Genomic DNA, 48,013 nt, shown 5'->3' with positions numbered 1-48,013 from the left:
CTGCCCCATAATCCAGTCGATGGCAGGCGGATGTAGCGGGTCCAGCGCCATCGCTTCCGAAACTACTTCGCGCGCCTTTTCGTGCAAGCCGAGCAATAGGAAAGCGTAGCCGCACCATGCCATCGACTCCGCCTCGTTTTCTATCATGGAAAGTGTCTTGTTGAATTGTGCCTCTGCCTCATCCCAAAGGCCAGCACAGAGATAGGAAAAACCAAGTTGGTCCTGAATGTAGACGTCCCGGTTATCCAGTGCCACGCCCTTTCGGGCAATTTTCAAAGTGTGGGCCGGTGCGTCAGCGTCCGCCAGCCCAAGCCACAAATCTATGACATATGTATCTGAAAGATACATATAAGATCGCGCGATGGTCGGATCGAGTGCGACCGCTCGTTCCAACAACGCTCTCGCCTTGGCCGTATCTCGTGCGTTCAGACCATCGCGTAGCGCCTTGCCCTTGAGCATCAGTTCATAGGCCTTCATCTGATCCGTTGGTTTCTGTGTCGAACGGTCGACGACATCGTGCTGGACCCTGCCCGGCAACACTGCGACGATATTTCGAGCCACTTCGTCTTGAACCGCCAGAACGTCTTCCAGTTCGTGGTCATATCGATCCGACCAGAGTTGAGTGCCCGTACCCGCGTCAGCGAGCTGTACCGAGATTCTCACGCGACTGCCGACCTTTCGCACGCTGCCTTCAACCAGGTAATCAGCGCCGAGAGCCTCCGCGATTTTGGCCGGATCTGTGTCCTGTGTCCGGAACCTGAAAGACGCATTTCTGGAAACAACCTTAAGCGTCCGAAAACGCGATAAGCCCACAATAATGTCTTCCGCAATCCCGTCGCTGAAGAAGGCCTGCTCGGGGTCATCGCTCATGTTGTGCAGTGGCAAGACCGCAATAGTGGCTGTTCCTGACGATTCAGGCCGATCCGGTTTAGCGCATACTGCGCTTGACCCGCCAATGCGCCAAGCATGTACCGGTTCGGCAACGTTCTTTACTGTGTGCTGACCAGCATCCTCCCAAGCAACCGGTATACGGTTTCCGACCACACGATATACAGCGTCCGACACCAACACACCGCCCGGTGGGGCAAGCTGCTCCAGTCTCGACGCCAGGTTCACACCGGAACCAAAAACATCTCCGTCGCGCATGATTATGTCCCCAAGAGTAACGCCAATACGAAATTGGAGAGGGTCCTTACCTGCCGCTGATGCGTTTTGCCATTCAACCGCGCAGGAAACGGCGTCGACTGCGCTGTCGAAGCTGGCGAGCAGACCGTCACCCATCTGTTTGACGATGCGACCGTAATACCGACCGACAAGCGGAGCAGCAATATCGTCAATGTGCGCTGAAAGGACTTCGAGCGTGCCTTTCTCGTCCCGCTCCATCCGAGCGGTAAAGCCGACAAGGTCAGCAATCAGGATGGCCGCTAGCTTTCGCTCCACGTGTTGTCCTCCTTTCTGTTTAATACTGGTCGCTAAGTGTTAAGACCACGCGAAAATGAACAGGGTCGGTTTCTGACCTTGCTTGAAGTCGGTTTCAATGTTGGGGAACTATACCATTTGTCTGCGCGAAAGGCTTGGAGGACAAACAGCCGAATTGTCCTCGCCTTGAGTTGCGCCATGTCCGCTTTGGGGCTGAAAATTCTACTCTCAGGGTTCGCGCAAAAAAAGGCCGCTCGAAAGCGGCCTGATAGATCACATCTCGGTGGCTTCCGCGATGGCGAGTGCGTCTTCGATGTCTACACCCAGGTAACGCACTGTACTGTCCATCTTGGTGTGACCAAGCAATAGCTGCACGGCTCGCAAGTTACCTGTTCTACGATAAATCTGCGCCACTTTTGTGCGTCGCATTGAATGGGTCCCATACTGACTGGGATCAAGCCCAATCGAAGCGACCCATGACTGAACCAACCTCGCGTACTGACGAGTAGAAATATGCAGCCGATGCTGAAAACGCCCTGGCCACAAGTACTCGGATCTTTTCATTGCAGGTTGTTTCAGCCAATTCAAAAGCGAGTTTCTCGTACCACTACTAATTTCAAAACGAACGGGTATCTTTGTCTTGCTTTGGTTGACAGACGCGCGTTCCTTTACTTGTCCAGCGGCAAATACGTCTGCAACTTTCAGGCGAACAAGATCGCAACCACGGAGCTTACTATCTATTGCTAAATTGAAGAGTGCTAAGTTCCTATAATCTTCTGAAATTTCTAAGCGAACGCGTATTGCCCAGACATGCCTTGGCAAAAGCGGGCGCTTCTGGCCAATAACCCGACCTTTGTTCCACGCAGATCGGCCAACTCGAATGACGGGTAGATTTAAAGCTTGCATGACGAATACTCCACACCGCCACGCACCACCTCATCGCCCACACAGTGTCAGCGTCTATTGGTTACCATGCTTGGTCTCCGTCATGAAAAATCTGACTTTGTCGAAGCCTGACCGGCGCCACAAATATGCGATTTGGTATAGGGCGAATAGCAGAACTATGGATTCAATAGATCAGGATGGATAATCTTCGGCGTAGGGGAGAACGGAAGTGGAACGCCGCCTTACCACTATCTTGAGTATTGACGTCGTGGGTTACTCGCGGCTGATGGAACGCGATGAGGCAGCGACGCTGGCTGCACTAAAGTCGCATCGGCTGGAACTCATTGACCCCTTTGCGGCGAGTTTTGGCGGCAAGACAATCAAGCTAATGGGTGATGGTGCGCTGCTGGAGTTCGAAAGCACCGTACAGGCAATGAAATTTGCCGTTTCTGTTCAAAACGAAATGCTTTCTCGAAATTCGGACGTTCCAGAAAGCGAACGAATTGTGTTTCGGATCGGCATCAATATCGGAGATGTGATTGCCGAGGATGGAGACATTTATGGTGATGGCGTCAATGTCGCCGCTCGACTTGAAGGCTTGGCTGAGCCCGGAGGTATTTGCATTCACCGCAGCGTAAGGGACCAGGTACAGGACAAGCTGGATCTGAATTTCGAGGATCTGGGTGAGACCGAAGTCAAAAACATAGAGAGACCAGTCCGAGCCTTCGAAGTCGTTCTGGATGACAAGGCCAAGGCTTTGGCTATTTCAGAGCCAGTTGCGCATACGAAACCACACATATCCAAGTGGGTGCCAACTCTAATCGGTGCAGCATGCATCTGTTTGGTGCTGGTTTCGGTCGTATGGTGGCGATCCAGAGATGTGGCACCCCTGACCGAACAAGAGGAGTTTGCGCTTGCCATCCCCGACGAACCGTCCATCGTCGTTTTGCCCTTTGAGAACCGCTCAACAATTGAAGAGGTCGGCTATCTGGCAGAAGGTTTTGGAACAGCAATCACGACGCAGCTTTCGAAGTTTCCACAGCTATTTGTGATTGCTGGTTCTACTTCGATTACCTTTGCGGACAGCTTGGTCAAACCGCGAGAAATTGGCCGAGAGCTCGGTGTGCGATATGTTTTGTCAGGTAGCGTTCAGAGCGTTGGCGAGAATATTTCGATTAACTCAACACTGATAGAGACAGAGTCGGGGCACGCTCTATGGTCGGAACAATATGACGTTGGCGTCGAAGAATTGTTTTCCGCTCAGGCCGACCTTATTCGGGAAATCGCATCCACCCTGAAAATTGTAGTTGAGGAAGAAGAAATCGCTTCGCTTAGGAAACGGCCAACCGATGATCTAGAAGCGTATGAACTTTTTCTGAGGGCTGTCGCCAAAAGCAAGCTGCTGAATACTGCGAGTCGGCAAGAGGCAATTGAACTACTGGAACGAGCCATAGTGCTCGATCCAGACTACCTTTCTGCACATATTGAATTGAGCGGTCGCTACCTTAGCCTTTGGCGCTTTGGTGGGTCGGACGATCCAGAAACCGCGCTGAACAAAGCCCGCAGGCACGCACAGCGTGCGTTAGAACTGGATCAATCGGACTATCGCGTTCAACACCGCTTGGGCCAGCTACATTTGTTTGCTGACCACGATCATCAACTCGCATACCAGGCATTTCAGCGGGCAATACGGGAGAATCCCAATGATCCTGAGGTTCTATATGGTATGGGCTTTCTACGGTCGCTTATGGGTGAGCCAGCCGAAGCGATTGAGTGGAACAACAAGGCAAAAAAGGTCAACCCGCGTTATCCCGGCTGGTACAATTTTAACGCGGCCCTTTCTCATTTCCTAATCAGAGATTACGAACAGGCAATTCTGCTGGCAAAAACCGGTATCTCAACTTATCCAAAGTCGCTTCCTCCGCGCCGTATCTTGGTCGCAACCCTTGCTGAAATGGGACGTCTGGAAGATGCACAGGTTGAAGCAAAGAAATTACTCGAAATCCGGCCGGACTTCCGTGTTTCTACACACAGAAACACACCCTTTATGCATACTGAGGACCAGGACCGGTATTTTGGTGCGATGGTTGCTGGTGGATTGCCCGAATAACAAGGTTTTCAAAACCCCGAATACTGGCTGTATGCGCGGTTTCCACTTTTGGTAGCATCGTTGCATGAACGGACCAATCCGCTCCTCGGGATCAACAAAGCTTGCTGATGAATGTCTGGTTTGGGCTGCGACCGGCCAATCATGCTAACAGTAGACAACGATAAAACCGAGCTTTACGCAGTCGTTTGTTCGCCGGCACGGCCGTACGCTCACAGGAATCCCAAATTTGCAAAACGATATCCCAGAGCTGGTCAATCAGAGGGCTTAGAGGCTTGGATCTAGGTCAGTAGCGCTGATATATTTACCATAATGTAAATTACACGGAATTGATTTGAAGCAGGGGCACATTCTAAACTGGGATGCGACCAATCCCCTATCTTGGAAGGTCATGGCTACTCAAAAGGGTTTGGAAAGACCCGGCGTGCGATGAAGAAGCCAGTCACTCTAACACCAGGAAAACGCCCGTTGAGGACGGCTTTCATTGCCTTGAAATGCGTTCCCGCTGTCAGAACATCATCGAATACGCCAATGTCCGTAGGGGGTGGATCGCACAGGTTTTCGTCAATCTGATAAATGTCTACCAGTTCGTCAACGCTCGGCCGCGGTTTGTTTCCGGCTTCATGAGCCGCCTCTGTTGAAACCGTTTGTGTAACGAGATTCCTGACGTCCAACCCTTCCTGGATGCCTCGGCAGATTTGTTCCATACGATCATCGTAGTCTGGGTGTCCGAAACACTTTGATCCTGGAACAGGGATGAGCGTGCTGGTCCTCAACCAGCCTGGGTCTAAGGCCCCTCTTAGCGTATTGGATGCCTGACGTATTACCTGCGCCTTATAGTGGTAGCCGCCCTTTGAAAGTCGTTCACTTGGTTTCTTTTTGAGGTTCGAGATGATCTGATTGGCCTTGGAAAAGCGGAAATCCCGCCCCGAAGTGTATTCCAAAAGGTAGAAGCACTCATCATGCGGGCTTAGGTAAGAATGGTCACCCCTGTTGTGATCGTCAATTTCAGAGAGGCGCATTTAGTCTAGAGCTCTCCAAATGTCGTTCGGTTCGCGAACCCTGATTGCGCCCTCTTTCTCAAAGCGAGCAGGCCATGTGATGGCTGGATTTTGGAAACAGCTTTCTAGGATAAACAACTTGCGCCCTTGATAGAGAGCTGCACGCGCTTGTGTAAGAGTGCCAGAGGTTTCGCCAGCCTCGACAATAATAGTCCCTTCCGTGAGGGCACTCATCGTCGCGTTCCGCTCAGGGAAATACTGTCTTTTGTGCTGGAATGGCTGGACCTCATAACGCAGAACCGGAATCTGAGAAATCAGCAAGTGTTCCCTTGCGATGTGGTCCTGTAAATCACGGTTTTCTTTTGGGTAGTATTCGCCAAGTGGCGTGCCGATCACTGCAATTGTAACACCTCCGGCCTCCAGAGCCGCAGTGTGTGCGGCGGTATCGATTCCTGTTGCCAGCCCCGACACGACGGCGAAATCTCGCTTTACGAGTTCCTTGGCCAGACGTGCGGCCCTGCGGGCACCATCCTCTGATGGTTTACGGCTTCCAACAACAGCAAGGCCGCGCATTTCACTGAGTTCCCAAGCCCCTTGGTAGTAGAGCAGTTCGACGGGGTACTTGGCATGGCGTAGCTTCTCAGGATAGTCACCAGCTTTGTGTATTCGAACGCCGAATTGCTTAACGCCTGAAGCAAAAAGCTTCTCAATGGTTCTCTTGGCGGCGGCGTCGGCGTCTTGCGGAGAAACAAAGTCTGAAGGCAACGCAGTTGGATCACTCGCAAACCTTTCAGCCAATCGTTTGAAAGTCGCTCCCTGCTCTAAAAACAAGGCTTCGTATGCGCCAAGCTCACGACGCGGCGAAATCGGGGCAAGAGCGGGTGACCTGCTATTGGATAATGCCAGCTTATTCACAGCGACTGAACGCTGGTACATTGCTCATTTGCGTCTCCCAGATAACCACCACCGAGGGTGATTTGTTTGCAGCAGTGTGCCTCAGACCATAGCAGTAAGACAATACCAATAGATTCCCGGTGCATCAGGAGACGAGTTGTCGCTTGTCAATTAGGTTCAGATCCCTCCCCTACGAAACCGCTGGATCAGTCTTACCGCATTGAGCGAAATACCGGTGGCTGAGTACGACGCGCGAATGCTTGCAACCACTGGCTGCGCCACGGTATATATCCTGTACTATCCATGACTCACGAGCAAGAATGTTATTAGAGCCCCCAACCGACTTTAACACCGATTGGGGACCGAATAATTGTGTATCAGCTTTCTCAATAAACGATCACCAAATCTGGTAGCACAGCACCATAGATCACTAAGATTCTTGGTCGCGAACCAACTTCATGATCGTCTCGCTATGCGACAAGCCAAGTCGCGCACATAGCGGATCAAATTCAGTGATACATATAAATTGGTCGACCGCCACCAAAGCTGGATTTGGCAGACTAGTAAGCCCTGGCCGAAATGGCTTAACTTCTTCTGGGCTCCAGACGACCGTTTCATATGGAAGCACGAGAGGCCCCAGAATGATTTTTCTATCTGACATTTCGCTCATAACAGTATTCCTATCGTTGTGGCATGAATGAGCGCCCGGGATATTCCCATAACTCCTGAGCACAACGCTGGATGGTGAGCTGCCAGCCTGTTAAACAAATCACAACTCCAAAGGTTCCGATACCCGGAACAATTGCGGGGTTTTCATAACTCACATTGTCAGTTGTCTCGACCACCTGATCGAAGCGGTGGCAGCCGTGGCCGATGTGGATCCTGGAGTGGTCGAAGACGTCGTTGGGAATCGACTGCGTGATCAGTTGTCACCCGGCATTTATTCCGGGTTTGGCTTGAAGCCCACAATGTCAGCAGCTCACGCCGAATTCACTGGCTTGCATGATATCCACAATATAAGTGGCAGAAAAATGGAGCAGTAAACATGCGCACAACACACAATATCAATGGTGTCACCCCTATCGCCAATTCCAATCCTGGCAGTGGTCGCGAGCTAGCGGCAACAATCAGTGCAGGCGAATGGCCGGAACATGATCCTGACATCGAAACTCAACTGATTGGTCAAATGGAAGACAAGGTCAATGAGCTCCTCGAGGATCGAGAGATCGAAGCTTTTGCCGAATACGACAGTGATGGTGATCGCACATATTACCAGCTCGAGAACGGAGAAGTCGGGGTTCACTGGGTCGCTGCCCAATTCGTTGAAGCTGGCACGGTCGAAGATCTCGCCGAGCAGGTCGTTGGTGAATTTCGTCGGTGGGCCGAAGAGAATGAAGAGGTTTTCGGCCTGACAATGTGAGAAGACATCTAGGTTTTCAGCGAAACCCCGTCACACCCGGCGGGGTTTCTTGTTTTTGGTTCCAATCATTAATTGGCTTGAGAGAGCTTTGACTGATACCGCCATGCCCTTCTCAGATCGCACAAGTCAATTTTTCGTTGGCAACTCACATATGCGTACATATGAAAAAGTATTTTTCATGTAGTTAGCCGTATAGTCACCGTAGTAATAACGCGTCCCAGCATCCTGCCCCGCCTCCTCAAGTTCCATTATTGGAAGCGACGCGTTGACTCGTTCAACCGCTAGCGCTCTTTCTTTTGGGTTTCTCTACTTAATTAGACAAGATCATCCCCACACGACTTATCCACAGGACACTCCGTCCGGGAATTAAGGGCAAGGTGACATCTGTAGAAGCGCTTATCTTGTTTTTTGCGCCTTGCAAGAAAGAACACCCTCGCGCAGTGCGTTGCCATAGACTTGTCCTTTCGGCCCTATGAAGACCAGACGCGTGTGTGGACCCGCCTCTGTCCAACAGTCGCCCTCTCGCATGCTCCATCTGGAACCGACTCTTTGGAAGATCAAACGCTGATCCGGCTTTTGGGCAATGAAAACAAGCCCCTTTGCCCTGAGTATCGTATCTGGCAGATCAGAGAAGAACTGCTGCAAAGCTTTTTCGTCGAGCGCGTCGTTGGTTTCCACACTGACGGTTTCAAAACCGTGTCCGGCTGCGGGCGCAGAGGATTCATAATCGGAGACGTCCTGTTCTGTGTCTATACCAAGCGCCACATCTGTCGGTATCCGGCCTTCAATAGCCTCAAGTATTGGCGTATCCGCATACTGAGACCCGATGCGCGACTTTGCTCGAGCGCGGCTTTCATCGGAAAGCAAATCAAGTTTGCTCAGCAAAATCATGTCCGCTGACACGAGTTGGGCGTTGAATAATTCGCGTGTCGCAGGGTCACTCGCACGTGCTTCAAGTGTTTCCGCGTCGACGACCGTAATGATACCGTCAAGCCGGATCGCTTCATTTGCAAGCGCGATCTGAGCAATCGAGCCGGGTTCGGAAATGCCGCTACACTCCAGAACGATGGCGTCTGGGCGATCTCTACGCTGAGCAATGTCGACGAGTGATTTGGACAGGTCGCTCGCAACAGCACAACAGGCGCATCCATTGGTCAAAGTAATCGTGTCGTCGGTTTGTTCGGCAATAAGTTGCGCATCGATGTTGATCTTGCCGAAGTCGTTCACCAAAACAACGATTTTGCGGCCTTGCGGGTCCGCCAGTAACCGGTTGAGCAGAGTGGTTTTCCCCGCGCCGAGAAAGCCCCCGATGATGGTTAAAGGCAGCGACCTTGCAGGGGCCGCCAATTCGCGAGGCATCGACATGGCAGCAAAGATCAAGCCAGCAATTGTTTGCCTCTGGTCAAGCGCACGCATGAATTGATCATGTCGCGACGCATTTTCTTGAGCATGCGGTCGCTCAGTCATTCGGTGCCTCAATAACGCGGCCACCCAAGACTGTGCCCCAAATGCCAATGTCTTTGATTTTCTCTGGCTCGACTTCCATCGGGTCTTCGTCGAGCACGCAGAAGTCGGCGAACTTGCCAACCTCAAGGCTGCCAACCTCGTTCTCAATATTCAGGATGTAAGCCGCATCAATGGTCACGGCACGCAGTGCGCGTTCCACCCCAATCCGCTCGCCGGGTGCAACGACCGTTTTTTCGTCCTCCGCCAGTCGCGTGACCGCCGCATAAACGGCTGTTAGAGGGTGCATAGGAACGACCACCTGCGGGTAGTCCGAGTGCAGCGCAAAAATCACGCCTTCTTTTTCAAGAGTGGCGAGGCGCGCCTCGGTCTGTGCGCGGTCGGGACCATAGGCATTTTCGGAATGCAACAGTGCACGGAAGTGGGAGAAGTAGTTGTTTACACTGGCGATCCCACCAAGGGCCTTAAGACGTCGCGCCTGCATCGGGTTGCTCATGGCATAGTGTTCAATGGTAAAGCGGTGGTCAAAACGAGGATGTTCAGCCTGAAGGCGGGCGAGCAGGTCGAGCGTGAAATCAACAGCCTGATCACCGTTGGCGTGACAGTGAATCTGGTGCCCACCTTTCCAGAATGGAACCATACCCTCATATGTTGCGTCGTTCGGGAAGCCGTTTCCACCGTCGAGGTAACCGGGAAAGTTCACAAGCGAGCCCATAAGTGGGAAAGACCCGTCGCTGAGAAATTTAACACCACGGATAAACAGGTTGTCCTTGTCATGCTTGGCAAGGTCCCAAACAACGTCCGAGGCCTTGTCCCCATGCGCTCCTACGAAAGACATGGCATGCGGTTTTAAACAGAACCGGATTGGTAAGCTTGGATCTTCTGTGGCTGCCACGTGATCGTTGAGTTCGGCATCAATGTTCATAACGCCGAACATAAGATCGGCAATCGTTGTAATACCTGCTTTCAGTGCAATTTGGCCAAAGAACTTGAGACCGTCCACACCACCCAACTGTGCGATGATTGGAAGGATTGGATTGATTGCAATCGTGACACCTTCCACTTCTGTGAAAACGCCGTTCAAGCGCCCGTCTGGATATTGAAGGATGTGGGTCGGGTTTGCACCGTCCGGCACGTTGCACATTTCGATGGCGGCCGAGTTCAAATAGGCGAAATGCGGCGCGAACCCCAGAATGAAAATGGGCCGCGTGGCTGTGATCTTGTCCAGCGTGTCGCGATCAATAGCCCCGCCCTGGTTTGCAGGGTCAAAGCCCCACGCGACGATGGGTTCTCCTTCCTTTTTCGTCTTGTGGAGTTCGCCAAGGTATTCAATCACATCGTCAAAGTGCGGATGGGCAGGGTTCATCCCTTCGCGGCCGGGCCACGGCAATGGGCCAATGTAGTCGACCGCCATGAAGCCTGCCGACATCCAACAATGCGAATGCGGCTCGATCAAGCCTGGTAAGACGATTTTGTCTTTCAGAGTTTCATCGACCGTCACGTCGTAGCGCGACAGCCAAGGCTGCATCTGATCTATCGTTCCGAGCGAAAGGATACGGCCGTTCAACACCGCGACGGCATCAGCCTCAGGTCGGCCCGGGTCCATCGTGCGAAATTTCTTAGCGGTGAAAACCGTGACTTTTTCCTTGGTCATCCCAAACTCCTGAAATATCTCCATAACAAGGTTAATGCTCGGGATCGGACAATCAAAGTATATTGTTGAGAGTCGGACAATGCACACAACCGCAATCCTCGCCTAAGACGAAAAATAAGCATTTTGAGTTTCGTGAGTGGGAGGATCCGTGTCAGCATCGTGTATGAGACTGGGCACAGATTCTTATGAGCCACTTCGGGCTTATCCCTAGTGATTTTGGAAACAAGGATTCTAAAATGTCGTTTTGGACACTTCTCATGATCAAAGTGCCTGCGGAGAAGACAAAGCAAACCGCAGACGCATTCATTCACCGCAACATTATCGAGGAATGCGCCGATGCCATTCCAGGCTTTCGCCACGGTGAGTTGATGGTCTCGCATGAAGGCGATGGGCAGCTTTGCGTTATGTGCAACTGGACGGATAAAGCCGCCTACGAGCAATGGGTCGCAAGCCCCATTCGTGACAAGCAGAATGTGGACGCCCTCGGCTTCCTCACAGGAAAAGGTTACGAAGCGACTGACATGCATACACTCATGTTCGACAGTCTGCACGCCGTAGCACAAAAATAGCCGCATAGCCGCCAAAGTCTCAACGCGTTCCAGAAAGCGACCCCAAGCCGGAAAATTTGCGGCCCTCTAAGTTGAGGTTCGCCGCTGCGGTAGTTCGCTGGGTTCGGAACCATAGGACTCTTCCGCGGTCACGGAATCTGGGATTTCATCCCGCTTGAACTTTGTAATTCCAATACCAATCAGAACGACGGGTGTGATCCAGAGCAGGACGGCGTAAGGCGCTATCGAAAGAACGCCTATGCCCATTGTGCCCGCCACAAAGGCGCCATGAACGTTCCACGGAATCAATGGTGAAAAAATGGACCCTGATCCCGCTATTGCTGCTGAGGCGACATATGGTTCCAGACGAGCCTTTATATAGCGTTCTCGATAGGTCGCTGAATTGAGTATTATCGACATGTAAGGATCTGCCGTTGCCGCGTTCAAGCCAATACCAGTTACCGCTGTAGCGACAATCAGACGTGCGCCACCAGTGGCCCAGGCCAACAGCGGAGCAAGCAAACGCCTAAGCATCCCGGTAAACTCGACCAGCGCTCCAAATGCAGCGGCAACGAGTATCAACCAAATAGTCGGCAACATGGACACAACGCCACCGCCTACGAACGTAGAATCGAGTGTTTTACTCCCGCTGTTTAGTGAAAACCCGTTGCCCAATACTTCAAGTGAAAGTTTAACCCAACCTCCTAGCGCTCCAAGGCCCTCGTCGACCATTAACGCGTCAATCAGATCCTGCTGTGTAAATGCAGCGAGTAATGCCGCAGTTATTGCTCCTGCCATCAGAGACAAGAACGCGGTCGTCCGCGCGGACAGCACGAGAACCAAGATGAGTGGCAAGAATGAGATGAAAGACACGGTAAAATGCTCGTCAATAGCCTGGAGTATTTGAGCACTGTCATAGTTGTCAGACATACCGTGTCGCCAACCAAGAAAAAGGAAAAGCACTGCGCTAGCAATCCAGCCAGGCGCAAGGACAGTACGCAGCGCGCGCGCGTGGTCCTTAGCTTCGGCACCCACCACCGATGCCGTGAGAATGAAGGTATCCGAAATTCGACCTAGGCTGTCCCCCGTAAACGCTCCACAAACGGCAGCGGCTGCTGTGACCAGTGGAGAAACTTGCATAGCTGGTGCGAGAGCTACAAACGGCAAACCCACGGCGGCTATCGTGGTGAATGAACTTCCAATCGCATACGAAAGACCAGATGCGACCACAAAGACGATTATGTACAGAAAGCGCGGCGAACCGTATTGAGCTCCGAAATAAATCACTGAAGCAATCGTCCCAGACATAAAAAGTGCTCCAATTAGAGCACCCACCGCAATCAGCACAAAAATTGTTCCCAGAGCTGAATTGATACTATCGGACATGACCGCCGCGAGGTCTTCGGCGGAATTGCCAGTCGTGATGGCGATCATAAGCGCAAGTGTGAGACCAAGCGTCATGGCAATCTGTAATGGACCATCTTCGGCTTTTTCACCGAACAGCAAAACTGATGCGAATATCAGTGCCACCATTCCGCCGACGGTTACGAGCGAGGCGATCAAAGAACTGGTGGTGCGAGATTCCACGTCATCGCTCATAACATCAATCTCCTGAGCCGATTATTTGAAGGTTCAATTGGTTTCCGGTTGTTTGTAGCTAAGTTCCTGAGACCAAATGGGAGTTTGAAAGTAGGACTCCCACGGCTTTCGTTCATGAGGGTTTGTCATCTCGCGTTTGAGGGAGCGGGCTGTTTTCTTCATCGTTAGGTGCACTATCCTCGCCGTTGCTTGTATCTTCAGCTTCAGGCTCTTCAACGGACAACGGTTCCTCAACACTGCTCTTCTCATCGTCCGGGCCATCAAATTCCGGAGATCCTCTTGGGGGGTAACGTAACGTGCCCTCAAGCCTGTCGCGTTCGGCAGTTGAAAAATCCGGGAATGGAAGATCACGTCGGCGGCGCCACTGTTCAACCTGTTCAACAGCATGCTTCGACTTTGCCGCATCAAGCCCTCCGTCCTGAGACATGTAAACCGTTTGGCTGGGAAACGCGAAGCCAGTACCCGAAGCTTCGACAATTTCCTTCGTTCTGAACAAGACATCTTCCTGAATTGCATAAAATGCGTTCCACTCGCGGGTTTGAGCGTAAACACGAATTTCAATATTCAGAGATGAGTCTCCATAACCAATAAACCTCACCCGCGCTGTATCTGAAGTGATACGCGGGTGCGCGTACATCATTGAACGAATTTCGGCGAGAACATACCTCAACTGGTCGGTATCCGTTTCAAGTCGCAAGCCAAGTGTTGTGCGGATCATCATTTCATCACAACGGGCCCAGTTGACGAGCTCCATATTCACAAACTTGGAATTTGGAATGGCTATCGTGGTTCGGTCCAAGCCACGAACATGGGTTGATCGTACTCCAATGCTTTCAATTGTTCCTTCCTTGTCGAGGAACGAGCAATAATCACCAACCTTCACAGCCTTTTCCATATAGATCACAAAGCCGCTGATCAGGTTCTCAAGGGTCGGGCGGATCGCGAGCGCGACTGCAAGACCGCCAACGCCAAGTCCTGCTATTATGCTTAAGAGCGGGAACCCAAGGGTTTGTGCACCGTAGGCGAGAATCCATGTGGCTCCCACAAGTGCGATAATATGGTTGAGCAACCGCATCATACTTTCATCATACTGACGCACGATGGACGTTTTTTTCTCGGCTACCCTGTCGCTTAAGAGCGACATAAACCGCCAGAAGGTTAATGCCGCAGCTGCATAGATCGTGATTGTAGCAAAGAAGGTCTCCGTTAGAGCGAAAGAACCTGTCAAAAAGAGTTGGTTGTTAAAGAAATTGTTGAGCGCGAGTAAGATCACAAGAACAGCGCCGGCAAAAACGAACTTCCGTGTCGACTCTGGCATTTGTCCCGAAGCAACGCGACGGTTAAGCAGAAATCTAAGCCCGTAAAGAAGTGCCAGAGAGATCATTAAGAAGAAGAAAGTGAAACCAATCTTCCAAATTGGGGTTCCCCAAAAGATCTTTCGAGAAGCGGGGGGAAGGGCGTTTTCGACAAACAAAGGGATAAACGGACCACTCAGTTGAAGAAAACGAGTGCTCCACAACTCCGCGACGCGATGCGGTGATTGCATTGCAATTTCACGCAGGTAGCGTGGAGCGATTTGCGACGAACTCGCCGAGAAAAGAAACTCACCCTCCCGGTTTCCCGCGTTAACCCTTTGGATTATTAGTGGGGTATTGGGCACCAAAAAAGTAGTTCGATCCTCCAAGTACACCGTCTCATCGTCGGGCAGAGCTTCCGCTTCTTCCGTTCCAACTTCACCAATGATGTCGATGAGAGCCAGGGCAGTTCTAATGCTCGCATCACGTCTCTCCGCAACGTTTTCTTCCGTTAGATCAAGAAGTGAAATGAGCGCATCACCGATTAGAACCAGTTGCTCCCATTGTTGAGCTGATTTCCCAACTTGGTATTCCAAGTAGATACCAATGAGTGCATCGCGCAGGTTTTCCAATGACTGCAACGTGTCTCGTGGCGAATGCGTCAAAACCGGCGGCAGGCTTTCGAATGGCTCAATATCTTCCGTAATTGCCTGCGCAATCACTTGCTGACCGATAACTATCCAGCAAAGAAATGCGGCGATGACCTTTGTCCAGCGGCGTAAACCAAGAACACTCAGCACTGACGTGCCAACAGAACAGCTTTTTGCAGCACACTTCGCACGAGGATCTGCTTGCTTTCGGGTGACGCGTGGCTCGTAATCTTGGATTAGTGGAACGATGATCATGCGCTCATTTTTTCCTCGAACCCCTTGATCCAATGCTTCCCGGAGATCATTCTTCCAATCAGCATCCCTAGGCCAATCGCGAGGAGATTGCCGAACAGCGGCATGAGGTCTGCAACACCTGTCATCTCACCATGAGAAATCCACGTTTCGATTTCACGAACACCGTGAGATCCGGGCGACAACGCAAAAACGACCGGCACCATGAGCACAAAAGTCGGAATAGCGCGTGGTTTTTGTGAAATCCACAAGCTTACGTACATACACACCGCTGCTGAAACCAACGTCCCAAAGATACCGTTTGTGCCTATCGCTACAGCCTGCGCTGTAGCCGTGGAGAGCAACAAGACGCCCAGTGCAGTCAGGAAATGGTCCTTGTCCATCTGAAATGCCCACATGATACCAAGAAGGAATGGAATTCGAGCCAAATAGATGGCCCACCATGGAAATTCCTCGCCGTCGGGCGCAACAGGGAGAAGTGCTGAGACCGGTGTCGAAGTAACAACCGCAGCGAAGTATGCACCGGAAGCCAAGAGCACCAGTATGAAGACACTGTAGAAAAATCGATCTACAGCAGGCGACCACCTACCCTGCGCTAGCTCGTAAGCCTGCATACTGATGGAGTCCCCTGGGATGAAGACAAATGTGGATGCGATCAGCAAAAGCCCCGGTGCAGCTAAGGCATAACCTGTTTGCCAACCGACCATAGCAATCAGGCCACTCGCAAATGCTGCAATTAAGGGACCAAGCCTTGCCAAAGCCGGGTTCTTGTCCACGGCCAGAAACACGGCACCGGTTGCCATGCCCGTCAAAATGCCGAAAAAGATACCTTCCCACGTACCGACGACTTCAACAGCAAAAGCCGCTGACACCGAGACGACGCCAAGCCAAACGAGAAATGGCGAATAAGGAGGTTTACTCGACTTCAGATCAGAAAGATTCTTGCGGGCTTCTTCCGGAGTCAGCTTGCCTTCAAAGACGTCTGCTAGGTGGTTCTTTAGTTTTTGCGTGTTCGTGAGCGCCGGGAACCCAGGCATATCTACCTTCACGAGAACGGTCTGTCCTTTGTACTCCAAAATTGCAGACTCTGCACCATAGACGACCGTGACATCCTTTACACCAAAAGAGGCGGCAGCCTTTTCCACGACTTCCTCATGGCCTACAACGCCTTCCCAGCTCCAAGATAGAAGGAGCTGCATCAGATCGACCAAGTATTCTCTGATCTGGGCGTCGGATTCCGCCTTGCCTGGTGTATTGTTAGTCACTTGTTTTCCCTCTCATACGCTGGTGAAAGAAAGCGTGGCGTACGCGCGGCCAACTACTTCATCTCTAAAAACTCTACTGTGATACCGTCTGAGTTTCGGACCCAAGCAACTGCTTTCACCGGGCTGGAGTATTGATCGCTGTCCACGTCAATGAAGTCACCCAGAAGCGCGAAGCCGTGCCCCGCGGCTTTGGCAACCGCAGCCTTGGCATCGTCAACGTAAACGCCGATGTGGACGGACCCTGTATCTACCGGCGATGAGGAAATGACCGTGCGATTGGATGGCGACTGGTAACAAAGCAATTCGATCCGGCTTCCGTTACCTTTTAGAAAGGCCTGCTCTGCCGTCGCATCCGGCACTCCAATAAGGCGTCCGATCACCCCCGGCACCTGCTGCCGGACTTCTACCTGATATCCGAGACATTCCTCGAAAAACTGAATAGTCTTGCCAATATCAGTGACGGTAAAGCATGTATGATTCAGACTAACACTGCCGCGTTGTTCCACGAGCTTCTACCTCCGGTCCCAGAATAGTGGGAATGCGGGCCGCCCGAAAGCGTACGAGCGGCCCATCGATGTTCAACCGCCTGCCAGCTGCTTTGCCGCTGCGCGCATATAGCCGGGGTTGAGGTCCGGCGCGAGATTGACAGGCGACGTCGAGAAGAACACACCCACGACATCGCGAGCCGGATCGGTGTAGATGCCCTGATACAGGTTACCGTGCTTGAAAAGTGCTCCGTCTTCCCAAACTGCATCCCACTGGTGCGAATTAAAGATTGGCATATCAGTACCAAAGCACATCTTAACCCAAGAATGGTCGGTGAAGTCACCGGCGAGGTAGGCGTCCTTACTGCTACCGGTCTGCATTTTGCGCAGCACGTCGGACGAAACGATGGGTTCAGCCGCCACCTTGGCCCAACTTGGGGTAAAGATCAGCGCGTAGCGCGCCAAGTCTTCAAGTGTAGAATGCTGTGCCCCGTACCCCATAGCCAGCCCGGCCGGGGACAAGCTCATTACCAAGGGTGCGCGAGCACCGATCTTGGACCAGATGCGCTCTTCAACGACTGTAGTGTAGGCTTTTTGAGTGACCGCTTCGACGACCTCGCACAGCACTTTTGTAATGACCGAACTGTAGCGCGCTGCGGTCCCGGCGGGTTCACCTTCAAGCTGCACTGCGCCGCGAAGGACTTCATTTTCATCTTCCTTCACACCATCAGCATTCGGCACGTCAAAATCCGCCGCCAACATACGCTGAAAAACCGATCTCGGATCCATCGTGTTCTTGGAGTCTTCCGTAATATCGAGGCCGGAAGCCATGTTCATCGCATGTATCAACGGCACCGTGTCCCAAGCGGACCCTTTGAGCCCAGGCGCATAGTCAGTAATCGGCTTAGAGGTGTCGAGCTTGCCCTCAAGCTCTAGCATCGTCAGCAGCGTTCCGACCATAGACTTTGCGACCGACGCCCATATGTGCACCTGCTCGGGTCGCATGCCGGGAAATGCCTCGTAGACGACATCACCTTTGTGAAGGATCATCACACCCTGTACGCGAGAATTGAAGTCGACAATATGTTCGTCCAGGGGCGCGGATTCCGTGCCATCTCCGAGCGTGTACGTTAACGCACCCAAAGACGGATCAGGGCGGCGCGTTAACTCGCTGACGGGACCGTGAGGATTGGCTAGGGATCCAATGACGAATTCGTTGAAATGCGTTGTGTAGTAAAGCGCATGATCACCGCCGATCTGCATATGCATATTGCTGAAATTTTTGCGGGCGGCAGCGATAAATTCGAGGTCAAATCCATCCCGCACGACGCTTATTGGCAATGTAACTTTAGCGCCTGGTACGCTCATAGGATCGTCTGGTGAATGAACAATACGATGGCCAAAGGACGGTAAAAGACCCGAAATCTCTGGAAGCGTAGTGCGTGGTTTCATTTCAGTTTTTCCTTTTCACAGTGCTTTAGTTTTGTTCAGTCAAAAAGCCCCGACGTCGCGATGGGCCTCAGGTATTGCATGATCGAATCGTCCGCCGCGTTCACCGAAAAATGCACGATAACCAAATCGCGAGACGACGACGCATAGATTGCCTGCCGTTGGAAGCCAGCCTTGAACATGTCGCCGTCCGGCCAGAGTGATTGTGCCGAAATTCTTGGGTTCAGTCGCGATTTTACCGATTTCCGGGTTGATGGGCTTCGGCAGGGCAGCTGGTGGCAACGGGTTCGGGGCGGGACCACTGGTCATAATTGCTTACTCCTATTGAAAAATCAGATCGGAGGAGGCAGAATCTTCTCACCTTTTTGGCTATTCACAATTCGGCTGGGTTGAGCACTGATCCTCCGCGCAACCACGCCAGTTCTTTTGATGGATTGAAACAGTCCGAAACCTCTCCCGTTGCTCGAATGTCCTTCTTAAGATCGAACATTACGACCGGCGCTCCGTCGCTCAGGTTGAGCTTGTGCAAATCTATCCAAGCGACTGTCGGATTCCGAGTGAACTCAAAATAATACCTTCCATTGGTCAGATCACTGATCGTGCGCCAGCGGGTGGGAGAGACGTTGGGCCGGGTTGGATCACTAATACCCCAAGGCGTTGACATGTTCCGAATGACGGCCAGTACATTTGCGACAGCCTCATGGTAGTCAGCCGGCTCCTCAGGCAGCGCACTGAGATAATAGGCGCCGCGCACAAAACGTTCGTCGGCCTGCGAGCCGCCCGGAAGCGGTTGATCCCCGCCAAGACCAACATACTTCTTCATGTTTTCAAGCTGTTGTTCGTATGGTGGCGAGTTCGTCATGATTGTGACATCACGGCCTTTGTGAACGCTGAACTTTCCGTCCAACACCTCGATTACCGCCGAGTTGCCGGTCTTGTCGGCAATTGAGTAGTGGAAGGGTGACTGCACCTTGTCATCAAAATGCATCATGTAGATCGGCACGATCTGAATGCTGTCTAGCGCAGCGAGCACTTCGTCCACCGTCGCGAAGTTGTCGAGCATCCATTGCGCAAAGATCGAAACTGACAGACCGCCCTTTGAGGTATCGCGAAGGCCAAAGTCCGACTCCGCGAGATACAACAGGTTGGCGTTCAATCCCGCTTCGTTCATGCCATCCGTAATCGCCGCGCCATAGCAGGCCCCGACGATACTTCCGTACTTCGACGTCCAGGTCGCAGGATTGTCATCTACCGCGCCGTCACGCTTCATCCCTTTGGGAAATGCGTAAACTTTGGTTTGTAAGCTCTCGAACCAATCCTCATTCCGGCCTACCAGCATTGGTTGGCCATCCTTGTTAAAGAAAATACGCGAACACATGGACTTCTCCCTGTATTTGTAGCGGCCCCTGTCTCAAGCAACAGAGGCTGCTGTTTCAACCATTAGACGACTAACGCGGCAGCGGATTGTTGTTGATTGCCCGAACGATAGCACGTGCCATGCCTTCTTCCTGGTTTTCCCCATCACTCGTGCTGAAGAATGCCACGACGGTGTCGGTCTCGGGTGAGATGTAAATCCCCTGCCCGCCCACTCCGGCCTTGAACAGGTCGCCGTCTGAAAAGACAGCATCCCACTGATAACGGTTAGAGATCGCGCCGGCATCATCCCAGAAGGTGATGCTGTTCTTCTTGCCGATCCAGCCCTTGTCGTACATGTCGAGATACGTCCGGTCATAGATCTTGGCCATGACCGCGTCAGGGATCAGTTGCTCACCAGCCAGCTTTGTGCAGCTTGGCGAAAAGGCCATGCCGAACCTGGCCAGATCGCGCAGCGTAGAGTTCATGCCGAAAAAACCGAGTGTATTTCCGGTCGGGCTGACCACGTAAAAAGCGTCATGCTCCATGCCAAGCTTTGACCACAACCGTTCTGAGAACTGCGCATAGAGCGGTTTGTCGGCGATCCGCTCATTGATCCGGTTCATGACAAAGGTGTCGATGGAGTTGTATTCAAACTTCTGATGCGGCGGGGAATGCCGCTCCATATCGCGCAGGACATCAACCCATGTTTCATTGCGACCGCGCACATCGGGCAACATGCCGACCGCGCTCGTCGCCGCCCAGCGAAACCAGATCTGGTCAGGATCGGTGCGCGAGTTTGGCTCCGGCTCATCGTGCTCAGTGCCGTTGAGGCCTGTGGCCATGTCCATGGCTTCGACGACTTTCACCGTGTCCCATACCGATCCTTGCAATTCTGTCAGGTAGGAACTGACCGGTGCGTCCACATCGACATTCCCCTCATGTTCATGCATCGCCATCATGGTTGACCCGGTGACTTTGGTCACGGACATCCACAGATGCTTCTCATGCGGTTTCATCGTGCGATAGCGTTCGTAAACGATCTCACCACCTTTCACGACCATCATGGCGTCGATTGGTTTTGTGGCAAAATGTTCATCCACGCTGACCCAGTCACCATGCTTGTTCCGGTATTCGATATTCCCGATTGACGGGTCGACTGCGTAGGGCAGGTCGACCACGGGTCCACCGCGCATTACCTGCGCCGTTGGTCTGATTTTTGAGAAGTTCACATAGGAGTACTGCGTTTCTGGTGATGGAAACTGAACCTTGACCATGTTCTCAGGCGCGTTCAGGTAGGCGCTGATCTCGAGAACGCGGTCAAGCGGCACGTTTGTACTGAGATCTTCGGGTTTCGCTAGGATAGGCCCATTAGTAGATGTACCCGTCATTTATTTCTCCCAACTGTAATGAAAGTTCCGTTTGTCCAATATAACAATGAAATCAAACAAGATCATGAATCGAGATAGATGCAACTGTTTTCTGGTCAAACTTGTGGGTCATTCGCTTGGCGCCCCTATCTTGATCAAAGACGTGGAAAGCAACCTTCCCCCGGTCTTTCGCGTGACGGGATATAGCCCGCCAGACCGGATCAAAGACCGTGAATTCCTTGGCATCGAGGCTAAAGCCTGTAATTTAACCTGAAGCTTGCGGGTCGCAGTTGAAACAAGCTGCCCACAAGTAGGCACTTCGACAGATATTTCTTTTCTTTTTTAGCACCTTCACCAGTCGAGAGATGCACGTGCAACTCGCGACCTGTTTGATCAACAGCAAGACAACACACAATCGATTGAGAAACCGATCCAGTGGCGGCAAGAAGTCTTTTCAGGGCACTATGGCCAGAATGACGAGTCCGACGACAATAAATGTCAAGCTGGATACAGCGCCGGGTAAGCCAAAAGCAACAGCCGGTGCGGAACTCTTGGCATCCTTGCAGACCTCAGCGATTGCGACGCCCGTCATAACGCCAGTCGTGGCACCGGCGTTCTCAGCCACGTTCAACCTCATGATGAAGTGCCCGAACAAGAAACAAGAAATCGTGCAAACCGTCGTCACAAATGCTCCGGCAATCAGAAGGTTTACCCCAAAAGCCTGCATGGTCGAAATCAACGAACCACCTGCGCCAATTGCGACGGCCGCAATAAAGAGTGACAACCCTAGGTCAGAGAGCGCAGTTGCCGCGGGCGCGGATACTGACCCCATGCTGGGGCTGCGGGTCCTTAACCAACCGAGAATAGCCCCGCCAAACATGGCACCCATTGCGGACCCCCCGAGGGGTGGAATTTCAATCCCGGCTACGGTCACTGTAATCGTACCCAATGCCGCAAATATGGCGATGAAAAACGAAGTATTCATCAAATCAGTCGTCATCTGGTTTGTGACCTCGTAACCTACTTCGTCGGCAAATATCGACACACATCGCGCTGAACCAAACACAAACAGCACGTCCCCAGCGATCAGCTCAAAATCCTCGTCGTCTATTGGCATTTCTCTACCGAGCCGCACTACGCGCTCCAGGCTGATACCGTAGCCATGCTCGTTTAGTAGTTCCGAGAGTTTTCTGCCGACGTGTGCATTGTTAGTGAGAACGAGTTCTGCTGAGGCCATATCCACGGCTAATGCGTCATTATCCGCAACTTCCGGCCCCAGGGTCTCATTACCCCTCATGAGCAAATGGCTGGGCGCAAGGAAGGTCAGGATATCATCTTTCGCAAGGACCAGATCATCCGTGACGTTCAAACGTTCTCCATTGCGAATTACCTGCTCAAGTGAAGGTAAAGCTCCTTCTTCTCGCCGCTTTTCAACGTTTTTAACAAGCTCGCCAGCTGTACTTCCGATGTACTTCGGTAATTCCAGCCTCCAGGCACGCACGGATGGCGCTATGCGCTTCTGAGGCACGCTCCCGACTGCGTCAAGTTTCGCGGCTTCTTTAGCTATGTCTGCTCCCACAAGCGTTGGGCACAACTTAATAAGGATAATTAGCCCAAATGTGCCATACAGATAAGTGATGGCGTAGGCGCTGGCGAGGATATTGCCCGCATCTGACGGCGCCATACCCTCTGGGAGCTGGACCGATCCGGAAAACACAGCGCCTTGAGCGGCGGCTAGGACCGCAGATGTTGTGACCGCGCCGGCAGTCAACCCACCGGCGACAATGTTGTTCAAGCCAAACACCAAAGCCATGAGATAAACCGAGACCCCAGCGACCACGGCAGTAAAAACGCACATTACCAAGTATTTGAAAGCCGACTTACTTGTTAAGACACGCACCAGGCCAGGTCCAACCATCGTTCCCAGAACAAAAAGGTAAATTGTAAACGTCAACCCTTTGATTATTTCCGGAACTTCGATTTGTGCCAATCCGATAACCAACCCGACAATCAGTATTCCTGTAGTTGGTCCAAGCCCGATACCGGCAATCTTCAGCTTGCCGACCAGATACCCCAATCCGATGACAACAAAGAGAAGGATGACAACATTTTCTCGAGCATAAGAATTCAAAGCTTCCACACGTCTCTCCCGATCAGGCTAGTTCCTCAACTGCAATATTGCGGCACACAAATCGATGTCCAAGGCCAAGTATTTTGTTTCAAACACCTTCGTCTTTGGCTGCTTTAGACAAGTTATTCAGCAAAATATGACTTGTCATCAAGCGTTTTCAACAGCTTCACAGTGTAGGCGACCAACCTGTGACACGCGGCTGTCACACAGGGCAAGGCTAGCCAAGAAGGAGAGTGAACGCGCCATTTCAGCCTGTTTAGGATTGCAATTGGAAAACTCATAAGATCAAGATACATCTCGATTAATGCATTATTGTGATCTCATCAAACAATGCCATGACCATGGACTCGTTGCGCCTTAAATCTGCTATCAAGTTAGCGTTGGCTTTGGTGCTCGCGTATTGGATAGCCTTGTCGATGGATTGGGCCAAGCCTTACTGGGCCGGTCTCTCAATAGTTGCATGTTCGTTGACAACATTTGGCGAGTCCTTTCACAAAGGACTACTCCGGCTGGGTGGCACGTTCTTGGCAATTGTCGTTGCGATTTCTCTACTGTCGCTGTTCCCGCAGGATCGTTGGCTATTTATCGCAGCGCTCAGTTTATGGCTGGCATTCTGTTGCTTCAATATGTTCCGAACGTCTCGTTCATACTTCTGGATGACTGCCGGATTTGTGGTGCCCATATTGGTCATTGGAGGCGGCGAAAACCCGGTCAATGATTTTACTGTTGTGGTTCTTCGAGCTCAGCAAACCGTTCTTGGTATTGTGTGCTTCAGTGTCGTCTACTCACTGTTATGGCCCTACAGCAGTCGGGAACAGTTCGAAGAAGAAGTACGCAAAGCGCTTACTTTGAAACGACGTCTTCTGATGGCGACATTGAACATCTTGACTGGAAATGAGCGCAAGGAAGACCTGCCAAAGCTTCGGATGCAGATCGCTCAATTGCACTCCACTGTCGAGAGGCTTTTGGATGCCGCAATTGTCGATAGTTATGATGTCTGGGATAGACGCATTGTCTGGCGTCAATTCGTGGCAAATATGGCATCACTGGACCGAGAGCTTCAGCGCCTATATTTGAACGCAAGAGACTTGGAAGACTCCCGTGACACAGCCCAAGTCCAATCGCTTTGTTCCGCGATACTGAGTACCGAGCAATATCTTATTGAAGCAGAGAAAACTCTCTCCGGAACAGCATCGCAAGTTGGGGATCACACCGAAAACCAGATTACCCAAGAAATGGTCAACAGCGAGCTAGGACACTTCCAACTTGCTGCCATGACTGCCACCCGTCACAATGTCCAACGGTCGCTAGAATACAGTCGGTCTTTGTCAGAATTGATGGCCGACATCAAAGATGCAGACTGGAAGGACAACACCCGGCATTTGGCCTCCTCCCAACAACCTAAACCCACATCCGAATTCCTTGATCGGGATATGTGGAGCGCGCTGGTCCGTGTTCAGATAATATTTCTTGCGACAGTGGCGTGCGTCCTGTTTGTTCCGGGCTTTCCCAATCCGGCTCTTGTAATCTGCATAGGCGTTTCTCTCGCTCTGAACCTTGCTTTACATCCGCAGGCGTCTGTCTCCATCGCGCTGCCTTTCGCAGCGATCCTACTTTTGATCGTTGGAACTGTTCACCTTCTTCTATTACCGCTATTGGCCACCTTCTGGCAGTTGGCCTTGTTAATCTTCGGCACCACAGTCCTGGTGGCTTACTTAACTTCCCGCCCAGAACAAATGATTGTTCGAAGTTTTTTCCTGAACTTGTTTCTGGTCGGCCTTCAGATCGATAATCAGCAGCAATACAGTTTCCTCTTCTTTGCAACCATGTTCATCGGTTTGTTCTGTGTAATTGTGATCATCGAATGCACTCGTTTTTTCCCGGTTTCTTTGAGGCCGGAAGTCCGTGTGGAAGCTCTGATAAAGCGTTTCTTTTCTAGCGCGGATTATGTGGTCCGACACAGCCTCACCGACCAAAGTGAGCAACCAAACTGGTTTAATCGGATGCGCCTTTCGCTACATGTCAGCGAGATAGATAGCATTCCGACCAAACTTGTTCCTTGGCTATCTGCATTGTCGGAACCAGCACTGGGCAATACCAAAAGGACGGATGCGCTTCAAATCGCGGCAAGTTTGGAAGCGCTGAGCAGCAAGTTAATTGAATTTGCCGCAACCCGAAGACTGTCACAGGCAGCTTCACTGAGAGAAGGCGGTGGCGAAGCAATGAAGCAGTGGCGCTTGGCCGTTGCGGATGTAATGTTGGATATTGAACGCGACCCAGAGGGGATTGACCCTGAATATCTGCAAAACAGGCTTCAAAGCGCTACTGTAGCTCTTGAGAAGACTGTAGAAGTCCTAATTAACAAAGAGTCTAGTTCAAATTTGAATACCGCTGACTACGAAAACATGTATCGTCTTCTTGGCGCGTATCGAGGTCTTGCGGAGGGTGTTTTGGGGTACACCGGCCGAGCGGCATTCATTGATTGGCCCGCACTACGAGAGTCCCGTTTTTGAGGTCGAAGAAAAAATGCTACCTGTTCCAAGCGAATTCGACTTTTTTGGCGTCTACCTCTCACCACTTTTCGTATCTTCCCTACTTGCAGTCGTTCTAACTATGATGACGGCGCGTGTTTTGAACCGTTTCCGAATGTCGCGTTTCATCTCTCATCCGGCGTTGGTTTTTGTTGCACTTGTAGCAATCTATACGTCCGTCATCGGAACCTTTCTTATCCCGGCTTAGTCAAATGAACCGAAACATCAAGTTGATCGTCACAGTTGCAATCGTACTCGTCGCTTTGGGCGCAGTGTTCTTGAAATATGCCAATTACGTGTCCAACCCGTGGACGCGCAACGGGCAGGTCCGCGCAAATGTTCTGGAAGTTGCACCGCGCGTTTCCGGGCCAATTGTCAACCTTCCGATACGAGACAACCAATTTGTAGAGGCTGGGGAACTTCTCTTCGAAATCGATCCGCGCACTTTCGAAGCCGCACTCTCGCAAGCACAAGCGAGATTCGACAAAACCGTCGAAGACCTGGCTTCTTTGGATAAGCAAATTGAAGCCGCACGTGCGAGTGTTCAACAATATGAATCGTCGATCCAACAAGCCGAGTCTCAGTTGTCATCCGCAAAAGCCCAGCAGACAGAGGCACAACGTCAATTTGACCGAGCCTCTGTTTTGGTAAGCGATGGTCGAATTCCCGAGTCACAATTCGACGAATTACAAAGAGATTTGGACGTTGCTCAAGCAAACACCGCCAGAGCACAGGGCGGAGTGGTTCAGGCCAAAGCCGCGCTCGCCCAAGCGCAGGCTTCGCTGGAGGGCTCAATTGCAAGCCGCGGCGTAACTGGTGAGGAAAACTCAAGCCTCCGCGAGGCTAAAGCTGCTCTGGAAGCTGCGCGCCTCAACCTTGAATTCACTAAAGTACATGCCTCAGTTGACGGATATGTTGCAAATCTGACATTGCGTCTCGGCAGCCAGGCTGTCGCTAATCAACCGATCCTTGCACTCATTGATGCCCAAAGCTTTTGGGTCGACGCTTATTTCCGCGAAAACTATGTGGGCGATATATCCCCTGGTAACCGCGCCGCCATAACGCTCATGTCTAACCCCGATATCGTAATTCCTGGGGTGGTAGATAGCATCGGGCGAGGAATCGCAAAAAGTGATGGGAGTGTTGGGGTCAATCTCTTGCCAAACGTGAGTCCAACGTTTGAATGGATCCGACTAGCACAGCGAATTCCGGTAAGAGTAGAGATCGATCAACTCCCCGAGGGAATCGAGTTGCTTGTAGGTACAACGGCGTCGGTTCTCGTCATGACTGGCACCGATCCAACGGAAACAGATGAAGCCCTACCACCGCCGGCACCGACAATTCTACAATAGTGGGGCTCCAAGTTGAATATGGGGCCTTGATAAGAGGCCCCCCTGCCCTGCTGTAAAATTAGGCAAACTCTTGTCTAGTCTTTACTGACTTAAAACTCGAAGTCGACATCGTGCTCTCTAAGGAAAGCCAGCATCGATTCCTCCATTGCAACGACGACACTCTTGCCCTTCTTCTTGGCGATCTTATCCCACTTGCGATAAAGCCGTGGGTTCACTTTTGTGGAAAAGACTTGCTGGCGTGCAGCCTTTTTCCCTCTCTCCAGGCGCAGCTCAATCTCATCTTCCAGCTCTTCAGGGTCGAGCTCCCTACCCGCCTCTGCTTGTATTTCAGCAATCATGCGAACACGTTTGGCATGTCTAGTGTCAGAACCTGATGGTCTCTGACCATGCTTGTCCTTGTAAGGCCATGGCTCATCGTCATCCATTGTGACTTTACCGATTGCGGAGGTATCTGCACTCATAGTTAAACTCCTTACTTGTCAGCGCGTTCGCGCAGAAAGGTGAAAATTTCGTTGGTGATTGCTTCTACATTCTCAACCGCAGAATCCAGGTTGGAGCCTTGGTAGCGCGCTGGCAGATCAACATAGTCGCCTCCTGCGGAAACCATTGATTTGAAGATCGGCCGATGCGCCAACTGCGCACGCATAAGGGGGGCATTGTTCTCCACCAGAACCTGGCGCATGTCCTTGCTGATGTTCGCCTCGATTGGGCCGGCTTCAGTGAATGTCAAAAGCACGCGGGCTTCAATATCACGACCAAGTATCTTGGAGCGTGACCTAACCCGCTTTAGGACCTGAACGGCCGCTTTTACGTCTGGAAGACTCGCCTGACCTGGGATCACGACCAGGTCACTCACCAGAATTGCGTCAATGATGCTTGCATCGTCAGAGCCTTCGACATCGATCAGAACGACATCGTATTCGTCGGCGGCATACAGGGCTTCCTCTGTGATCTCTTCGCGTTCGACATGTTGAACGGTGATGTTCTCTGGGATCTCTTTGATATCCGACCAGCCAGATAGCCACTTCTTCGGATCGCTATCAAGGATCAGGACCCGTTTCCCGGCTCTCGCTGCCTCAAGCGAAGTAAGAATGCATGTAGTGCTTTTTGCGCAGCCGCCCTTCGAGCTGCAAAATGAAATAGTCGACATAACAAAATCTTCCTCAATGATTTTTTGGTGAGCTGCTCGGCTCACTGAGGAAGATACGAAGTAAAGGTTTAGACAGCGTTTACTTTACAAGACTGGCCAAGACTTTTCTTTGAAAGGCAGGCCTTTACTGACCTTTACTAGTAAAGTCTGAACTTGACTCGTCTTTACTTTACAAGACTGACCTATCGATGCCCCTTATTTCATTGGGCTTATGAAGTTCGACATTGAGTTTGAGCAGGCCGGATGCCCAAACCGAGGGTATTACCCCCATTTTTCGTTACTAGCGAAAAAAGAGGGTAATGTCAGAGTAGCCTCCCTCTAAACCACGCAATCTAAAGTACAATTTGTTGACAAGCACACCTAAAACAGGAGATTTTCACCTCCTTATGGATCTGACGCTCATGGGTTTTTGAATGAGTTGATCGGGCACGTGTCACTTCACAATTGTGAAGCCTGGTGAAGCAAAGGTTCCATTAGCGATGTGGTCTATTTCAAGAGTGTGACTTCCAGGCGCTGAAAGTCACAACGGCCTCACCAGTTGTTCCAGCTCGATCTCGCCGGCTTCCAGCCTCCCCATCATAGACACCAAATATGACCGATGGTTCTGCACGCTGTCCACGCGCTCCAGAATGTATCCTAACAAGATAAAGCTAATCGCTGGTCCCATTTCTTTGCATTTCCACCACGCCTGCCCCAAACGCAATTGTTGGGCAATGTCGTCCATCATTCGCAAACCTTCCTCATTGTTGCGCGCAAATCGCAATTCTGCGCACAAGGCTCGGAAAGATCGCTCAATGTCGTCTTGGGTCAAACTAATCGAAAGAGATTTTCTCTTTTTACTATCAGGACTCAGTGAATGCTCTTTGTGCCCCTCATTTTCGGTGTCACCATCCCTCAAATTGCTGGGCTGAACCTCTTCTTCTGCGGTGTTGTCCGCAGGCATAGCCGCATTGATCTCATTCAGAAGGCACTGAAGAACGTCCTGTTGCGGTCGGCGACGCAGGATTGTCCGAGCATGATCCATGAGGTGCTGGATGCCATCACAGCAGACCTCTTGCAGCCGTGCCAACGCCAGTAGGCACTCATCCTTAAGTGCCCTAAGTGCATCTTGCGTGCGTTGGTACTGTGCGGCCACAGCTGTGAATTCAGCGTGCCTGGTGGTCAGCGGCAGCAGGCTGAGGCCTGAAACCAGTGCCACCTGCCCTGCACTATCCCTCCGGCACCATCGCTTCCCATTTGCCGCGGTGACACGTTGAACAATGCCAAGGTCAACCAGCTTCGCAATGTGCCGTTCGACAGTTTGAACGCTGACATGTGCCCGTTGGGCAATCGCAGCATTTCCTGCGTAGACCACGTGATGGTCAGGTGCCATCTCTGACACGCGATCTGCCGACATGAAGCTCAGCATAGCCCGTAAGACGTTTATACTGGTTGCTTTCAGACCTAGCGCCTCTCGCGCCTCCTCAACTGCGCGGAGTTGCTGCCATTTGGGTGCACTACTCCCCTGCCCGGCCGATTGCCCGGTAGCTCCGTTCGGAGCAAAATCTCTAACTGTCCTCATGTTTTTTGTCAGCAGACAAAGAAATCCCGATCACCCAAGGGTGTTTTTTCTTGTGAAGTGATTCGCGGGCTGCTAAAAATTAGGTGCTTAGACTAATTTCCGCGTATGCGGTTTTTGTGCAGCCCTCGGAACTTCGGTTCTGGGGGTTTCTCTTTTCCGCCTTATCTCCTTTGCTCGTTGCCTCATTCAGACTTCACAATTGTGAAGTCAGCTCTCCCCGGGGTTCTCTGCTTGGAACCTTTTCAGGGACTCTTCCAGGATCTTTTCGATGTTCGTATCGAGCCAATCCGCGAAACCTGCCGTTTCTTTTGTTTCGTTTACTGTCAGTTTTAGGCCTGAAGGGCCCTTCTGAACCTTTGCAATGCCGCCCAGTTCACGCACTTCTGTCTTGGATTTGTGTTCAGCCCGGCGCTTGATTTCGGCCAATAGGGCCTTGAGGCGATCATCAGATGAACTTGTTGCGTCCATGTCACCTAGGAGTTTTGTCGCCTCCCTAACGGTGAGAGCTTTTTCCTCCAGAGCGGTTGCGAGAGCCTCCCACTTAGGGCGGCCACACCCGGATGCGGCTCCTATCATGTCGCCCAGGCTGTCAGGCACCATTTTCGTGATCTTAAGGAGGTTGGAAAGGTTGGATGCCGACAAGTTCATCATTCGTGCGACTTCTTGTTTCTCCACGCCCGTAGAGTGGATGAGATTGGCGAAACGGGCCTTCTCATACGCAGACAGGTTCTTGCGAGCTGCATTTTCCAATGCCTGAGTTACAAGAACTTGGTTGTCAAATTCGGCATCTGAAATAAGTGGGTCCTTCGTTTCGACGTTCGCCCGGATCTTCAGGTTCTTGTCTTTTTCCCCTTCTTCCCCTGGTCGAGGGTTGGATCTGATGTAGCGGATCGCCGCAAGCCTGCGTCGCCCGAAGATAACCTCGTAGCGTCCTTTATCCTTTAAAGAGTTCCGGACCAAGATTGGTACTTTTTGACCATGGGTCAAAATGCTGTCGACAAGCCGCTCACGGGATCCATCTTGAAGATCGACGTCTTGATCCTCAGTGAGCGCTTCCGCGGACTTCACAATTGTGAAGAGTTCCAACCGGTCAGCATGCGGGCTGTCATCAATGAGGTCTGGATCGATCTCACGGACAGCATTGTAGGTCCTTTCAATGAGCTGGATGCCGGGAGTTGTAGACGGCTTCCTGGTAGGCTGTTTGGACTTCACATCGGTGCCGGTGACTGATGAGGCCTTAACGGAATTCATTAGGTTCGTGGCGACATCTCTCTTTTTCTTCGTGGCCATTATTCACGCCCCCAAGATGCTTTGATCATTTGCTCAACCTCGACACCGACAGCATCCATACTCGCTTTTGCTCGATCATAGGTGGATCGCGTAATGTCGCTTCTATTCAACTCGTAGATGCTCTGTTGGAGCATTACAGCATCTGCGATAGCCGTTGACTTCAGGCTGGTTGCCATCATGACACGCTCCTGAAATAGGGCCCGTAGAAAGCTCACAATGGTTTGTGACGGAATGTCGGTTGGCTCGTCCCGGGTGACCAACAGGCGGAATTGGTCATAGCTCAGATTGGCGCCAATACTCTCAATAACCTCCATGTAGCTGCTGGCCATCTGGAGGAATTGCGCGGTGCTCGCGACGTCCAACATGGACGGGGTGAGTGGCACAATCACGGATGTGGCAGATGCCATTCCGCTCATTGTGATAAAGCCCAAAGAGGGTGGGCTGTCGATAATGACCACGTCGTAGTCATCTTCAACACTCATGATGGCGTTGTGAAGCCGCATAAAGAACGGCTCATCGACACTGGTTTGCTTTGCAGCTTCAGTTTCGAATTCTGACAGCATCAAGCCACCCGGCGCGATAGCCAGGTTCGGAAAATAGGTTTGTCGAACTACGTCTTTGAATGGGACTGGGTTGTTGTAGGTGATGGCGTCGTAGACCGTCTCGATATTCTCATCGAGTTCGGTTTGAAGACCACACATCGACGTCAAAGAGGCTTGCGGATCCAGGTCAATCGCGAGCACTCTATAGCCTTGCAAGGCCAGATAGTGGGCCAGATGAATACAGCTGGTTGATTTCGAACTCCCGCCCTTAAAATTCATGACCTGAATGCGTTGGAGGTGCTCACCATCACGGCGGCAGGGGACGTATCGACCGGGTCGCTTTGCATGGCTATCCAGATCACGCCGGAGTTGGATAATTTCCTGTCCGGTGTAGTAACGACGGCCGCCGCGGATCTCGGATGCTTCCGCAACTTTACCTTCGGTAGTTGCCTTCCGGAGGTATTGGTGACTGATATCTAACAGCTCGCAAACTTCGGTTGCAGGAAAGAGTCTAAGCTGCTTATTAGAGTCAGGTGCATAGGCCGCGAGCAGGTGCTCTTTGATCGCCATATTCAGGCGCGTACTGATCTCAGCAGCGATATCGACTGGACTAGTCGACGCAATCGGAAGGGTTGGGATCATAGTTACCTCAATCTGCTCGTGTTGGCGTTTGCCGCTCTACTATTAGAGAGACCTCATGAGGTGATTCATGTCAACGATTATTTACATGTGGGGTAGGGGACTTACAGGTCACACTAAATGTTGGGCTCAAGACTTCACAATTGTGAAGTATGCCAATTAAGGTGGGGTTGTGACTTCACAATTGTGAAGTCGACTGATTGACCTTGGTATGCAAGGGCGGCACCATGTCAGTATGACACCTGAGTTGATCAGCCTCACCTTTAGTTCTGTAGCGTTTTTCGTGGTCACCTTTTACGTGCGCAGCGTCCTCCGAAACTCAGGTTCTGACCGAAAGGTTGACCCGGTGACTGTCGAGGCCCTGATGACCAATATTGACTGGTCACATGCGGATCGGGTTCTCGACCGCAAGAAGTCCTGATTTCATTTGTTCTCTTTAATCCACTCGTCCGTCCATATGGCAACATCATCAACTGCTACAACGTGATCCTGTACAACCTTCAAAAGTGCCGGCCATACGGCCTCATCCTCTTTCAATCGTGCGCGAAGCTCGGCAGTCAAGTCATCTAGTTGAACGTCTTGCAATGGTCGCCCAAAGACTTCTTCTTTTGAAAGATCATCATCATTCATTGCTGATGTCCTTCGCCGCTTGATAGCAGGTCCACAACCGCTCCACTTCCACAGTGGGATCATCTGAAATCCGCCTGTTTGTCTTCAGCTGATCTCGCATCTCATCAGACAGCTGACAGGCCGGGAGAATGTCCACCTTCGGCAAATACCCAGCATCAGTTTCCGCAAGTAGGCGGTCGATCAAGCCTGCCGTTGCAGAAGAGTCCGAGTAGATCCAGCCAGCAGCGCAGCTCTCAATGAGATCCAGTGTTTGATTGGCTACATCTACGGCAGGTGGAGCTGTCGACAGGTCGACAGGTGATGCGTCCAGAACCTGTGTTGACCATGACAGGGCAGGGTAGATGTGAGATGACCAAGTGCGAGCCTTGTCATCGACCACTCTCAAGACCGCGATCTCGATGGGGTAGAATTGCCCTCTTGCGGCCACGATCCTCAAGTCGCAGAACATCAAACTGACAACAGGTTCTGGCAGTCCAATATCGGTATAAACGCTGCCTGATCCTGCGGTGATATTATCTTTTTTGTCACTCATTGAACGGATCCCATTCACCACGGCCTTCACAGTGTGCACATAGCACGCTCGCCTTATCTTTTTTTCGAACGATGTCGCCTGTATGGCCGCATTTCGCACATGTGCGCTTGCTATCCAGCTCGATCCGCCTGAGCAGCTGATCCAGGCAGTGATCATATCTGCTAAACACGATGTTGGTTGAACCATTTCGGGTCATCTTTACATCGGTAATTTGCACCACAACTGGTTCTTCGAAAGCCTTTCGGACCACATGTTCTGTCGCTTGGAGAAATTGCCCAAGTAGCACAAGCCAGCCTGGGCCAATGTTCGGCCTAAGGCTCGCAGCATCTGCGCTGACCAGATCTGGAAAGCGATCTGCGATATCGAGTTCGAGATCTGTCGGCCACATCGCCTCAGCCCCTTCAAACCGTTCTTCGAGGTAGTCGTTGTAACACCAGCAGCAAAGTGTCGTCAGATAGCCCTGAATGCTCTGCACCTGCGCCGCATTCCCACATTTCTCACAGGACTTCTCAATCTCGTCGACGCGCGTATCCAGTTCGTCGAGGATATTTTGATTGCATTCTCGCGTGTACACGCGAAGGCCTCCCATTTTTGGTTTGATCTGCTGGACGTCTGGCAGCTCATCTCCAAAAACATCAGGATATCGCTCAACGCTGCGCTTTACGTCTTCAAGCACCAGAGCAAGTTGGTCAGCCCACCCTTTGCGATGCTCACCAAGCTCTCTGAGAACGCTGCTATGGATGTCATTCCAGTCGATAACTGATTTCATTGCTCATCCTTCAGCTGCGCCAGTGCGTCAGCTTTTTCATTAACAACACGCATGATCTCGTCATCGGTGAGATCTTCGATACCTTCGAAATCGGCCGGCGAGATTGGGAACGCGACATTTTTTTCCGTGTCGTGAATCGCAAACGACAACTTCAGGAACCTGGAGTCTTCAGTCCTGCTGAAAACTGGTTCAATTGTCCTCGTCATTACCGTTCTCTTTTTTAGCGATGCGCTCATCCAACTCGCGAATGCTCGCCCGGATCTGCGACAGCAATTCGACACCATCTTCATCCACCTTGCGGGCTCTGATTTCATCTGCGCTGATCGGGCCAGACAGTTTCGCCTTACCCAATACCAATACGGCCTCTTGCAGTGCCAAAAGCGCACTGGTCAATGGATCGATCTCGACGTCAGCAGCGAGTGCGTCGATCTCCTCTGCGCCAATCGGATCAGGCAGCGGTGCTTGTCCGGCGAGAAACTTGTCCTTCTTCAGCTTCAGAAAGGCGCGTGTCACCTCATCAGCTGTAGGGAGGGGCTCTCGCGCACCGGTCTTCTCCAGCCACATGGCTGCGACCTTCTCAACGAGTGCCCAAACAGTCTGCCTGCGATTATGCTGTGAGATCTCGAAGCGAATTGCTTGCTCCTTGATGTCGAGATGTTCGGATGATCTTTCGTTCACGCGCACTTCGTAGTCGCAGAGGTCGTCAAGATCGTCACTGATGTTCCCAGCATGGGCGCGGGCAACTTCTCGCTGGTTCACATAGACAATTATCTTGAGCATCTCACCAATCTTTCTTCACACATGCAGGACAACGTCCGCGGTCATCAGATCGGTCGATCTGGCCGAAGTAGCCACAAACTGAGCAGGTCAACTTGTTCCGAACAGGCTTCTTCCGAACGCCAAACAGTCTCCTCCGTTCAGGGTGACGCTTGATCGCGACATCATGCGCGCACCAACAACACAGGGTCGTGTACCAGCCGTCCAACAGCTGGGTCTCGGCGGCGTTTGAGCAGCGCTCACAGGTACGATTTGCGCGCGCAATCGTGGCGGTGATCATCGACTGGATGTGTCGATCATCACACCTGTAGTAGATGCGGAGCTCTCCTAGCTTCGCTTTGATCTGGAGAATGGCGGGGTAGGGCGCCTGTTTCTGATCGCAGTACTGTTTGATCTCTGAAAAGAGCTTCGTGACCAAGCCGGCCCATCCTTCGGGTGTCTGACCGAGGCTTTCCTCGACCGATTGCTTGATATCGCTGAAATCAACTGCGTTCGAAACACTATACGACATGTCGGACTCCTCCTGTGATTGGTAGGAGTGGAGGGGCATGATCCCTCGCCGCGACACTAATCTGGTGCAAAAAGCTTATAAGACTTCTGGCCCACCATGGCACTCCCAAAGACGACGCTGAATCAGCGACGTATGAGATTGCTCGACTGGTGCACAAAGTAAGTCATCGTCCACATTGGGTATGCACAGTTTCGAGTCGTGTCAACGGCCTGTTTTGGGAGCTGGTCTCGGGTCACGTCGTCGGATCAGCTCGCATCTCTTCCCCGGATTGGATCGAACCCGTTGGTCGAATGCTTGAAGATCTGAGCGCCGGTCAGTACCTATACGACCGTTTGAAATCTGGGTCTGGTCTCCAAACTCAAAAGCGCGTTGCTCTCCCCATTACTTCTTCCAAAAGAACGCAGAATCCAAAGTTGAGTAACCATTTTGTGGAGGGGTTGGGTAAGCAAAATGTTGAGTTTGGCAACCAAAAACGCACGCCGAGAAGCGCTTTCAAATGCGGTTGGCTGCACGTTGCTCGGGCCTGTGAACTCTTTCGATCAGATGGGTCAAATCCTGGTCACTTGTGTTCGAGAAGGCCTGCTCGATCAGCCTGTGAACCGGATGATTGAGGACCAATCGCGGTAGGGCAGGGGACTCAAAAAGCTCCCTCTTGCGTCGATGCCAAACAAACTGACAGAGCGCCATAGGGCGACTACTCCATGGCTTAAACAAGTTCAGTAAAGTCTTGTCTTGGAAAGACTTGCTTTGCGTGACGATAGAAAGACCGCGAGGGGCCCACTTTTTTGAGGGCTCTAAAACGAGGAAACGCCCCAGATTTGCACCTGGAGCGATCCTACCTGGGCCGCGAAACGATAGTGTAGTCCAATGGGAGACTCTTATCGTCCTATGGCGGCCCAATGGACCGCCTATGAGGGAGATATGGCAGTTCAGATGCGCGTTGCAAGTCTTTGGGGTTAATCTCTCCTTTTCTGGGCGATTTTCCCTAAATGCTTAAAAACTCGTTAATAATTGCCCTCATCGATTCTCAGAATTCTTGATTTGAGCCAGGGCATCGCTTACTTCCCACTCAGCCGATCAATTAAGGTTGGCTTCAGGAGTAGAGATCGCCGGCCGCGAGTTTCTGGTCCTGAAACACAAATGATGGATTCTAAAAAAATGTTCGTTTTGAGCAGCTCACAGACGCATGCGGTGCGTCGCCAGAATACTGATTATGTGCCACTCCTGGCTCTACCATTTGCGCGTGCTGTAACCAGCACTGCGGCAGGCCGGAAAGTGTCCGGTCCAGCGTGTCGAGCCTAATAACAACGACTCAGGTCAAAGAACAAATCCAGGACAGCGTAAGTCTGATCCCGTTGCGGATTCAGATCGAAGCTGACTTCGTACCATCCTATCCAACCTACCTGGAGCAGGTTGTCTATAATCGTCCGGCTCCATGGACGCCCGAGGACTACTTCCGTATTCTTTGGGGCCCATGTGTCGAGGCTGGGTATGGCGGCAGCTATGTCACTATAGAGCGAAACTATGAACGCGTCCTTGACGAGGGCGTCACTGAAGAAGAGCTCGAGATCTGGCGTGCTCAGGATATGTTCTGGAGAGAAAAGGTCTCTCCCAACCGCAAGTGGATCACTAAGTCGTTCAAGATGGATGCTCTGCTGGATCCCAAGGGTGACGACGCTGCCTTTAAAGCACTGGCCGTTATGACCAGCGTTGAAAGAGAAGGTGATATCTACTGCTCGCAGAACCCTATCGGCAACAGCTGGTACTGGATACCGCAGCTGCACCAGTATCGTGCTGAAGCGGAACAAGGCGTTCCAGTTGAGGATCGCACAAAGATTATGCCTTGGCGGAGATGCGAGGATAACGTCGACATCATCCGGGCTCTGTATCTCGATGTTGATGACCTGCTGACCAATCACAATATGGACGCTGATCAAGTTGCCGCTTTCGTTCTTGCAGCCTGCGAGCAGAGAAACATTCCTCTGCCCTCGGCCGTCTTTTTCACGGGTCGCGGTGTCTGTGCCACCTGGTATGTCAAGCCAGTGAAGGGTGCCAACAAAATCAGACGTTGGCGCCTGACAATGGAGCGCCTGCGCAATATGCTTGCAGATGTCATGCCGGACCCAGCCGTTGCAGATCCTAGCCGCGTGTTGAGGGTGCCTGGTTCGATCAACACAAAAAGTGGCGCGATGTGCCGACCTCTTTGGGTTCGCCCGGGGCAGGGCGGACGGCCCTATGAGCACGACTTTAGTAAGCTATGTGATGAGATCCTGCCTATGTCATCAGATGAGTATCGCGACCTATGCATGCGCCAATACATCCAGCGTGGATTAGAGTTCAAACGCATCAATGCGGAACGCAAGGCGGCGACTGAGGCTTACAGACACAGCGTTGTTTCCCTTACCAAAAAGTCGGCCACGCTTCCTCAGCACAAAGGTCGCCACAGCTATGCCCGTGTCTCGGTCGAAGATCTTGAAAAGATCCACAAACTGAAGTGGGGCGGAGGGCATATTCCACGCGGCAATCGAAATCGTTGGCTCTTAGCTTGGGTTTCAGCAAAGCTTGTGCTTGTTCGCCCGGCCAATATGAAAGCGTTCACCGATGAAATCGTCGCCAAAGGTGTCGAGATCGGCCTGAAGGGGATGGCCACAGCCAAGGCTATGGCGCCGGCTTATCAAAGAATGCTGGCCCAGCACGCTGTCAATTCGGGCCTGTTGGCGGGTGAGGGCGATGCCGAAGCTCTCAAGGCAAAGACAAAATGGGGAGCTAAGGAAGGCTCCCAGGGGCGCACGGTCCTGAACTACTCCTTTTCAGCGAAGCGTCTCGTCGACCTGTTCAGGATTTCAGATGCTGAGATGCGCAGCTGGAATCTGCGCGTGTTGATCTCGACGAACATCCGTCGAGAGCGTGATCGCACTCGTAAGGCTTTGGAGCGTGGTCAACTTACGGCTCCGATCTCCCTTGAAGAGAAGGCCGTGCAATATGCGGCTGAGGGTAGGGCGATTAAGGCACTCATGGAGAAGAAGGGTCTCTCCCAAAGGGATGTCGCAACTGAGCTGGGCGTTTCGTTGGGCCTGGTTCAACGCCGCCTGAAACGAATGGAGAACGAAACCAGCAGCACTGACTCGGCTTGTCCTTGTAAAGATAATAGTAGCGAGCCGGCGAGGCGAGGCGCAGATGAGTCTATTTATAATAAAGGTCTCTCGAACCCAGAGGAGGCCTTGGTTTCGATCCGCAAGTCCGCATCTGTCGTGAAGCTTTCGGACAAGAAATGGGAGCTACTGCGGAGCGGGGCGAAGGTCACACCCTTTGAGTCTGAAAAACCGGTCGAAGCCCATCCTCCGAAATCAATACCTGACAAACAACCGGCCAAGATTATTGGTTTTAAACCCATCGCATCTAGCCCACATCCGCAGGATCTTCATTTCCAACCTTTGGAGGGCCCTGAGGTGCCCCTGAATTACAGAAAGCGCTTGCTTTGGTCGGGCTAAGGTGACCATCCCAGCGCGTTTTTCGTGTTTTTAGGAACGCTTGATGTGTTTTCAGGAACAGCCAGCTCGTGTTATCACATTCGCCTACCTCACGGTGAAAACACCGCGCTAAAATTTGCATCTAAAACAACAAGTTAACCCGCACCCGGGGATCAATCATTAACTGTTTGGATACCGTGGCGCTGGCCATGCCCCTAATCGCGATAGAGTCCATGAGAACTTTGACCAATTTATTTTGTGACTCAAATCAATAACTTACGTGATCTTAGTGACCGCGTTCCTGAAAACACGAACTGAACTGGACAGCTAGACATCTCAGAAGACGAGGCAAAAGTCCTCATGGACGAAAAGCTGATCTACGATGCATACACAAACGATCCGGAAGCCGAAGTTTCGGAAGGTGTCGCCTACTACCCTTGGGAAGACCATGTCAGGTACATACGGCGGCAACTCTATTGAAGAGTTGGGCTTCCAATGTCTTGGCTTATTCGAAGGTCTTGACGCAAGCAAGCGTGCTGGTGGCTGTTATGTCGATTGCCGTCATCAACGACTTAATATGCTCAAGTAGTGAGATCAGCACTTCTGCACACTAAAACAAGCCCTCAGGGCAAGCCCGCTTTAATCGATGCCGCGCAACGCTCCAGTGACAGCAATGCGCAGAGGCTGTGTGGAAACGCACCGGATCTAGTCTTTTTCTGAGCTTGTGAGTTTTGTTGCGGTTGTTTCGCTGGATTTTTCATTTTCGTGTCTCAGAACAGCCTTGGAGGCCATTTTGGGTGATCCAGCTCGATTGGAGAGGTTCAGTGGCAGATTTTGCGGCGGCAGAGACCGCCTATGCCTGCATCGCGGCGATCAAGGCAGGCATTCCGATCAGATTTATAACGCGGGTCATATTATAGGCGAGGACGTGTAGCGCCATTTCTGTGGCGACGTTCTTCAAGCGGCGCATTTTGAAGTGGGTCGCTCCCATCCACGATTTGATCGTGCCGTAGGGATGTTCGACAGTCATGCTGCGCACTGCGAGCTGGGTGGGGTCTTTATCCAAACGTTCCTGAGCGCGTTCCAAGACATCTTCATGTTCCCACCGTCGGATACGGCGTTGTTGGCTTTTGGTGCATTTGTCTTTGATGACGCAACTCTCACAATTGTTCGCCCAATAGACCCTTATGGACTTGCCGTCCTGCGGCCCGGTGAAGCGATAGGTGAGCTGTTCGCCAGCCGGGCAGATGTAAGTGTCAGTCGCCGCATCATAAGCAAAATCCGCCTTGTCGAAGTGGCCGCGGGCACGGGCATTTGAGGTCTGCGGTTTGGGCACGACGACCGAGATGCCCGCCTCTTCGCACGCCAGGATTTCTTCGCTCTTGAAGTAGCCTTTGTCCGCCACAGCTTCGAGATGGTCATTGCCGATTGCATCACGTGCCGCGATTGCCATCATCGACAGAGCGTCGCGATCATAGCCGTGCATGGTCACTTCATGCGCAACGATCAGATGGTTCTCGGCGTCTACTGCCGTTTGTACGTTGTATCCAACGACGCGCGGCATGCGCGGCGTGGTTGCCATGGAACGCGCATCTGGGTCGCTCAAGGAGACTTGGGTTTCGCCGGTTTCGTCCATACGTTTCTCAATTGAACGGTATCGCGCTGCTTCTTTCCTGAGATGTTCCACCTTGCGCAATGCACGCTCCATGCGGGCTTCCGGTATCACACCGCCAGTTTGCTCAAACACCTCATCTGCACGATCCAACTCACCGATATATCGTTCAATAGCGGCATCAATCTCGCTCAGCTTCTGACGCAGCTTGCCACGAGTATAGTTCTTGGCTTTCGCGTTCACCGCCTTGAACCGACTGCCGTCAATGGCAACGAGTTTGCTGTCCAGCAAATTGATGTCGCGGCACAGTGCGACAAACTGCTGGCAGACCTTGCGGATTGCGGGACCATTATCTTTTCGGAAGTCTGCGATGGTCTTGAAATCGGGCTTCAGACGACCCGTCAGCCAGATCAGCTCCAGATTGCGACCGCATTCCCGCTCCAGCCGCCGAGACGACTGAACTTGGTTGAGGTAACCATAAACATAAATCCGTAGCAGCAACCCAGGATGATAACCCGGACGACCAGTCGCAGCAGGCAAAGTGTTGAAACCGAGTTCCGCCAATCTGAGCATATCGACGAATGCATCAATCGCCCGGACCGGGCTATCTTCGCTCACATAATCGTCCAGATATTCGGGCAGTAACATCGCCTGATCACGATCCAAACCCTCAATAAACCGCCCCATGGATTGCCTCCGCGCCGATTGCTGAAAGCATACCATCTCTCGGAAAACAGAGGGAGTTTTCACACAGCCTCCGCAGGAAGCGGAATTTGCAAAGTTTGGCGGTCGAAGCCAACTTTGGGCATGGTTATGATAAGATACATGCAGTCTGGCAAGGGAGAGCGCCATGATCGACGCCGAGCAGCGATTGATAGACCGCAACATCATATTACCAGAGCCACTGAAACTGCCTGTTGGCATGGTGTTGCCATTTCCTTGGATTAACGTTCGAGGCGACCGGGCATTTATATCTGGTCACGGCCCTCAAGAAACCGACGGTTCTCCGGCCGGGCCGTTTGGAGCAGTTGGAGAAAACGTGTCTGTGGAAGAAGGATATGCCTCAGCACGCAAAGTCGGGCTTTCTATTCTCGGCAGTCTCAAGCGCGAACTCGGCAGTCTAAACCGAATAGTGGGGTGGTGCCGAGTTCACGGGATGATAAATTGCAAGCCTGGTTTCAGCGATACGCCTTCGGTTCTAAACGGGTTCACAGATTTGATTATTGACGTGTTTGGAGAAGAGATTGGCCGCCATTCACGAACTGCGGTTGGTGTGGCCGGACTACCGATCAACTTTCCAATTGAAATTGAAGCAGAAGTTATTGTCTCAACGGCTTAGGAAACACGTGAATCTATAAGGATGCTCCTGGTTCGAAAGAGCAGGAATACCGCTGCGCTGGGATAAACTGGCGCCGATGGGCTGCCTTCCGTCGCTATTGCGAGAGGCAGCGAAGGTCGCCCGCCAGCCCAAACTACCAATTTGCTGCGGTGCGACGAGAGTCGGCTACAAAGTCTGCTCCAACCGATATTCCATCAGCACACGTTTCCTATGCTTCAATGCCATGTTCTCTAATTCGTGAGCGCTATTCCGTGGACCCAAACAGAGCATACGACTAGCATCAGTGATTACACAGTACGAAGGGAGAAACACATGCCGAAGTTCACCAAAAGAACAACTGCCCATGAGGTTGCTGCACTCTTAATCTGCTGTTTCGCAACGGCGGCACAGGCGCAATCGGCAGGCGAGGAGATGTCGTTTTTCATCACTAGTGTCGGCAAGGGGGACGGTGCCAATCTAGGCGGCCTCGAAGGCGCCGATGCTCATTGCAATGCACTCGCTTCCGCGGCCGGTTCTTCCAAAACATTTGCGGCCTATCTGAGTACCTCAATGTCCATTGACCGCAGCACCGACCCGATGACAATCACCAATGGCATTTCTGCGCGCGACCGGATCGGGACGGGTCCTTGGCATAATGCCAATGGAGAGCTTATCGCCAACAATGTTGAAGACCTGCACAGCGACAGCGTGAACATCAATCTACAGACCGCGCTCGACGAAAATGGTAACCCTGTCAATGGGCGTGGCAGTCAGCCGAACAAACATGACATTCTGACTGGCTCCGATTCCGCAGGACACTTCTCGACCGCAGGTGGCGATACGACATGCAGCAACTGGACTTCGAATAGTGAACACGGATCTGCGATTGTCGGGCACCATGACCGTGTAGGTCTCAACGATGCCCGAAACATGTTGTCCTGGAACTCTTCGCACGGCTCGCGCGGTTGCGGAGAGGAACATTTGCCACGTTCTGGCGGGGCGGGTTTGTTTTATTGCTTCGCAACTGACTGATCAGGCGGCATTGGAACGCGTGCCGCCAATATTGCACCTGATATTGCTAAGTCAGTTTTTAGGGTCGCGTTCTGGAAACGGTTTTTGGGCGGCAAAGCCCAATTGCCGTTTCGGCCTGTGGCCGACACCGAATTAGGAGATTCGCAATTTCTATCGACAGTTTTGCGGACACTGAGATTGGAAGACACTTGGCCGACGCTGCACGTCGTTGTCGCATGGTTTTCTTCACCGGACTACCAGCATCTGGAAAGTCATTCCTGTTGCGCCAGCAGATATCCGTTTCGGTCTCCTTGGGACGTCGTGTGCATATCATGCGTTGGGATGCGGGGCTCGCGGCGTTTCAGACCGAAGACATACTCGCGAGGTATCCAGATGTTTCGGATGGAACTCATCCGTTGATCCGAAAGGCAGCCGGACTGTGGGGCCGGAGAGCCCTGGCGCGATGGCTGGTAGAGAATACCGACCCCACAGACATGATTGTCGGTGAAGTCCCCATCATCGGAAACAGGTTTTCCGAGTTCATCCAGGCGCAGCCAGATCAGGTTGAACCAGCCTTAGCATCCGAGGAAACCACATTCATCTATCCTGTTCCCACAAAGAGCTTGCGTGCCAATCTCGAAACCATCCGAAGGTCTACGTTTGCGAACCCAAAACATCCTGATGAGGCCAGAGATGCGCCTCCATCGACAATGGAACTGGCCTGGCGCCAAACATGTGCCAAGGCTGTGGAATTGGGCTTAGTCTCTGAGGCGGACATCCAGTCTCCGTACGAGGAGACGATCTATGTCCGATTTTTCGAGCACCTGCTGCAACACCGAAATGCCATCGGAATTGGGGTCGATGCGATTTATTCAGATGCCGGGTCAGCCCATGACCTTGAGGGCAACATCTTGGAACTCAGCGCAAGCCCGGACGAAGTACAGTGTGCAATCGCGGAGGTAGAGGCCGCTTGTACTGCCGAGGAAGCTGCCCGAGACGTCGAAAACTGGTATCAGGTGTAGCCTCGTGCAAAAGCCCGCTCCTTTGCGCATCTCGGAAACTTCAAGTCTAATAGTGAATATTCGGTTTGGGCTGCCAACTACACCGAATCCTCCGCAGAATAAGTCGCCTAGAGAGCAAGCATTAGCCTGCACAGTTGGAACCGTAATGCTAGGTTTTGAAAGTCTGCTTCGGGCTGCCTCCAGTCAATAGTGCGAATAATGGCGAACGCGACTTAGATCCTAACGCTGCTTATTCGCTGGAGCGGCAAACTCTCTATTCCGAAGTTGTATTGGGCCGCAGCCAGCGGTGATGCCGCCACGGCCCGCGTGGTATTGCGTCAATTCGTTGGGGTCACATCGACCAACGTGGGTTCGCGATCACCGCTAGTTTCAAAGCTGATCATCTCGTCTCCCATAGCTTCGAAGTCAATCTGCTTCATATCAACCATGTGCACCGTTCTGTCGTACATCGTGTGATAGTAGTAGACGAGGTTCAGAGAGTCCGCAGCGGTCGTGATCTGTGTTGCGCTATAAAGCAGGTCATCCGATTGTACGTCGTCTTGGGCACCCTCAGCGGCATCGGCAGGAATGTTGAAGTTGTCCAGAATACGGAACGCCTCGCGCACGGTGTCATAGCCACCTTGCGTTTCCCGCGCTGTCTGTGAAAAGGCGACTGCACGGACAAAGCGGGATGGGGGTGTGAAGTCACCAGGCAGCCCTATCATGCCGCTCCCGGCGCCAAGGGGCGCGAAGGTCACGCCGCTTGCCTCAACTTCCGGAAGCCCGAGTGCTGACAGGTTTACGTAGTTGTTTAGGTTGGTCATGTGCCAATCGTAGTTTGGCGAATTGGTGATCACCCCAAGCGGAGCATCGAAAATCGTCAGTTCGCCATCAATGTACTCTACAACGATCCTTCCGCCGAACCGGTCAGCAACCAACATATGAAATGGGAAGGGAAAACCGAGAGTCTCATCCACGACCCCGACCACACGGACATTCGCCAACCCGGTGGCAGCCTCTTCAACTGTCTCAAATTGGGAAAGGACATAGCTGGCTAGCAAATCGCCGGGAATCGTGTTGCCGGAAAGGTCAGGGTCGTACTCCTGATACTCGGTGAAGCCGGGCAGATAAAACAACCCGGCGGTCAACCCAGCTTCGTTGATCCCATCTGCGGGAGCCCCATGATCCAACATGCTGATACCGACCATTCCAAATCGGCCGGTCCAGTTTGCTCCGTCTTGCCCATCTGGCATTTCGCCTGCGGTATAAGTGAAACCTCGGGGAATAATGTTGATCTTTGTCTCAAGATCGAACGGCCCCCACTCGGCGGTCCTTGCGCGAACGATGCTTCCATCCTGCCCTGTCAACATGATGCCAGTGCATCCCCAGGCCATCGATACTGAAGCCACAAAGGCTATGGTCGCTTTTGGTAATATCCGAAATAACTCGATATGACGCATGGTCGTTCTCCAATTGGACTGATCTGATCTCATGAACTCACTCGACCAAGCTACCACACCGGTTCTCAAGTTGAATGAAGTTTGCATGATCTCTAAATAGGCGAGAAAGTCCGCCTATTCCGTCCTTCGGACTTTGCAAAGTCCAGTCGGAAATGTCTGCTTCGGGCTGGAAACAGTCGTCGCCGATTGAAGCAATGAGCGATTGCTTAGAACCTTTCGAGGACATTGCGCTAAAATTGGATTGGCCCTTGGCACGATTTGTCTGCGATAGTTTCGAGCTTTGGCATCCTGACCAACTCTACGGCTTAACACCAGCTTTCTTCAAGCCTTCGACCAAAAGCGCATTGTGTTCGGGTAGACGGAAGAGGATCAAAGCTCCGGAGACAATGCTGTCTAGGAACGCTGGGGCGAAATCCGCCAGCGCCTGCTCATGTGGCAGGCCTGCTTCGGCGCGCCCGAGGTGGGCGGCACTGGCGATCATAAGAGCCCGGCGGATCGGCGCACGCGGCGTCATCTGAATGGCGTGCTCACCCCAACGCATTGCGTCTTCAAAATCAGCGTCGGCGAAGGCAGCTTGGGCGAGCGCCAGATAGGCGTCTCCTACCCAGAGGTCAGTGTCGCGTGGGGAAAGCTGGAGGGCAAGGTGGGCATGTTCGCGCGCCTGTGTGGTTCGGCCGACCAAAGATTCATGCCAGGCCATGAAGAAGATGTTCCGGGCAAAGTTCGGGTTCAGTGTGAAGCCCAAACTGAAGTCGGCGTTGGCCCCGTCAAAATCTCCACGGAAATGACGAACCATACCGCGAACGCATAAGGCGCGCGGGTCGAGTTGACCACCAAGAAACAGAGGTTCAACGCTTTTATCAGCTAGGCCCAGGTTTTCGGTGGGGTCCTCATCGAACTGGTATAGATAACGCATCAGGTAGGCAAACGCTTTGATCCAATGGGCCTGGACGTTGCGCGGGTCGAGATCAATGGCGCGATCAGAGACCGATATGACCTCATCGAACTTATCCTGAGAGTAGAAGCCTCCCGCGTAGAAGATCGCCATTGCACGTAGCGAGAGGTCGTAGGAGTTGAAGTCGATATCTCGAGCCACAGACGCGCGATCTATTTCGGCAATGGATATCTGGGGGGCGATGGCGCCGACCACGCTGCGTGTAATCTCATCCTGTAACGCGAAGATGTCGTCTAGCGTGCGGTCGTAGCGCTCGGCCCAAACATGGGCTCCATTTGTGCAGTCGATGAGTTGGGCAGTAATGCGTACGCGGTTTTGGGCTCGACGGAGGCTACCCTCTAGCATGTAGCGAACACCGAGTTCTCGAGCGATATCTATATGGGTGACGGGGCGACCCCTGAACGAAAATGAGGAGTTGCGGGCGATGACGAAAAGCTCGGGAAAGCGCGAGAGCTCTGTGATGATGTCTTCGGAAACGCCGTCACAGAAGTATTCCTGTTCTGGATCATTGGACATGTTCTGGAAGGGCAAGACAGCGATGGAGGGTTTGTCAGTGGGTTGAGATTGGTTTTGCGTGGAATCTGATTTGCCCTCCATCGCCAATTTGTAGGCGCGAACTGGCTCGGAGATGTTTTTGAGCGCTACTTCGCCAAGGTCTATGATGTCGTGTTCGATTTTGCCTCGAACCTGCCGGCATGCGTCGTCAGACAGTATGACACCGCCTGGGTCAGCGATGCCTTCGAGTCTTGCGGCAAGATTAACACCCTCGCCATATATGTCGCCCTCGTCCAAGATTACGTCTCCAATGTGCAAGCCTATTCGGAAGCTGATCCGGCTTTCGGTGGGGCTCTCGGCTTCGGCGGCGTGCAGCGCCTTCTGGAGCGTCGCTGCGGCCTCAACGGCAGAAACGACCGAGCTAAAAAGTGCAAACAGGCCATCACCGGTAAGCTTGATAATCTCACCTCCGGCACTTTCGATACTTGGATTGATGATGTCCCGTCGTAGGTCTTTGAGACGAGCAAGTGTTCCCGCCTCGTTAGCCGCCATAAGCCGTGAGTAGCCGACCATATCGGCGGCAAGTATGGCGGCAAGTCGGCGTGTCATGCGCATTTCCCAATAGCAACCTTTTTTTGAATCTATCAAGTTCGGCAGTAGTGTGCCAACTTTCGAGAATGTCCGCTTCGGGCTGGCAGCGGCCGAAAAAACAGGGCGCAGAGAAACGCGTAATTGAGGCCGCGGCGGTAGGACAAAAGAGTAAAGGTCGGCGTCAGCCGGTCATACCTGCCGCCCGTAGCCCATTGGTGAGAAGTTTAAAATCATCCGGTCGCCGCCACATAGACCGAAACCCGCGAGTAAGGCTATCTAACGTATCATCCTCAACCACAATACCTCGACTTGTGAACTCATCGTGACGTTCAGAAACAAATTCTTGCAATGCGTCAGAGGCGTCTCGCTCACGTTTGAGCTGCGCGTAGGAGGCGGCGACAAATGCTGTGGCCAACGAGTTAAGCCGCGCTGCTCCCATTAGAAAACTAAGCGCTGCTTCAAAGTTGCCGTTGAAAAATTCGACCTGCCCCATAATCCAGTCGATGGCAGGCGGATGTAGCGGGTCCAGCGCCATCGCTTCCGAAACTACTTCGCGCGCCTTTTCGTGCAAGCCG

The 48,013-nt window shown here is 52.3% G+C and carries 40 protein-coding genes; 10 read left to right on the top strand and 30 right to left on the bottom strand.

From position 1 onward, the window contains the following. Both ACR0L1_RS22660 and ACR0L1_RS22655 read right to left on the bottom strand, forming a co-directional pair. On the bottom strand, positions 1 to 1,440 hold a 1,440-nt coding region (locus ACR0L1_RS22660; RefSeq protein ID WP_480860897.1), incomplete at its 3' end, for an adenylate/guanylate cyclase domain-containing protein. 252 nt (positions 1,441 to 1,692) lie between these two features. Continuing rightward, positions 1,693 to 2,325 (bottom strand): tyrosine-type recombinase/integrase, encoded by a 633-nt coding sequence (locus tag ACR0L1_RS22655; RefSeq protein ID WP_480860895.1) that lies wholly within the window; start codon positions 2,323 to 2,325, stop codon positions 1,693 to 1,695. 208 nt (positions 2,326 to 2,533) lie between these two features. On the opposite strand from ACR0L1_RS22655, the gene ACR0L1_RS22650 reads away from it, so the two are divergent. Continuing rightward, positions 2,534 to 4,414: a tetratricopeptide repeat protein gene (locus tag ACR0L1_RS22650; protein ID WP_480860893.1), complete on the top strand. Its 1,881-nt coding sequence runs from the start codon at positions 2,534 to 2,536 to the stop codon at positions 4,412 to 4,414. Positions 4,415 to 4,806: 392 nt separating this feature from the next. Here ACR0L1_RS22650 and ACR0L1_RS22645 read toward each other — a convergent pair whose 3' ends face one another. Then, positions 4,807 to 5,433, bottom strand: a complete 627-nt coding sequence (locus tag ACR0L1_RS22645) for a hypothetical protein (protein WP_170782352.1) — start codon at positions 5,431 to 5,433, stop codon at positions 4,807 to 4,809. Next, complete coding sequence (locus ACR0L1_RS22640; RefSeq protein WP_170782351.1) at positions 5,434 to 6,348, bottom strand: DNA-processing protein DprA; 915 nt, start codon at positions 6,346 to 6,348, stop codon at positions 5,434 to 5,436. A gap of 1,003 nt (positions 6,349 to 7,351) precedes the next feature. Here ACR0L1_RS22640 and ACR0L1_RS22635 point away from each other — a divergent pair. Next, complete coding sequence (locus tag ACR0L1_RS22635; protein ID WP_170782350.1) at positions 7,352 to 7,726, top strand: hypothetical protein; 375 nt, start codon at positions 7,352 to 7,354, stop codon at positions 7,724 to 7,726. Between the two features lie 396 nt (positions 7,727 to 8,122). On the opposite strand, the gene ACR0L1_RS22630 is transcribed toward ACR0L1_RS22635, so the two are convergent. Continuing rightward, positions 8,123 to 9,142 carry a CobW family GTP-binding protein gene (locus ACR0L1_RS22630; RefSeq protein WP_170782349.1) on the bottom strand — a complete coding sequence of 340 codons (1,020 nt, stop codon included), beginning with the start codon at positions 9,140 to 9,142 and terminating at the stop codon, positions 8,123 to 8,125. Between the two features lie 43 nt (positions 9,143 to 9,185). Beyond that, positions 9,186 to 10,844, bottom strand: a complete 1,659-nt coding sequence (locus ACR0L1_RS22625) for an amidohydrolase (protein WP_170782348.1) — start codon at positions 10,842 to 10,844, stop codon at positions 9,186 to 9,188. A 257-nt stretch (positions 10,845 to 11,101) separates the two neighbouring features. Between ACR0L1_RS22625 and ACR0L1_RS22620 the strand changes: the two genes are divergently transcribed. Continuing rightward, on the top strand, positions 11,102 to 11,413 hold the full coding sequence (locus ACR0L1_RS22620) for an antibiotic biosynthesis monooxygenase family protein (protein WP_480860891.1): 312 nt from the start codon (positions 11,102 to 11,104) through the stop codon (positions 11,411 to 11,413). A 66-nt stretch (positions 11,414 to 11,479) separates the two neighbouring features. Here the strand turns inward: ACR0L1_RS22620 and ACR0L1_RS22615 are convergent, their stop codons facing one another. From ACR0L1_RS22615 to ACR0L1_RS22575, 9 genes are all read right to left on the bottom strand, one after another. Then, on the bottom strand, positions 11,480 to 12,991 hold the full coding sequence (locus ACR0L1_RS22615) for a Na+/H+ antiporter NhaC family protein (RefSeq protein ID WP_480860889.1): 1,512 nt from the start codon (positions 12,989 to 12,991) through the stop codon (positions 11,480 to 11,482). Positions 12,992 to 13,103: 112 nt separating this feature from the next. Beyond that, positions 13,104 to 15,191 carry a mechanosensitive ion channel family protein gene (locus tag ACR0L1_RS22610; protein ID WP_170782345.1) on the bottom strand — a complete coding sequence of 696 codons (2,088 nt, stop codon included), beginning with the start codon at positions 15,189 to 15,191 and terminating at the stop codon, positions 13,104 to 13,106. Beyond that, positions 15,188 to 16,453 carry a threonine/serine exporter family protein gene (locus tag ACR0L1_RS22605; protein WP_170782344.1) on the bottom strand — a complete coding sequence of 422 codons (1,266 nt, stop codon included), beginning with the start codon at positions 16,451 to 16,453 and terminating at the stop codon, positions 15,188 to 15,190. Before ACR0L1_RS22605 ends, ACR0L1_RS22610 begins: the two co-directional genes overlap by 4 nt. Before the next feature lie 53 nt (positions 16,454 to 16,506). Continuing rightward, complete coding sequence (locus ACR0L1_RS22600) at positions 16,507 to 16,959, bottom strand: VOC family protein (protein ID WP_170782343.1); 453 nt, start codon at positions 16,957 to 16,959, stop codon at positions 16,507 to 16,509. A gap of 72 nt (positions 16,960 to 17,031) precedes the next feature. Further along, positions 17,032 to 18,390, bottom strand: a complete 1,359-nt coding sequence (locus ACR0L1_RS22595; protein ID WP_170782342.1) for a serine hydrolase domain-containing protein — start codon at positions 18,388 to 18,390, stop codon at positions 17,032 to 17,034. Between the two features lie 39 nt (positions 18,391 to 18,429). Further along, a complete protein-coding gene (locus ACR0L1_RS22590; RefSeq protein WP_170782341.1) occupies positions 18,430 to 18,696 on the bottom strand; it encodes a hypothetical protein in 267 nt (88 codons plus the stop codon). Between the two features lie 64 nt (positions 18,697 to 18,760). Beyond that, positions 18,761 to 19,765 (bottom strand): linear amide C-N hydrolase, encoded by a 1,005-nt coding sequence (locus ACR0L1_RS22585; RefSeq protein WP_170782340.1) that lies wholly within the window; start codon positions 19,763 to 19,765, stop codon positions 18,761 to 18,763. A gap of 70 nt (positions 19,766 to 19,835) precedes the next feature. Continuing rightward, positions 19,836 to 21,131 (bottom strand): serine hydrolase domain-containing protein, encoded by a 1,296-nt coding sequence (locus ACR0L1_RS22580; protein ID WP_170782339.1) that lies wholly within the window; start codon positions 21,129 to 21,131, stop codon positions 19,836 to 19,838. Between the two features lie 433 nt (positions 21,132 to 21,564). Next, entirely contained in the window at positions 21,565 to 23,250 is a 1,686-nt protein-coding gene (locus ACR0L1_RS22575; protein ID WP_170782338.1) for an aspartate-alanine antiporter-like transporter, read from the bottom strand. Positions 23,251 to 23,576: 326 nt separating this feature from the next. On the opposite strand from ACR0L1_RS22575, the gene ACR0L1_RS22570 reads away from it, so the two are divergent. From ACR0L1_RS22570 to ACR0L1_RS22560, 3 genes are read left to right on the top strand one after another with little or no spacing between them, the layout of a single operon-like run. Continuing rightward, a complete protein-coding gene (locus tag ACR0L1_RS22570; protein ID WP_480860887.1) occupies positions 23,577 to 25,754 on the top strand; it encodes an FUSC family protein in 2,178 nt (725 codons plus the stop codon). Between the two features lie 13 nt (positions 25,755 to 25,767). Continuing rightward, complete coding sequence (locus ACR0L1_RS22565) at positions 25,768 to 25,980, top strand: DUF1656 domain-containing protein (protein WP_170782336.1); 213 nt, start codon at positions 25,768 to 25,770, stop codon at positions 25,978 to 25,980. 4 nt (positions 25,981 to 25,984) lie between these two features. After that, positions 25,985 to 27,124 carry an HlyD family secretion protein gene (locus ACR0L1_RS22560; RefSeq protein ID WP_170782335.1) on the top strand — a complete coding sequence of 380 codons (1,140 nt, stop codon included), beginning with the start codon at positions 25,985 to 25,987 and terminating at the stop codon, positions 27,122 to 27,124. Positions 27,125 to 27,213: 89 nt separating this feature from the next. Here the strand turns inward: ACR0L1_RS22560 and ACR0L1_RS22555 are convergent, their stop codons facing one another. The 11 genes from ACR0L1_RS22555 to ACR0L1_RS22505 all read right to left on the bottom strand — a co-directional run bounded on the left by ACR0L1_RS22555 (position 27,214) and on the right by ACR0L1_RS22505 (position 35,564). Next, complete coding sequence (locus ACR0L1_RS22555) at positions 27,214 to 27,585, bottom strand: hypothetical protein (protein WP_170782334.1); 372 nt, start codon at positions 27,583 to 27,585, stop codon at positions 27,214 to 27,216. Positions 27,586 to 27,596: 11 nt separating this feature from the next. Further along, the gene (locus ACR0L1_RS22550) at positions 27,597 to 28,274 is read right to left on the bottom strand and encodes a ParA family protein (protein WP_170782333.1); all 678 of its coding nucleotides are present in this window, start codon (positions 28,272 to 28,274) and stop codon (positions 27,597 to 27,599) included. Between the two features lie 520 nt (positions 28,275 to 28,794). Next, positions 28,795 to 29,835: a helix-turn-helix domain-containing protein gene (locus tag ACR0L1_RS22545; RefSeq protein WP_170782332.1), complete on the bottom strand. Its 1,041-nt coding sequence runs from the start codon at positions 29,833 to 29,835 to the stop codon at positions 28,795 to 28,797. Between the two features lie 207 nt (positions 29,836 to 30,042). Further along, a complete protein-coding gene (locus ACR0L1_RS22540) occupies positions 30,043 to 31,125 on the bottom strand; it encodes a ParB N-terminal domain-containing protein (protein ID WP_170782331.1) in 1,083 nt (360 codons plus the stop codon). Further along, positions 31,125 to 32,309 carry a plasmid partitioning protein RepA gene (repA, locus tag ACR0L1_RS22535; RefSeq protein ID WP_170782330.1) on the bottom strand — a complete coding sequence of 395 codons (1,185 nt, stop codon included), beginning with the start codon at positions 32,307 to 32,309 and terminating at the stop codon, positions 31,125 to 31,127. The genes ACR0L1_RS22540 and repA overlap by 1 nt, the downstream gene beginning before the upstream one ends. Before the next feature lie 420 nt (positions 32,310 to 32,729). After that, entirely contained in the window at positions 32,730 to 32,936 is a 207-nt protein-coding gene (locus ACR0L1_RS22530) for a hypothetical protein (protein WP_170782329.1), read from the bottom strand. Next, positions 32,929 to 33,468 carry a hypothetical protein gene (locus tag ACR0L1_RS22525; protein WP_170782328.1) on the bottom strand — a complete coding sequence of 180 codons (540 nt, stop codon included), beginning with the start codon at positions 33,466 to 33,468 and terminating at the stop codon, positions 32,929 to 32,931. Before ACR0L1_RS22525 ends, ACR0L1_RS22530 begins: the two co-directional genes overlap by 8 nt. Beyond that, a complete protein-coding gene (locus tag ACR0L1_RS22520; protein WP_170782327.1) occupies positions 33,461 to 34,237 on the bottom strand; it encodes a hypothetical protein in 777 nt (258 codons plus the stop codon). The genes ACR0L1_RS22525 and ACR0L1_RS22520 overlap by 8 nt, the downstream gene beginning before the upstream one ends. Next, positions 34,234 to 34,443 (bottom strand): hypothetical protein, encoded by a 210-nt coding sequence (locus tag ACR0L1_RS22515; protein WP_170782326.1) that lies wholly within the window; start codon positions 34,441 to 34,443, stop codon positions 34,234 to 34,236. The genes ACR0L1_RS22520 and ACR0L1_RS22515 overlap by 4 nt, the downstream gene beginning before the upstream one ends. Next, positions 34,427 to 35,017 carry a hypothetical protein gene (locus tag ACR0L1_RS22510; RefSeq protein ID WP_170782325.1) on the bottom strand — a complete coding sequence of 197 codons (591 nt, stop codon included), beginning with the start codon at positions 35,015 to 35,017 and terminating at the stop codon, positions 34,427 to 34,429. Before ACR0L1_RS22510 ends, ACR0L1_RS22515 begins: the two co-directional genes overlap by 17 nt. Position 35,018: 1 nt before the next feature. Then, entirely contained in the window at positions 35,019 to 35,564 is a 546-nt protein-coding gene (locus ACR0L1_RS22505; RefSeq protein ID WP_480860884.1) for a hypothetical protein, read from the bottom strand. A gap of 1,250 nt (positions 35,565 to 36,814) precedes the next feature. Here ACR0L1_RS22505 and ACR0L1_RS22500 point away from each other — a divergent pair. After that, positions 36,815 to 39,016, top strand: a complete 2,202-nt coding sequence (locus ACR0L1_RS22500; protein WP_480860882.1) for a winged helix-turn-helix transcriptional regulator — start codon at positions 36,815 to 36,817, stop codon at positions 39,014 to 39,016. Between the two features lie 832 nt (positions 39,017 to 39,848). On the opposite strand, the gene ACR0L1_RS22495 is transcribed toward ACR0L1_RS22500, so the two are convergent. Next, a complete protein-coding gene (locus ACR0L1_RS22495; protein ID WP_480860899.1) occupies positions 39,849 to 41,294 on the bottom strand; it encodes an IS1182 family transposase in 1,446 nt (481 codons plus the stop codon). Between the two features lie 163 nt (positions 41,295 to 41,457). Here ACR0L1_RS22495 and ACR0L1_RS22490 point away from each other — a divergent pair, with 163 nt between their 5' ends. From ACR0L1_RS22490 to ACR0L1_RS22480, 3 genes are all read left to right on the top strand, one after another. Next, complete coding sequence (locus ACR0L1_RS22490; RefSeq protein ID WP_480860881.1) at positions 41,458 to 41,946, top strand: RidA family protein; 489 nt, start codon at positions 41,458 to 41,460, stop codon at positions 41,944 to 41,946. A gap of 312 nt (positions 41,947 to 42,258) precedes the next feature. Then, the gene (locus ACR0L1_RS22485; RefSeq protein ID WP_480860879.1) at positions 42,259 to 42,957 is read left to right on the top strand and encodes a hypothetical protein; all 699 of its coding nucleotides are present in this window, start codon (positions 42,259 to 42,261) and stop codon (positions 42,955 to 42,957) included. Between the two features lie 188 nt (positions 42,958 to 43,145). Next, positions 43,146 to 43,958, top strand: a complete 813-nt coding sequence (locus ACR0L1_RS22480) for a DEAD/DEAH box helicase family protein (RefSeq protein ID WP_480860878.1) — start codon at positions 43,146 to 43,148, stop codon at positions 43,956 to 43,958. A 317-nt stretch (positions 43,959 to 44,275) separates the two neighbouring features. Here the strand turns inward: ACR0L1_RS22480 and ACR0L1_RS22475 are convergent, their stop codons facing one another. The 3 genes from ACR0L1_RS22475 to ACR0L1_RS22465 form a co-directional block, all read right to left on the bottom strand. Further along, on the bottom strand, positions 44,276 to 45,397 hold the full coding sequence (locus ACR0L1_RS22475) for a linear amide C-N hydrolase (protein WP_480860876.1): 1,122 nt from the start codon (positions 45,395 to 45,397) through the stop codon (positions 44,276 to 44,278). A 298-nt stretch (positions 45,398 to 45,695) separates the two neighbouring features. Beyond that, on the bottom strand, positions 45,696 to 47,456 hold the full coding sequence (locus ACR0L1_RS22470) for an adenylate/guanylate cyclase domain-containing protein (protein WP_170556818.1): 1,761 nt from the start codon (positions 47,454 to 47,456) through the stop codon (positions 45,696 to 45,698). Positions 47,457 to 47,619: 163 nt separating this feature from the next. Next, on the bottom strand, positions 47,620 to 48,013 hold a 394-nt coding region (locus ACR0L1_RS22465; protein WP_480860874.1), incomplete at its 5' end, for a tetratricopeptide repeat protein.

This window comes from Ruegeria sp. J8, assembly GCF_056531925.1.
The sequence above is the reverse complement of the archived record's forward strand: the minus strand, read 5'-3'. Positions and strand labels throughout refer to the sequence as shown.

Coding starts and splice junctions, on each gene's coding strand:
- ACR0L1_RS22655 (WP_480860895.1), bottom strand. CDS start 2,325: ATGCAAGCTTTAAATCTACCCGTCATTCGAGTTGGCCGATCTGCGTGG.
- ACR0L1_RS22645 (WP_170782352.1), bottom strand. CDS start 5,433: ATGCGCCTCTCTGAAATTGACGATCACAACAGGGGTGACCATTCTTAC.
- ACR0L1_RS22640 (WP_170782351.1), bottom strand. CDS start 6,348: ATGTACCAGCGTTCAGTCGCTGTGAATAAGCTGGCATTATCCAATAGC.
- ACR0L1_RS22635 (WP_170782350.1), top strand. CDS start 7,352: ATGCGCACAACACACAATATCAATGGTGTCACCCCTATCGCCAATTCC.
- ACR0L1_RS22630 (WP_170782349.1), bottom strand. CDS start 9,142: ATGCGTGCGCTTGACCAGAGGCAAACAATTGCTGGCTTGATCTTTGCT.
- ACR0L1_RS22625 (WP_170782348.1), bottom strand. CDS start 10,844: ATGACCAAGGAAAAAGTCACGGTTTTCACCGCTAAGAAATTTCGCACG.
- ACR0L1_RS22620 (WP_480860891.1), top strand. CDS start 11,102: ATGATCAAAGTGCCTGCGGAGAAGACAAAGCAAACCGCAGACGCATTC.
- ACR0L1_RS22615 (WP_480860889.1), bottom strand. CDS start 12,991: ATGAGCGATGACGTGGAATCTCGCACCACCAGTTCTTTGATCGCCTCG.
- ACR0L1_RS22610 (WP_170782345.1), bottom strand. CDS start 15,191: ATGATCATCGTTCCACTAATCCAAGATTACGAGCCACGCGTCACCCGA.
- ACR0L1_RS22595 (WP_170782342.1), bottom strand. CDS start 18,390: ATGAAACCACGCACTACGCTTCCAGAGATTTCGGGTCTTTTACCGTCC.
- ACR0L1_RS22590 (WP_170782341.1), bottom strand. CDS start 18,696: ATGACCAGTGGTCCCGCCCCGAACCCGTTGCCACCAGCTGCCCTGCCG.
- ACR0L1_RS22585 (WP_170782340.1), bottom strand. CDS start 19,765: ATGTGTTCGCGTATTTTCTTTAACAAGGATGGCCAACCAATGCTGGTA.
- ACR0L1_RS22580 (WP_170782339.1), bottom strand. CDS start 21,131: ATGACGGGTACATCTACTAATGGGCCTATCCTAGCGAAACCCGAAGAT.
- ACR0L1_RS22570 (WP_480860887.1), top strand. CDS start 23,577: ATGACCATGGACTCGTTGCGCCTTAAATCTGCTATCAAGTTAGCGTTG.
- ACR0L1_RS22565 (WP_170782336.1), top strand. CDS start 25,768: ATGCTACCTGTTCCAAGCGAATTCGACTTTTTTGGCGTCTACCTCTCA.
- ACR0L1_RS22560 (WP_170782335.1), top strand. CDS start 25,985: ATGAACCGAAACATCAAGTTGATCGTCACAGTTGCAATCGTACTCGTC.
- ACR0L1_RS22555 (WP_170782334.1), bottom strand. CDS start 27,585: ATGAGTGCAGATACCTCCGCAATCGGTAAAGTCACAATGGATGACGAT.
- ACR0L1_RS22550 (WP_170782333.1), bottom strand. CDS start 28,274: ATGTCGACTATTTCATTTTGCAGCTCGAAGGGCGGCTGCGCAAAAAGC.
- ACR0L1_RS22545 (WP_170782332.1), bottom strand. CDS start 29,835: ATGAGGACAGTTAGAGATTTTGCTCCGAACGGAGCTACCGGGCAATCG.
- ACR0L1_RS22540 (WP_170782331.1), bottom strand. CDS start 31,125: ATGGCCACGAAGAAAAAGAGAGATGTCGCCACGAACCTAATGAATTCC.
- repA (WP_170782330.1), bottom strand. CDS start 32,309: ATGATCCCAACCCTTCCGATTGCGTCGACTAGTCCAGTCGATATCGCT.
- ACR0L1_RS22530 (WP_170782329.1), bottom strand. CDS start 32,936: ATGAATGATGATGATCTTTCAAAAGAAGAAGTCTTTGGGCGACCATTG.
- ACR0L1_RS22525 (WP_170782328.1), bottom strand. CDS start 33,468: ATGAGTGACAAAAAAGATAATATCACCGCAGGATCAGGCAGCGTTTAT.
- ACR0L1_RS22520 (WP_170782327.1), bottom strand. CDS start 34,237: ATGAAATCAGTTATCGACTGGAATGACATCCATAGCAGCGTTCTCAGA.
- ACR0L1_RS22515 (WP_170782326.1), bottom strand. CDS start 34,443: ATGACGAGGACAATTGAACCAGTTTTCAGCAGGACTGAAGACTCCAGG.
- ACR0L1_RS22510 (WP_170782325.1), bottom strand. CDS start 35,017: ATGCTCAAGATAATTGTCTATGTGAACCAGCGAGAAGTTGCCCGCGCC.
- ACR0L1_RS22505 (WP_480860884.1), bottom strand. CDS start 35,564: ATGCCCCTCCACTCCTACCAATCACAGGAGGAGTCCGACATGTCGTAT.
- ACR0L1_RS22495 (WP_480860899.1), bottom strand. CDS start 41,294: ATGGGGCGGTTTATTGAGGGTTTGGATCGTGATCAGGCGATGTTACTG.
- ACR0L1_RS22490 (WP_480860881.1), top strand. CDS start 41,458: ATGATCGACGCCGAGCAGCGATTGATAGACCGCAACATCATATTACCA.
- ACR0L1_RS22485 (WP_480860879.1), top strand. CDS start 42,259: ATGCCGAAGTTCACCAAAAGAACAACTGCCCATGAGGTTGCTGCACTC.
- ACR0L1_RS22475 (WP_480860876.1), bottom strand. CDS start 45,397: ATGCGTCATATCGAGTTATTTCGGATATTACCAAAAGCGACCATAGCC.
- ACR0L1_RS22470 (WP_170556818.1), bottom strand. CDS start 47,456: ATGACACGCCGACTTGCCGCCATACTTGCCGCCGATATGGTCGGCTAC.